Here is a 55,788-nt window from a genome sequence, read left to right as displayed (position 1 = left end):
TTCTGCCTGGCGGAGACGCGGGCGGCCGAACCGATGCTGCCGATGCGGCTCTTCCACAACCCCGTCTTCACCGTGTGCTCGGTGCTCAGCTTCGTCGTCGGCTTCGCGATGCTCGGCGCGATGACCTTCCTGCCGACGTACCTCCAGTACGTGGACGGCGACTCCGCCACGGTGTCGGGCGTACGGACGCTGCCGCTGGTCCTCGGCCTGCTGGTGTTCTCGATCTTCAGCGGCAACGTCACCAGCAGGACCGGCCGCTACCGCATCTTCCCCATCGTCGGCTGCCTGGCCATGGGCATCGGCCTGTACCTGCTGTCGCTGATGGGGCCCGGCACCTCCGCCTGGCTGGAATCGCTGTACATGTTCGTCCTGGGCGCCGGGATCGGCCTGAGCATGCAGGTGCTGACCATCGCCGTGCAGAACACCGTGGACTACGCCGACCTCGGCACTGCCACATCCGGTGTCACGTTCTTCCGCACGCTCGGCTGCTCCTTCGGCACCGCGGTCTTCGGGACGATCTACGCCAACGGCCTCGGCCCGAGGCTGGAGGCGGCCGTCGCCGGGGCGGCCCGCGCCACGGGCGGCGACCCGGAGCAGATCGCCGCGGCCGCGGGGAGCCCGAAGGGCGTCCACGGACTCCCGCCGCAGGCGGCCGTTCCGATCGTCGACGCCTACGCGGACACGCTGCACACCGTCTTCCTGTGGACCGTGCCGGTCGCGGCGGTCGGGCTGGTCGTCGCCCTCTTCCTCAAGGAGGTCCGGCTCCGCGACAGCGCCCGCGCCGCCTCCACCGACATGGGCGAGGGCTTCGCCTCGCCGACCACCGCCTCCGGGGACTCGGCCAAGCTGCTGGAGCTGGCCGTCGGCAAGCTCGTGCGCACCATGGGGCCGGACACCGCCCGGTCCATCGTGGCCGGCTCGGACACCCGGCTGGACATCGCGGGCGCCTGGGCCGTGATGCAGGTCGAGCTGATGACCCGTACGGTCGGCCACGCCAGCCTCGGACTGGTGGCCTCGCGCCGCTCCGTGCCGCCGGAGGTGCTGCTGCCCGTCTTCGACCGGATGGTGGACGAGGGCTACCTCGGCCGCGAGGGACACTTCCTCTCGCTGACCTCGGCGGGGGAGCGGGAGGCCGCGGTCATCTCGAAGGCGTGGGCCGGCTGGCTGGGTGACCAGCTGGAGAAGGACCGCGGCCGGCCGAGCGGCACGGAACTGCGGGCCGCGGCGGACGCCATCGCCAAGCGACTGCTGGCGGAGGACCTCCGCGAGGGCACGTTCGCGCAGCGGGCGCCGGCGGGGGTGTAGGCGGCGGGGGACGGACCGGCCGCCGGGTGCCGCCGGCGGGTCGGCCGGGGCACCGCCGCAGGCCCCTACGCCGCCGCCTTCTCCCGGTGGCTGCGGCTCGGACCACCGTGAAGGCCGGTTCCTGTGGGACTGCAGCTAGTGCTGTGGCCGGGCCCCGGGCCCTTCCGGCTCGTCTGACCCCGCGGAGGCCGTCGGGTAGTCGTGCGGCGACACCGGCGGCAGGGCCGGGGCGAGGTCGGGGCGCCAGCTGCGCAGCACGCCCGCGGAGGGCGCGTACAGGGCGTGCGGGATCTCTTCCGGGGCGAACCACTGCCAGCGGACGATCTTGTGCGGCTCGGTGACCTCGGGCGTCCCCTCGGCGGAGCCGGTGACGGCCGCCGCGGTCAACCGGGTGACCCCGGATTTCGCATCGATCCGGACTGACAGGATCCGGATGTCTGCCGGGTCCACCCGCAGGCTGGTTTCCTCCGCCAGCTCCCGGGCCGCCGCCTGCTCGAAGCCCTCCCCGGGGTCGACCTTGCCGCCCGGCAGCTCCCAGCGGCCGTCGTGCGCCTGGCCGAGCAGGACCCGCCCTGCGGGATCGGCCACGACGAGCCCGACGCCGACGACACCGTTGGCCCGGGGGACGGCCCGCTCGGGGCGCTCCGCGGTCGGCCCGGTCGGCCCGGTCGGCCCGGTCGGCCCGGACTGTCCGGGAGACGTGGGCGGTGTGGGTGGCGTGGGTGTCATCCGGTGGTTCCTCGTCCCTCTTCGCACGGCATGGCCGGCCGGCGGATCCGGCGCGCTCCTGCATCATCTTGCCGGTTCGGCAACGGAACGCGCCGCGCCGCGGCCCGCGGCCCCTGCACAACCGGAAGGACGACGCCATGAACACCACCGCGCAGACGGAACGCACCTTCGACGTGATCGTCGTGGGCGGCGGGGCGGCCGGCCTGGCCGCCGCGCTGACCCTCGCCCGCGCCCGCCGCTCCGTACTGGTGCTCGACTCCGGCAGTCCCCGCAACGCACCCGCGGCCCACCTGCACGGCTACCTCGGGCGGGACGGGGCGGCCCCGGCCGAGCTGCTGGCCGTGGGACGGGCGGAGGTGGCGGCGTACGGCGCTGAGATCCGGTCCGGGGCGGCCGGTACGGCCGTCGCCGCGGACCGGGTGCCCGAGGGCGGGTTCCTCGTGCGGTGCGGCGACGGCTCGGCGGTCCGGTCCGGCCGGCTGCTGCTCGCCACCGGGCTGGTGGACGAGCTGCCGCAGCTGCCGGGGCTGCGCGAGCGCTGGGGGCGGGACGTGCTGCACTGCCCGTACTGCCACGGCTGGGAGGTCCGCGACACGCCCGTCGCCGTGCTGGCCACCGGCCCGCTCGCCGTCCACCAGGCACAGACGTGGCGGAACTGGAGCGACCGGGTCACGCTGCTCGCCCACACCCGTCCGCCCACCGCCGACGAGCGGGAGCTCCTCGCAGCCCTGGGCGTCACGGTGGTCGAGGGCGAGGTGACCGGTCTGACCGTGGCCGGGGACGAGCTGGCCGGGGTGACCCTGGCCGGCGGCGGGTCCGTGGCCTGCCGGGCCCTGGTGGTCGCCCCGCGCTTCACCGCCCGCGCCGGTGTGGCGGCCGGCCTCGGGCTGCCCGTGGTCGCCGTCGAGCGGGACGGAGCGGTGGTCGGCAGCTGCCTGGAGGCGGACCCGGCCACCGGGGCCACCGCCCTGCGCGGCGTGTGGGCGGCCGGGAACCTCACCAACCCGCTGGACCACCTCACCGCCGCGGCCGCGGCAGGGGTGCGCGCGGCGGTGGCCCTGAACGCCGACCTCATCGAGGAGGAGACCCGGCTGGCCCTGGAGGCGTACCGCCACCGGAGCAGCCGCGGCCGGACATGACCTCTCGGACTGGTGTGCGGGTTTCGGCCGGGGTCCCTCCGCGCAGGCTCTGTTCGATCCGACGGGCGTACGGAACGCCGGGTCGCGGTGCGGGCACGAGTCCCGAGGACGAGTCTCGGAATACGCGTTACGGGGTACGGCGATCGGGGGGCGCGCAATGGCACACGTGGTGGTCATCGGCGGGGGCGTCGGCGGGCTGGCGACCGCGCTGCTCGCCGCACGGCACGGACACACCGTCGCACTCTTCGAACGGGACACCCGCGCCCCCGGCACGGCGATCGACCGGGACTTCTTCGGCTGGCACCGGCCCACGGTCCCGCAGGCCACCCAGCCGCACGTCCTCCTCGGTGCCGCCCGCGCGCTGCTGCGCGACGAACTGCCCGACGTGTACGCGGACATGCTGCGGCTCGGGGCCCGCGAGCGCCACGAGCTCGACTGGTTCGACGTACGGCCGCCCGCGCGGCCCGGGGACGAGGACCTGGTCATGCTCCAGGCCCGACGCATCGTGCTGGAAAGCGCGCTGGTCACGGCCCTGCGCGGGGAGGCGGGGGCCGTGCTGCGGCACGGGGAGCCGGTGACCGGGCTGATCACGCGTCCGGGTGCGGGCTCGGGGTCCGGAGCGGGCGCGGGGGAGGGGGCGGCCGGCCCCGCCCGGGTCACCGGAGTGGCCACGAAGAGCGGGGCGCACGCGGCGGACCTCGTCGTGGACGCGGCCGGCCGGCGCGGCGGTACCGAGCGCTGGCTGGCCGCGGCGGGCTGCCGGCCGCCCGTGGTGGAACGGCACCGCACCGGCCTCGCGTACTTCTGCCGCTGGTACCGGCTGCCCGACGGGATGCGGGAGGGCCCGCGCCGCCCGTGGGCGGTGACGGGAGGGCCCTTCGCCGGGTGCGCCGTGTTCCCGGCCGACAACCGCGTCTTCGCCGTCACCCTGATCGTCCACACCCGGGACGCCACCCGGTCGGCGCTGCGCGACCCCGCCCTCTTCGAGAGCGCGGCCCGCGCCTTCCCGCCCGGAGCGGCCTGGCTGGACCTGGGCGCCGAGCCGCTGTCCGACGTCCTGGCCACGGCGAGCCTGGACAACCGGTGGAGCGCGCTCGTCGACGAGCACGGGCCGGTGGTGGCCGGGCTGGTGCCGATCGGCGACGCGATCACCCACACCAACCCGACGCTGGCCCAGGGCACCTCGCTGGCCCTGTGGGCCGCGCTCCGGGTGGCCCGTACCGCCGGGCAGGAGCCCGGGTCGGCCCGGTACGCCGCCGAGCACCACGCATGGGCGGTGCGCACCCTGAAACCGTGGTTCGACTTCCAGGTCGTCGCCGACGCGGCGATCGGGGAGCGGTTCGCGACGCGGGCCGTCCGGGCGGGGGCGGCCCGGGAGACGGCCGCGCTGTTCGACTGCGCCCTGGAGGATCCGGAGGTGATGCGGGCCCGGGCGCGGGTACGGCACCTGGTCGAGCCGCCGGAGCGGGCCTACGCGGACCCGGAGGTCCGGGCCCGGGTGGCGCGCTGGCTGGCGGCGCGGCCCGGGTACGTGCCGAACGCGGTGGGCCCGGACCGGGCGGAGTGGGAGAAGCTCACGTCGGGCTGAGGCCCGGCGCTGCGGGATCAGCCGCCCGGGCCCGTCCCGAGGTCCGTCCCGAGCACCTCGGCGAGGTCGTAGCCGACGACCTCCTCCAGCTGGGCGTACGTACAGCCCTCCGGGGTCCGGTCGGGCCGCCAGCGGCGGAACTGGGCGGTGTGCCGGAAGCGGTCGCCCTCCATGTGGTCGTAGGCGACCTCGCAGACGCGCTCGGGGCTCAGCGGCACCCAGGAGAGGTCCTTCTTGCCGGTCCAGCGGCTCTGCGCGCCGGGCAGGCGGGCGCTCTCGTGGGCGGACTCCTCGGCCCAGGCGGCCCAGGGGTGTCCGGCGGCGTCCGTCATCCGCAGCGGCGCGAGCTCCTCCACCAGCTCGGCGCGGCGCTTCATGGGGAAGGCGGCGCACACGCCCACGTGCTGGAGCGCGCCGCGGTCGTCGTACAGGCCCAGCAACAGCGATCCGACAATCGGACCGCTCTTGTGGAAACGGAAGCCCGCGATGACGACGTCGGCCGTACGCTCGTGCTTGATCTTGAACATGAGACGGGCATCGGGCCGGTAGGGCAGATCGAGGGGTTTGGCGATCACCCCGTCGAGCCCGGCGCCCTCGAACCGCTCGAACCACTCCTGCGCGAGCGCGGGGTCGGTGGTCGCGGGCGCGAGATGGACGGGGGGCCGAGCAGTGGACAGGGCATCGGACAGGGCGGTGCGGCGGTCGGCGAGCGGGGTGTCGAGGAGGGAGCCGTCGCCGAGCGCGAGCAGGTCGAAGGCGACGAAACTGGCGGGGGTCGTCCGGGCGAGGAGGTCGACGCGGGACCGTGCGGGGTGGATCCGCTCGGTCAGCCGGTCGAAGTCGAGCCGCCCGTCATGGACGATCACGATCTCGCCGTCGACCACGCAGCGGTCCGGCAGGTTCTCCTTCAGAGCGGCCACCAGCTCGGGAAAGTACCGGGTCAGGGTCTTGCCGGTGCGGCTGCCGATCTCCAGCTCGTCACCGTCGCGGTGCACGATGGCGCGGAAGCCGTCCCACTTGGCCTCGTACTGCATACCGGGCGGGATCCGGGACACCGACTTGGCCAGCATCGGCTTCACGGGCGGCATCACGGGCAGATCCATGCCAATGATTCTGCGGCGATATGCACCGGTCCGCCCGGTATGCGCGTCGGGCCGGGCCCGCCTACCGTGGCGCACATGGGTGCATCCGGAAACGCGATCGAGCTGGAGGCGGGCGGGCGGACGGTACGGCTGTCCAACCCGGACAAGGTGTACTTCCCGGAGCGGGGCCTGACGAAGCTGGACGTGGCCCAGTACTACCTGGCCGTCGCCGACGGGATCACGCGCGCCCTGCACGACCGGCCCACGACCCTGGAGCGCTACCCGGACGGGGTGGAGGGCGAGTCCTTCTTCCAGAAACGCGCTCCGAAGACCATGCCCGACTGGATCCCGACCGCCCACATCTCCTTCCCCAGCGGGCGATCGGCCGACGAGATGTGCCCCACCGAACCCGCCGCCGTCCTGTGGGCCGCCAACCTCGGCTGTCTGACCTTCCACCCCTGGCCGGTGCGCCGGGCCGACACCGACCGGCCCGACGAGCTGCGCATCGACCTGGACCCGCAGCCCGGCACCGACTACCACCACGCGGTGATCGCCGCGCACGAGCTGCGGGACGTCCTGGAGGAGCTGGGGCTACGGGGCTGGCCGAAGACCTCGGGCGGGCGCGGCCTGCACGTCTTCGTGCCGATCGCACCGCGCTGGACCTTCACCGAGGTCCGGCGGTGCGCGATCGCCATCGGCCGGGAGCTGGAGACGCGGATGCCGGGCCGGGTCACCACCGCCTGGTGGAAGGAGGAGCGCGGCGAACGGATCTTCGTCGACTACAACCAGACTGCCCGCGACCGCACGATCGCCTCCGCCTACTCCGTACGCCCCCGACCACAGGCCCCGGTCTCGGCCCCACTGCGCTGGGACGAGCTCGACTCCGCCGAACCCCGCGACTTCGACATCACCACCATGCCCGCCCGCTTCGCCGAAGTCGGCGACCTGCGCGCGGACATGGACGACCACGCCTTCCCCCTGGACGCCGCGCTGGAACTTGCCGACCGGCACGAACAGGACCAGGGCCTGGGCGACATGCCGTACCCCCCGGACTACCCGAAGATGCCGGGCGAGCCCAAACGCGTCCAGCCGAGCCGCGCCAAACGCGAGAAGTGACCTACCGGCAGCCGAGGTGCGTCAGCCGGGCAGGGCGACTGCCGGCACCGGGGCCGGTGCAGGTGCCGGAGGCTGCTCCGGGAGGTCGTCCGGGGCGGCCGCCAGCGCGCGGAGCCGGCTGAGGACGCCCCGCCCGGCCCGCTCGTACGGCGCCGGGTCGTCGTCCAGCACGGAGGCGGAGTTGGCCAGCTCCATCAGCGCGATGATCTCGAACGCCAGCTGCGCCACGTCCGCGGGCTCGGCCTCCTCCCGGAACCCACCGGCCAGTTCGGCCTCGCGCAGCTGCTGCTCCACGTACCGGGTCCAGTCGGCGCGGGCGGCGGCGATCCGGTCGCGCACGGGACCGGGACGCGAGGCGAACTCCGCGGCGACCGAGTGGAAGAAGCACCCGCCGGAGAAGACCCGGCGAGCGGAGTAGGCGAGCCACCGTTCGCACAGCCGCCACACCTTGCCGACCCCGGCGGGCTCCTCGCGCCCGGGTCGGACCACCTGCGCGGCGAACACGGCCGAGGCGGCGCGGACCGTGGCGATCTGCAGCTCCTCCTTGGAGCCGAACAGGGCGAAGACGCCGCTCTTGCTCAGGCCGAGATCGCTCGCGATCCTGCCGAGGGACAGGCCCTCCAGCCCCTCCGTCGAGGCGAGGTCCACCGTCCGCGCGAGAACGGTCCGCCGCGTCTGGTTGCCGCGCTCCACGCGTCCGTCAGCCATGCGGTCAGCCTAGCCACACGCACGGTCGTCCGGTCCGTGGGGCCGTCGCGGGGTCGCGGCGGGCCGCTGTCAGTGCCGGATGCGATGCTCGACGCGAGGACGGGCGGGAGCACCTGTGAAGGCGTGTTGATCGGTCGTTGATCGGACGTCCATCGGAGGCCGTGAGGATCTCCGGCATGTCGATGAACACCGTCACCACCATCACGTCCGCCACCGCTGAGCCCGCCGCCACTGCCACCCTGCCGGCCTGGTACGAGGTCGCCCTGTGCGCCCAGACCGGCCCGGAGTTCTTCTTCCCGGAGCCGGGATCCTCACTGCGGGAGGCGAAGCGGCTGTGCGCCGCGTGCGAGGGGCGGGCGGCCTGCCTGGAGTACGCCCTCGCCAACGACGAGCGCTTCGGTGTCTGGGGCGGCCTCTCCGAGGCCGAGCGTCACGCCCTCCGCCCGCGCCGCTGACCCCGGCCCGGGGCCGGGATCGGGGGGTCGGGTGCGGCCGGGACCCGGGGGTCAGCCCTTGCGGGCGGCCAGACGGGCCGCGCGGGCGGCCAGGCGCTCGTCGAACTTGCGCGCCTCCGAGTCGAGGCCGTTCATGAACAGGCCCAGCTCGTCCTGCGCCTTCTGGCCTTCCGGGCCGAGGCCGTCGATGTCCATGACCTTCAGGAAGCGCATGACCGGGCTCAGCACGTCGTCGTGGTGGATCCGCAGGTTGTAGACCCCGCCGATCGCCATCTGGGCAGCCATCCGCTCGAAGCCGGGCATGCCGTGTCCGGGCATCCGGAAGTTCACCACGACATCGCGCACGGCCTGCATCGTCAGGTCCGGGGCGATCTCGAAGGCGGCGCCCAGCAGGTTCCGGTAGAAGATCATGTGCAGGTTCTCGTCCTGCGCGATCCGGGCCAGCATGCGGTCGCAGACCGGGTCGCCGGACTGGTGACCGGTGTTGCGGTGCGAGATCCGGGTCGCCAGCTCCTGGAAGGCGACGTACGCCACCGAGTGCAGCATCGAGTGCCGGTTGTCGGACTCGAAGCCCTCCGACATGTGCTGCATGCGGAAGGCCTCGAGCTTGTCCGGGTCCACCGCACGAGACGCCAGCAGGTAGTCGCGCATCACGATGCCGTGGCGGCCCTCCTCGGCGGTCCAGCGGTGCACCCAGGTGCCCCAGGCGCCGTTGCGGCCGAACAGCGTGGCGATCTCGTGGTGGTAGCTGGGGAGGTTGTCCTCGGTCAGCAGGTTCACCACCAGCGCGATCTTGCCGATGTCGGTGACCTTGGACTGCGCCGGGTCCCAGGCCTCGCCGTCCTCGAAGAAGGCGGGGAAGTTCCGGCCGTCGCTCCACGGGACGTACTCGTGGGGCATCCAGTCCTTGGTGACCTTCAGGTGGCGGTTGAGCTCCTTCTCCACCACCTCTTCCAGCGCGTACAGCAGCTTGGCGTCGGTCCACGCCTGAGAGCTGCCGAGGTGGGGAGAGGTGATCGTCACGGGTGCTCCTGGGGACAAAGCGAATTACCTACGGTTCCGTAGCCTACGACGCCGTAGGTTAAGCGGACCGTGAGGGTGAGCCAAGCCCCAGGCGTTCATATGCCCGGTTACGTCCGGTTATCTATGCAGTTGGTGAGCGTGTGCGCGGGCGTGCGCGGGGCGAATGTCACGCCGGCAGGTGGTTTCGCCACGCCGCCTTGACGATGACCGGCGACCCGACAGCGGAGCCGGGGCGAAACGGGGGCCGGGCCGAGCCGGCCCGGCCCCGGGTGGGGCCGGGTCCGGTCCGGGGGCCAGGGCGGCTCGCGCGGTGGTCGGGTCGGGTGCGTCGGTCCGCCGGGTCAGGCGGACCAGAGCGTCTCCCGGACCTCCTCGGCCGTGGTCGGCCGGAGCGTGCCGTCGAGCAGCAGCCAGCGCGTGATCCCGATCGACTCCAGGAACGGCACGTCGTGGCTGGCTACCAGCAGCGCGCCCTCGTACGCGTCCAGCGCACCCGCCAGCTGCCGTACGCTCGCCAGGTCCAGGTTGTTCGTCGGCTCGTCCAGCATCAGCAGCTGCGGGGCCGGCTCCGCCAGCAGCAGCGCCGCCAGCGCCGCCCGGAACCGCTCGCCGCCCGACAGCGTGCCCGCAGCCCGGTCCGCCCGGCCGCCGCGGAACAGGAAGTGCGCGAGCCGCGCCCGGATCAGGTTGTTCGAGGCGTGCGGGGCGAACCGGGCCACGTTCTCCGCCACCGACAGGCCGTCGTCGAGCACGTCCAGCCGCTGCGGCAGGAACCCCACCGGAACGTGCGCCGCCACCTCCCCGGACAGCGGGTCGAGCAGCCCGGCGACCGTGCGCAGCAGGGTCGTCTTGCCGGAGCCGTTGCGGCCCACCAGCGCGATCCGCTCCGGGCCGCGCACGTCCCACTCGCCCGGCACCCCCGCGCCGTGGGCCAGCCGCACCCCGCTCAGCGTGAGCACCCGGCGCCCCGGCGGGACCTGGGTCGCGGGCAGCACGATCCGGATGTCGGCCTCGTCCCGGACGGCCTCCACCGCTTGGTCCAGGCGCTCCTTCGCCTGCGCCAGCCGCTCGGTGTGCAGGGCACGGTGCTTGCCCGCGGACTCCTGGGCGGTGCTCTTGTTGCCGTTCGCGATGATCTTGGATGCGCGCTTGGTGTCGTACATCTTCTGCGCGTACTGCCGGCGCCGCGCCAGCTTCATGTGCGCGTCGACCAACTCCCGCTTCTGCCGGATGACATCGGCCTCGGCCGTTCGGACCAGCCGCTCGGCCGCCTCCTGCTCCGCGGCGAGCTGCGCCTCGTAGTCCGAGAAGTTCCCGCCGTACCAGTGCACTTCGCCGTCGTGCAGGTCGGCGATCTGGTCGACCCGCTCCAGCAGCTCGCGGTCGTGACTGGCCAGCAGCATGACCCCGGGCCAGGACTCGACCGCCGCGTACAGCCGGCGACGGGCCCGCAGGTCCAGGTTGTTCGTCGGCTCGTCCAGCAGCAGCACGTCGGGTCGGGCCAGCAGCAGGGCCGCCAGCCGCAGCAACACGCTCTCGCCGCCCGAGAGTTCGCCGACCGTGCGGTCGAGGCCGATCCGGGCGAGACCGAGCTGGTCCAGGGTGGCCAGGGCGCGCTCCTCGACGTCCCAGTCGTCGCCGACGGCGGCGAAGTTCTCCTCGGTCGCCTCGCCCGCCTCGATGGCGTGCAGGGCGGCGCGGGCGGCCCGGATGCCGAGCGCCTCGTCGATGCGGAGAGAGGTGTCGAGGGTGACGTTCTGCGGGAGGTGGCCCAGGGTGCCGGCGACGGTCGACTTGCCGTCGGTCGGGGCCAGTTCACCCGCGATGAGCTTCAGCAGGGTGGACTTCCCGCTGCCGTTGCGCCCGATCAGGCCGGTGCGGCCGGGGCCGACGGCCAGCTGGAGCCCGTCGAAGACGGTGGTGCCGTCGGGCCATTCGAAGGACAGGGTGGAGCAGGTGATGAAAGCAGCGGACATCGTACTCATGGAGGCCTCCGGGTTGCGTGAAAGGTGACTGCAACGGGGGGAGACGGCCGAGGACGGACCCGGTGGCGAGGTCCCGCGGGTGGCGCGTGCGGCACGTGCTGCACGGCTGCACGGGCTGCACGGGCTGCACGTGATGCGCGGGCACTGCTGTGCCTCGGTGCGACGTGCCGTGCCGGCGTGCGGCGGCGGGATCGGCTTGTATGACCGGTGTGCGGGTGTCGGTGTCGGTCGGCGTCTCGGCCTCAGAAGTCCAACGTACTGGCTCCGTTCGAAGAGGAGGGGCGACGACGAAGCTACGGGCGGCCGGAGCCGCCCGCAAACGATTTACGTGCCGGCCGGGGCGCCGGGCTCAGTGGGGGCCTCGCATGAGCTCGGCCAGGCCGTGGTCCACGTCGAGGTACAGGTGCTCCAGCCCCGGCGGAACGATCTCGGCCGCGCGGTCCAGGAAGCGGTGCAGCTCGGCCGTGGCCATCAGGACGATCGCGACGCCCTCGGGCGCGTGGAACTCGATCGTCGTCCGCTCGGCGTCGTACGGCCGTACCCGCACGTCGCCGTACCCGGTCGGGCGGTCCACGCCCGATTCGAGGAGCTCCCGCCCGAACGTCCACGAAACCTCGACGCCCTCCAGCGTGGCCGGAGCGGGGAAGGCCATCCGCACGGCGAACGGATCCGCGCGGTCGTAGCAGAGAGTGACGGGTACGGTCTCGACCTTTGGCGCAGTGGCCACCAGACGTGCCTGCACAGCCTGCTCGATAACAGTGATCAAGGCTCGCTCCCTTGCGGCGGAATTCCTGCCGGGCGTGGGTGGGGCCCGGCATCCGGATAGACGCCGCAATCGGCAAATCCGTGCACGGCAGATGACGTGAGCTGTGTCACCGCTTGGCTGGATCGCATCCGTTTGATCGCACAGAGTGACGGTGGTGGGGTTGTGCCCGAAGGGTCGTCACTTCTTGCCACATGATCCGGAGCGGTCACAAAAAGGCTGGTTCCCGCTCACTCCACAGGCGCAGAGCATCGCCCTGGTTTCGGTGTGAACGATTCCGTCCGAGGTCGTCACGCGCAGTTCGCCACGGAGCACCAACTGCCCCGCCGGCGTCCGCACGACCGTCGTCGGCCGGTCCGGCTCCTCGGGCGGCCCGTCGGCGAGCCGGTACCGGAGCGCGCCCGACGGGCAGCGCCGGATCACCTCGGCGACCCGATCCGGATCGGCGCCGTCCGGCTGCACCCAGGGGCGCTGCCCGCTGTCGAACACCTCCGGCAGGCCGCGCACGCACTCCGCGGCGTGCAGGCACCGGCCGGTCTCGTAGGTGACGGTGATCTGCCTGCCCGGATAGGCCTTGGGGCGGCTGGGCTCCTCGGGGCGGCTGGGTTCCTCGGGTCGGTTGGGCTGGTCGGACTCCATGCGCTGCGTGGGCTGCTCAGGCTGCTTGGAGGACATGCACTCACGGTAGGAACGCGGGGCCGGGGACGCACCCTGGACGGCGAATCCGGGGTGCATTAGCTTCCGGCGCCATGAGACTTCTGGGAGTTGGCATGCTCGCGGCGGCTTTGATGCTGGGGCCCGCGGTGGCACCGGCACGGGCCGACAGTGGAGAGGCGCGGGAGGGAGGCGGGGCACCGGATGCTTACGGGGCCGGGGAGTTACGGGAGCTGCGCGGTGTGGGCTGGGCGCTGAAGCAGACCGGCAAGGACGCCCGGTTCCGCGGACTGGCCGCCGTCAGCCGCACCACGGCCTGGGTGGCCGGCTCCAAGGGCACCGTGCTGCGCACCGTCGACGGCGGACGGAACTGGCAGGACGTCTCGCCGCCGGCCGCCGCGGCCGATGCCCTGGAGCTGCGCGACATCGAGGCCTTCGACGCGCGGCGCGCCGTCGCCCTGTCGATCGGGGAGGGGGAGGCCTCGCGGGTGCTGCGCACCGAGGACGGCGGCAGGACATGGACGGAGGCCTTCCGGAACACCGACCCGCGTGCCTTCTACGACTGCCTCACCTTCTTCGACTCCCGGCACGGCCTGGCGGTCAGCGACCCGGTGGACGGCAGGTTCCGCGTGCTGTCGACGGACGACGGCGGCCGGAGCTGGGCGGTGCTGCCGGACGCGGGCATGCCGGAGGCCCTGCCGGGCGAGGCCGGCTTCGCGGCGAGCGGGCAGTGCCTCGTGAGTTCCGGGTCCCGGGACGTGTGGCTGGCCACGGGCGGCGGCACCGTCGCCCGGGTCCTCCACTCGGCGGACCGCGGGCGCACCTGGCGGGCCGCCGTGTCCGGTATCCCGGCGGGCGACCCGGCCAGGGGGGTCTTCGCGTTGGCCTTCCGCGACCGTACGACGGGGCTCGCCGTCGGCGGGGACTACCGCACCGGCCAGCCGTCCCCGCAGGCCGCCGCCGTCTCGGCGGACGCGGGCCGCAACTGGAGCCCGTCCGGGACCCCGCCGCCCGCCTACCGGTCGGGCGCGGCCTGGCTCCCGCACACGCGCGGCGCGGCCCTCGCAGTGGGGCCGACCGGCACGGACGTGACGACGGACGGGGGTCGCACCTGGCGGGCGCTGGAGCCGGGCTCGTTCGACACCGTCGACTGCACGGCCGACGGCAGTTGCTGGGCGGCGGGGGAGAAGGGACGGGTGGGGCGGCTGGAACGCCGCTGATCAGGTGGTGGGGTGCGTGAACAGGTCCATGCTGCCGAAGTGGCTGGGCACGAACCCCGCCGCCTTGTAGACGGGCTCGCCGGCGGCGCTGGCGTGCAGCTGGATGTAGTGGATCCCGATGCCGTTCAGCCATGCGACGAGCCCGTCGACGATCCGGCGGGCATGGCCCTGCCCGCGGAAGGCGTCGTCGGTGACGATGCCGTCGAGGTAGCCGCGGCGGCCGTCGGTGTACTGGGGCCTGGGCAGGTGGTACGTCACCCAGGCCATCCCGGTGGCCACGAGGGGCTCGCCGGGTGCTCCGCCGACGACCAGGATGTGCACGTCGGACCGGTCGTCGATCCGCTCGAGGAACCACCCGCGGGCGACGTTCCGCCAGGCGGCATCGGAGGGCCCGGGCTCAACGCCGAGCGCGGCGAGCGCGACGGCCCGCAGCCGAATGAGCTCGGGTATGTCGGCGGGGGCGGCGGGACGGGGGTGGTACATGCGGGCTCCTGGGTGGGCGGTGGTTGACGCTGGGGCGGACCTGGCGGCCGGACCCGGCAGGGCGGGGCGCTCCCCGCAGCCGTGGCGGACCGGTTGACCGGGGGAGGGGGCATGGCGGGCGGTCCCGGCGACGCGACGCGACGCGACGCGACGGGGCGGGGCGGAGCGAGCTGGGCGGTGGCTTGGGCGGGGCGGCGGTCGCCTGGGCGGGGTCGGTGCGGGCGCGCCGGAACGGCGGCGAACCGGACACCCGCGGGCGGCATCGCGCCGCCGAAGGCGGCCGCGGTGAGCGGGATGCCCGACCCGGGGTCGGAAGCGAATCCGGGGGCTTCCCGGCAGCCCATTGTCCTTCCGGTGCGGGCCGGCCGGTCAAGGGCGCTCCTCCTTCGTCGTCGCGTCGCTACGCGATGGCCTTCGGCCACCCTTGACAGACCGACCCGCCCCGGAATGCCAAAGAGCTGCCGGGAAGCCCCCGAAGGATGGCCAGGGGGATCCTTGAAGTACGGCCCTCGCCAGAGCAGCCGCCCCCGCGCTCCGCCTCGCAGCACCCTCATGCGTCGGGACCGCCAGCTCCCGGCCCCCGCAGGGCGCGCGGGCACGAACCAGCCCCCAGGCCGCACCCAGAGGCCGTTCGAGAGCAACAGCCCCCAACCTGCCGAAAATGTCGACCAGAAGCCCATCGAGCCCCGCCAAACGCCCCAGATCGCTACGCGCTCCTCCCGACACGGCGTCCGCCCCCCGTCTGGTGTCGGACATAAGCCGCCCAAGACCTCTACGTGCTCCTCCCGATACGGCGTCTGGCTACCGTCTCGGGTTGGGCATAGGCCGCCCAAGACCTCTACGTGGTCCTGGCGGGTAGGCGTCTGGCTGCCGTTTGGGGTCGGGCGTAGGCCGCCGATGACCTGCACACGACGTTCAAGTGTGGGCTGAGGGGGAGGAGTTCTCGTGCGTGCTGTGTGCCAGAGCGCGTTGGTGAGTTGATGTGGTCGCGCGTGGTGGTAGGTGGACACCAGAATCGGCCCTTCTATGCGTTGAATGCCGCTTATTTGAGGCCAAGTGGCCTCCTTCCCGGCCCAGACGGTCGTCCGCCGCCGGACTTGGCGCACCACCTGTTGGTCTGACGCGCCCCGACTGCCGTCGGGCGCCGGCTTGCCGTGTGCGTAGCGAGCTGAAGCGTCTCTCGGCCCCCGACGGCGGTCGGCCGCCGAGGAGACAGGAGCGCGTAGCGATCTGTTGCGCCCACTAGCCCCAGACGGGGGCCAGACGCCTACCCGCCAGGACCACGTAGAGGTCTTGGGCGGCTTATGTCCGACCCCAGACGGGGGGCGGACGCCGTGTCGGGAGGAGCGCCTAGCGATCTGGGGCGTTTGGCGGGGCTCGACGGGCTTCTGGTCGACATTTCCGGCAGGTTGGGGGCTTGTTGCTCTCGAACGGCCTCTGGATGCGGCCTGGGGGCTGGTTCGTGCCCGCGCGCCCTGCGGGGGCCGGGAGCTGGCGGTCCCGGGTGCCTGGGATGCCGCGGGGCGGAGCCGGGGGCGGGCTGCTCTGGCGAGGGCCGTGTGTGGAATGGTCCCCCTGGCCATCCTTCGGGGGCTTCCCGGCAGCTCTTTGGCATTCCGGGGTGGGCCGGTCTGTCAAGGGTGGCCGAAGGCCATCGCGTAGCGACGCGACGACGAAGGAGGAGCGCCCTTGACGGGCCGGCCCGCCCCGGAAGGACAATGGGCTGACGGGACGCCCCCGGGCACTCTTCCGACCCCGGTCGGCCGTGATCCCGTTCCCGGGGCCGTGGTCACGCGGTGCTTGCCTTCCGTGCAGGGGCGTCACCCGTGTCGTCGCCGTCCCGCTGGCCGGCCGCCGCCCGTGTCGTCCCCGTCCCACTCGGCCGTCGCCGCCCGGGGCGCCCTCGTCCTGCTCCTGGCCCGGCCCGCCCTACGTCGCCAGGTGTTCGCGGACCGGGGTCAGATCCGCCGACGTCTTCGTGGCGATGAACTCCGTGATGCGGTACTCGCAGACGCCGGCCACCGTGAAGGGGTCCTCCTCCGCGATGCGCTCGGCCTCGGCGCGGGAGACTCCCGCCGCCAGGATGATGCCGCCGTCCCGCGGGACCTTGCGGCCCGAGGCGAGGAAGACGCCCGAAGCGTAGTAGCGGTCGAGCCAGGCGATGTGGGCGTCCAGCTCCTCTTCGACGGCTTCGATGGGCGCTGTGTACGTGAGCTCCATGACGAACATGATCGTCAGGTTACTCTCGCACCATCATGACGAGTGTGAAGACCCCCGCCGACGAGGCCGAGGCCCGGGCGATACAAGACGAACTGCGCAATCTGGTCGTGCTCGACGAGCCCGGTCCGCTCCCCGGACGAGGGCTCGTCGCCGGGGTCGACGTCGCGTACGACGACGAGCAGGACCTGGTCGCCGCCGCGGCCGTGGTCCTCGACGCCGCCACCCTGGAGGTCGTCGAGGAGCGGACGGCGGTGGGGCACGTGAGCTTCCCGTACGTCCCCGGGCTGCTCGCCTTCCGGGAGCTGCCCACCGTCCTGGCCGCCCTCGACGCCCTGACCGCCGCCCCGGACCTCGTCGTGTGCGACGGCTACGGCCTCGCCCACCCCCGCGGGTTCGGTCTGGCCTGCCACCTCGGGGTGGTCACCGGGCTGCCGAGCATGGGGGTGGCGAAGAACCCGTTCACCTTCACCTACGAGGAGCCCGGTGCCCGGCGCGGGGACGCCGCCGCGCTGCTCGCCGCCGACGGGGCCGTCGTGGGGCGCGCCCTGCGCACCCAGGACGGGATCAAGCCGGTGTACGTGTCCGTCGGCCACCGGATCTCACTCGACAACGCCTGCGCCCACGCCCTCGCGCTGAGCCCCCGGTTCCGGATCCCGGAAACCACCCGGCACGCCGACTCCCTGTGCCGCCGGGCCCTGCGCGCAGCCTCCTGACCCCGGAGCCTTCCTCCTGCCCCCGGGGCCTTCCTCCTGATCCCGGAGCCTCCCTCCTGACCCCGGAGCAGCCCCGAGCCCCGCCACCGGGGTCAGTCCACCGATGCCACCCGGAACCGGATCCCCGTCTTCTGTAGCCGTTCCAGCAGGGCGTCGCCCATCGCCACCGCCGTGGTGAGCTGGCCCGCGCGCTGCGGCAGGGCGTCGTACGCGAGGCACAGCGCTGATTCGGCCAGCATCTTGGCGGTCTCGCCGTAGCCCGGGTCGCCGCCCGACACCTCGGTGAACACGCGGCGGCCGCCGCCCTCGCCGACGAAGCGGAGGGTGAACCAGCTGCGGGCCCGCCGCTCGGCGTCGGGGCCCTGGCCCGGCTCCCAGCGGCCCATCAGCCAGCGGCGGGCCGGCGGCAGCTGGGCCAGGGCCGCGGTCGCGCCGACCGCCACGGTGGCGCCGACGGCGACGGGGAGGTGCTTGACCGAGGCGTAGTGCCGGTAGCGGAAGTCGGGCCCGTACCGCTCCAGCGCGGCCGCCGACCGGCTCACGACCTGCGGGTCCAGGGAGGGCAGGGGCATCGCCCAGGTGCCGGTCTCCCGGCTGAACCGCGGTGCGCCCAGCGGCCCCCGGACGCGCCGCCCGGGCAGCCGGGGCTCGTGCAGCCGGCGGGCGCGGGCCGCGGCCAGGGCCTGAGGGCCGCGGCCCATCGCGGTGAGGGCGGAGGCCAGGGTGCCGCCGGAGAAGAAGGCGTTGGACCGCACGAACCCGTCGACCCGCAGCGCGGCGTCCTCCGGAAGCTGCTGCACCGTGAAGTAGGTGCCGAGGTCGGCCGGGATGCAGTCGAAGCCGCAGGCGTGCACCAGGCGCGCCCCGGTCTCCCGGGCGCGGGCGTCGTGCTCGACGTACATGCGGTCCACGAACTCCGGCTCGCCGGTGAGGTCGACGTAGTCGGTGCCCTCCTCGGCGCACGCGCCGACCAGCTCCTTGCCGTACAGGACGTACGGTCCGACGGTCGTGGCGAGGACACGGGTGGAGGCCGCCAGCTCGCGCACGGCCGCCGGGTCGGAGGCGTCCGCCTGCAGCAGCGGCACGTCGGCGCAGCCGGGGTGCTGGGCGGCGAGCCGTTCGCGCAGCCGTTCCAGCTTGCCGGGGTCGCGGCCCGCGAGGGCCCACCGGCAGCCGGCGGGGGCGTGCCGGGCGAGGTACTCGGCGGTGAGCGACCCGACGAACCCGGTCGCTCCGAAGAGCACGATGTCGTGGGCCCGGTCCCCGCGCCCCTGTCCGCTCCGCCCAACCTCTTCGTCCATCACGGCTCCTCCCAGCTCGTATTGGTGGCCGAGGCTAGCGTGCGGCGCGTGTACGGCGATCAGCGCCCCGCCAGTGGCCCGGAGGCCGCTGACGGGGCGCTGCGCTGCACGCGTGCGGAGACGGATCGACCGCACAGACGCACCGACCGCAGAGACGGGATCGACCGCAGAGACGGATCGGCCACGCATGGCGGATCGACCACACCTGGCGGATCGACCGCAGGGTCAACCGACCACGGGGTCAGTTGTCCTGGTACAGGCCGAACACGTCGACGATGAGGTCGATGTTGCCGTCGCTCTGGTTCCAGAAGTCGACGATGCCGTTGGCGCCGGTGCTGGCCTGGACGAGGTTCGGGACCGTCTTGCCCACCGTCCAGTTGAGGGTGGAGGAGGTGGGGGCGGCCGGCCAGGTGGCCGTGTCGTCGATGTACGCGTCGATGGTGTTGGGGTCCGGGGAGACGGCGAGGTAGCCGTTGTCCTTGGTGTTGGTCACCGTGGAGTTCAGTACGAAACCGGTGATGCCGGGCTCGCCCGCCGCGAGCGGCAGGTAGACGTAGCCGCGGCCGCCGAGCGGGCCCTCGCCCCAGGTGGCGTTGTCGCGGGTGTCGAGCAGGCGCTCCGGCTGGAACGGCAGGTAGGCGCCGGCGCTGGCGGGGCTGTAGTAGCCGACGACGTCGACGATGACGTCGGCCGGGTTCCAGCCGCCGTTGCGGACGACGATCTTGCCGTCGGGGCCGACGGGGACGATGACCGAGTTGGCGATGGTCTGGCCGGCGGTGAAGTTCACGTTCGAGGCGGTCGGGGCGGACTGGCCGCTCGGGTAGACCGTCAGGTGGCCGTCGCTCTTGGGGTTGGTGACGGTGACGTTGAGGGCGACGGCCTTCACGCCGGAGGCCGGGACCTTGCCCTTGCCGGCGATCTGGACGTTGAAGGAGCCGTATCCGGCGACCTGGCCCTTGGCGGTGCCGGTGCCGTTGCGGGTGTCGACGAAACGTTCCGGCGCGAGGGGGGTGTAGCCGCTGGACGCGGACTGGGTGAAGTAGCCGGTGACGTCGGCGATGAGGTCGACCGACTCCCAGCCGCCGTTGTACAGGTTGACGTAGCCGTTCGCGCCGACCGGGACGATGACCAGGTTGGGGACGGTCTGGCCGGGGGCGAAGTTCACGTTGGACGTGGTGGGGCGGTCGTCGCCGTCGGCGAAGGCGGTGACGTGGCCGCCGCTGGTGGTGTTGGTGACGGTGACGTTGAGGACCACCGCGGTCACGCCCGCCGGGATGCCGCCGTTGCCGGCGATCTTCACCTTGGCGGAGGTGTACGGGGCGACCTTGGTCTTCGCCGCGCCCGTGCCGTTGCGGGTGTCGAGCAGGCGGGTCGGGCCGTACGGGGTGTAGTCGGAGCCCTCGGTGGTGACCTGGACCTCGTTGGTGACCGCGGTGGCCGTGGCGGAGTCCGTCACGGTGACCTTGACGGTGTACGTGCCGAGCTCCGCGTAGGTGTGCTCGCTGGCCACGGGCTGGCCGCTGCCGTCGTAGGCGGCGTTGGTGGTGGCGCCGTCGCCCCAGGCGATGGAGACGGAGGCGCTGGTGGCGAGGTTCTGGACCCAGGTGTCGAGGGCGAGGCCGTGGGCGCTCGTGGTGTACGCGTCGACGCCCACCTGGAAGTCGACCGCGCCGGTCTCGGCCGTCATGGCGCCGGCGCCCGGGGCGGTCGGCTGCGGGGCGGAGAGCCGGTTCTTGGCCGCCGGCGGGGTCTGCCGGGTGGACTCGGCGGCGGGGCTGCTGAACTTGGTCTTCTTCACGGCGTCGGCCGGGACCAGGTCGGGCGTGGTGAGGCCCTTGGCGCCGCCGTCGGTGGCCGGGCCGGTGGCCTGGGCGGCGGTGCCGGGAAGGAACGAGATGCCCGCTGCGAGGACGGCGGCGGACGCTGCGAGTCGGCGGTAGGACACCGAGCCCCCCAATGATCAGGTAGCCCTCGGTCAGGGCTGGAAACGCGCTCAGACTACAGAGGCGATTTTCAGCCATTCACCGACCCCCACCTTTGCTCCCGGACCCCATGGAAAACGCCCCGGAAAGCGGCCTGACCAGCCGTTTCCGGGGCGTTGTGGCGGGGTTTCGCCGTTCGGATCAGTTGTCCTGATACACGCCGAAAATGTCGACGACGAGGTCGATGTTGCCGTCGCTCTGGTTCCAGAAGTCGATGATCCCGGACGGGCCGCTCGCGGCCTGGACGAGGTTCGGGACGGTCTTGTTCCAGGTCCAGTTCAGGGTGGACGAGGTGGGGGTGGGCGGCCAGACGTCGCTGCCGTGGTCGTAGTCGCTCAGCGAGTTCGGGTCCGGGGTGACGGCGAGGTAGCCGCTGTCCTTGGTGTTGGTCACCGTGGAGTTCAGGACGAAGCCCTTGGTGTGGGGGAGGCCGTCGGCGAGCGGCATGTAGATGTAGCCGCGGCCCTCCAGCGGGCCCCACTTCCACTGCGAGCCGTCGCGGGTGTCGAGCAGGCGCGAGGGCTTGACCGGGACGTACGCGTTCGCGCTGTCCGGGCTGTAGTAGCCGACGACGTCGACGATGACGTCGGTCGGGTTCCAGGCGCCGTTGCGGACGGTGATCCTGCCGTCGGGGCCGACGGGGACGATGACCGAGTTGGCGACGGTCTGGCCCGTGGTGAAGTTCAGGTTCGACGCGGTCGGCGCCTGCTGCCCGCTAGGGTAGACGGTGAGGTGGCCGTCGCTCTTCGGGTTGGTGACGGTGACGTTCAGCGCCACGGCCGTGGCGCCGGGGGCGACCCAGCCCGTGCCGGCGACCTGCGTGGTGAAGGTGCCGTACCCCTTGACCTGGCCCCGGGCGGTGCCGGTGCCGTTGCGGGTGTCGACGAGGCGCTGCGGCGTCAGCGGGGTGTAGCCGCTGGAGGCGGACTTGGTGAAGTAGCCGGTGACGTCGGCGATGAGGTCGACCGACTCCCAGCCGCCGTTGTAGAGGTCCACGTAGCCGTTCTTGCCGACGGGGACGATGACCAGGTTGGGGACGGTCTGGCCGGGGGCGAAGTTCACGTTGGACGTGGTGGGCCGCTCGGAGCCGTCGGCGTAGGCGGTGACGTGGCCGCCGCTGGTGGCGTTGGTGACGGTGACGTTGAGGGCGACCGAGGTCACGCCCTCGGGGATGCCGCCGTTGCCGGCGATCTTCAGTCGCGTCACGCCGTACGCGGGGGTCTTGCCCTGTGCGGTGCCGGTGCCGTTGCGGGTGTCGAGGAGGCGGGTCGGGCCGTACGGGGTGTAGTGCGATCCGCGGGTCCAGACGGCGACCTGGTTGACGGCGGTGGCCTGGGTGACCTGGTCCGTCACGGTGACCTTGACCGTGTACCCGCCGGGCTTGCCGTACTGGTGGGCCGAGGTGGTGGTCTGGCCGCCGGTGCCGGACTCGTTGCTGGCGCCGCCGTCGCCCCAGTCGACGCTGATCGACACAGGGTTGGTGGTGCCGGTGGTGACGGTGTCCAGTTCCATGCCGTGCGCGCTGGTGGTGAAGGCCTGCAGGCCCACCTCGATGTCCGTCGCGGCGGTCTCGGCCGTGGCGGGGGCGGCGCCCTTGCCGGCGGCGGGGGCCTGCTTGACGGAACGATTCGCCGGGCTGTTGAACGTGGTGGTCTCGGGCTTCACGTTCTTCGCCGTGTCCGGCACGGTGACACCGTGCGGCTTCGGCTTGCCCGCGGCCGGGCCGGCGGCCTGCGCCGCGCCCGGGGCGAGAGTGGCGAGAGAGACGCCGGCCGCGAGGACGGCGGCGGATGCTGCGATTCGGCGGTAGGACACCGAGCCCCCCAAAAAAGTTGTTGAGCCCTTGATCAAGGCTGAAGCCCGCTCAGAGTACATAGCTCCGCCGACATCCGGGACACGAGTTTGTGCAGGCCGGAGGGGCAATTGCCGGAGCAGTGCGGTCCGGTTGCCCGCCCGGTGGCGGTGGGCGGGGCTAGCGTGAGCGTGGGTCCGCCCGCGCGGGTGCGGGCGGGCGCTGGTGAAGGGAGATGCGGGTGAAGGCTGCGCTGCGCAAGTGGGAGGCGGTGCGGGAGTTTGCGCTTGGGCTTCCCGAGGTGGCGGAGGAGTTCCCGTGGGGCCCCGAGGACTGCGTCATGAAGGTCAACAAGAAGATCTTCGTCTTCCTGGGCAGCACCGACGGCCCGCAGCCGCTCGGCCTCTCCGTCAAGCTGAAGGACGAGGCGCTGCACGGCCACGCCCTGTCCGCCCCCGGGGCGCAGCCGACCGGCTACGGCCTGGGCCGGTCCGGCTGGGTGTCGGTGCCGCTGGAGGAGGAGGGGGCGCCCTCCCTGCAGGTGTTGTGCGAATGGGTGGAGGAGAGCTACCGGACCGTGGCCCTGAAGCGGCACATCAAGGAGCTGGACGAGCGGATCGCGGCAAACGGCTAAGCGCTTGCTCTTGTGCTGAGTGGGGCACGTTCCTAGCATCGCTGGTGTTACATCAGTTGTGTCACACTCGCACACCAGGACGCTGGGGGCTCGATGGCAGTGACAGGTGCCGGGCACGAGCACGGGCACGAGTACGGGCGCGGGCAGGGCCCCGGGCACGGGCACGACGCTCACCGGGACGGCCAGGGCCGGCGGCTCCACGGGCGCGGCCCCCGCGGCCCGCTCTCCGGTGTGCGCGTCGTCGAGCTGGCTGGCATCGGCCCCGGCCCGTTCGCCGCCATGCTCCTCGCCGACCTCGGGGCCGACGTCGTACGGGTGGACCGCCCCGGTGGCCCCGGCCTGGCGATCGACCCCGCGTACGACGTCACCAACCGCAACAAGCGCTCCGTCCTCGTCGACCTGAAGTCCCCGCAGGGCCCCGCCCGGGTCCTGGACCTGGTCGAGCGGGCCGACGTCCTCATCGAGGGCATGCGCCCGGGGGTCGCCGAGCGGCTCGGCGTCGGCCCGGACGACTGCCTCGCCCGCAACCCGGGGCTCGTGTACGGCCGGATGACCGGCTGGGGGCAGGACGGCCCGCTCGCGCACGCCGCCGGGCACGACATCGCCTACATCGCCGTCACCGGCGCCCTCGGCATGATCGGCGCCCCGGACCAGCCCCCGGCCGTGCCCGCGAACCTCCTCGGGGACTATGCGGGCGGCTCCCTCTACCTCGTCATCGGCGTCCTCGCCGCCCTCCAGCACGCCCGCACCCCGGACGGCACCGGCCAGGTCGTGGACGCGGCGATCGTCGACGGCACCGCCCACCTCACGGCCATGATCCACGGGATGATGGCGGCCGGCGGCTGGCAGGACCGGCGCGGCGCCAACCTCCTCGACGGCGGCTGCCCCTTCTACGGCACCTACGAGACCGCCGACGGCGGCCACATGGCGGTCGGCGCCCTGGAGCAGCAGTTCTACGACCGGTTCAGCGAGCTGCTCGGCCTCGACGGCCTCGCCTCCGCCCGCAAGGACCCGGCCCGCTGGGGCGAGCTCCGCGAGGCCGTCGCCGCGCGCTTCACATCCCGTACGCGCGAGGAGTGGACGGCGGTCTTCGAGGGGACGGACGCCTGCGTGGCCCCCGTCCTGTCGCTGCGGGAGGCCCCGCACCACCCGCACCTCGCCGCCCGCGGCACCTTCACCGACGTCGGCGGGATCATCCAGCCCGCCCCCGCGCCGCGGTTCTCCGCGACGCCCGCCGCGCCGGCCGGCGGCCCCGCGCAGCCGGGCGCCGACACCGCGTCCGTGGCCCGCGACTGGGACGTGCCGGGACTGACCGAAAGGGGCGGGGACGCCTGATGGAACTCTCGATGCTGCTCGACTACGCCGGTGATCCGCGCCGGGCCGCCGACGAGGCCGCCGCGCTGGAGTCGGCCGGCCTCGACGCGGTCTGGGTCGCCGAGGCCTGGGGCTTCGACTCCCCGACGATCATGGGCTACCTCGCGGCCCGCACCGAGCGCATGAAGATCGGCTCGGCGATCGTCAACGTCTACTCCCGCACCCCCGCCCTCATCGCCCAGACGGCCGCCGGCCTGGACGCCCTCTCCGGCGGCCGCGCCCTGCTGGGCCTGGGCGCCTCCGGCCCGCAGGTCGTCGAGGGCTGGCACGGGAAGCCGTACGACCGGCCGCTCGGCCGGACCCGGGAGACCGTCGAGCTGTGCCGCCGGATCTGGCGCCGCGAGACCATCGACCACCACGGCATCACCGACATGCCGCTGCCGCAGGAGAAGGGCGGCCGGCACGGCAAACCGCTGAGGATCCTCACCCGGCCCGTGCGCCCCTCCGTCCCCGTCTACATCGCCTCGCTGGGCCCGGCCAACGTCCGGATGACCGCCGAGATCGCCGACGGCTGGCTGCCCACCCTGTTCATCCCGGAGAAGGCCCGCGCCGTGTGGGGCGGCCCGCTCGCCGAGGGCGCCGCCCGGCGCGACCCCGCGCTCGGCCCGCTGCAGACCGTCGCGGGCGGCCTGCTCGCCATCGGCGAGGACGCCGCAGCCGTACGGGACCTCGCGCGCCCGCAGATCGCGCTGTACGTCGGCGGGATGGGCGCGGTCGGCAAGAACTTCTACAACGACCTCGCCGTCGCCTACGGCTACGAGGAGGAGGCCCGGAAGATCCAGGAGCTCTACCTCGCCGGCCGCAAGCGCGACGCCGCGGCCGCCGTGCCGGACGAGTTCTGCGAGCTCATGACGCTGTGCGGGCCCGCGGGCTACGTACGCGAGCGGGTGGAGGCCTTCCGCGAGGCCGGGGTCACCATGCTCAACGTCACGCCCGTGGGCCCCGAGCCCGCCCGGCTGATCGAAACCGTCAAGAGCTGGCTCCAGTAGGGGGATCCGATGCAACGCCGCATCTTCGACGCCGACCACGAGGCGTTCCGCGAGACCGTCCGCACCTTCCTGGCCAAGGAGGTGCTGCCGCACTACGAGCAGTGGGAGAAGGACGGCATCGTCAGCCGCGAGGTCTGGCGGGCCGCGGGCCGGCAGGGGCTGCTGGGCCTCGCCGTCCCAGAGGAGTACGGCGGCGGCGGGAACACCGACTTCCGCTACGCCGCCGTGATCGCCGAGGAGTTCACCCGGGCCGGCACCCCGGGCCTGGCCATCGGCCTGCACAACGACATCATCGGCCCCTACCTGACCAACCTGGCCACCGAGGAGCAGAAGCGCCGCTGGCTGCCCGGGTTCTGCTCGGGCGAGACGGTCACCGCGATCGCGATGACCGAGCCGGGCGCCGGCTCCGACCTCCAGGGCATCCGCACCAGCGCCGAGGACCGCGGCGACCACTGGCTGCTCAACGGCTCCAAGACCTTCATCTCCAACGGCATCCTCGCCGACCTCGTGATCGTGGTCGCCAGGACCACCCCGGAGGGCGGGGCGCACGGGCTGTCGCTGCTCGTCGTCGAACGCGGCGCGGAGGGCTTCGAACGCGGCCGCAACCTCGACAAGATCGGCCAGAAGGCGCAGGACACCGCCGAGCTGTTCTTCAACGACGTACGCGTCCCCAAGGAGAACCTGCTCGGCGAGCTGGGCGGCGGCTTCGTCCACCTGATGAACCACCTCGCGCAGGAGCGGCTGGCCATCGCGATGGCCGCCATCGCCGGCGCCGAGCACCTGCTGGAGACCACCACCGGGTACGTCAAGGAACGCGAGGCCTTCGGGCGGCCGCTGGCCAAGCTCCAGCACGTCCGCTTCGAGATAGCGGAGATGGCCACCGAGTGCGCGGTCACCCGCACCTTCGTGGACCGCTGCATCGGCGACCACTCCGCGGGCGAACTCGACCAGGTCCACGCCTCCATGGCGAAGTGGTGGGCGACCGAACTCCAGAAGCGGGTCGCCGACCGCTGTCTGCAACTCCACGGCGGCTACGGCTACATGACCGAATACCGGGTCGCGCGGGCGTTCACCGACGGCCGCATCCAGACCATCTACGGCGGCACGACCGAGATCATGAAGGAGATCATCGGTCGTTCCCTGCTCGGCTAACCTCCCTCGAAAGGCTTGACCAGTGAGCACCGAAGCGTACGTGTACGACGCGATCCGCACGCCGCGCGGCCGCGGCAAGGCCAGCGGCTCCCTGCACGGCACCAAGCCGATCGACCTGGTCGTCGGCCTCATCCACGCCCTGCGCGAGCGCAACCCCGGGCTGGACCCCGCCGCCATCGACGACATCGTCCTCGGCGTCGTCGGCCCGGTCGGCGACCAGGGCTCCGACATCGCCCGCGTCGCGGCCGTCGCCGCGGGACTGCCGGACACCGTGGCCGGTGTACAGGAGAACCGCTTCTGCGCCTCCGGCCTGGAAGCCGTCAACATGGCCGCGGCCAAGGTCCGCTCCGGCTGGGAGGACCTGGTCCTCGCGGGCGGCGTGGAGTCGATGTCCCGGGTCCCGATGGCCTCGGACGGCGGTGCCTGGTTCAACGACCCGATGACGAACTGGGACGTCAACTTCGTCCCCCAGGGCATCGGCGCCGACCTGATCGCCACCATCGAGGGCTTCTCCCGCCGCGACGTCGACGAGTACGCGGCCCTGTCCCAGGAGCGCGCCGCCCACGCCGTGAAGGAGGGCCGCTTCGCCCGGTCCCTCGTCCCGGTCACCGACCGCAACGGCCTCGTCGTCCTCGACCACGACGAGTTCATCCGCCCGGGCACCACCGCGGACACCCTTGCCAAGCTCAAGCCGTCCTTCGCGGACATCGGCGAGCTCGGCGGCTTCGACGCCGTCGCCCTGCAGAAGTACCACTGGGTCGAGAAGATCGACCACGTCCACCACGCGGGCAACTCCTCCGGCATCGTCGACGGCGCCTCGCTCGTCGCGATCGGCTCCCGCGAGGCAGGCGAGCGCGCCGGCCTCACCCCGCGCGCCCGGATCGTCTCCGCGGCCGTCTCCGGCTCCGAGCCCACCATCATGCTGACCGGCCCCGCCCCGGCGACCCGCAAGGCCCTCGCCAAGGCCGGCCTGACCATCGACGACATCGACCTCATCGAGATCAACGAGGCCTTCGCCGGCGTCGTCCTGCGCTTCGTCAAGGACATGGGCGTCTCCCTCGACAAGGTCAACGTCAACGGCGGCGCCATCGCCCTCGGCCACCCGCTCGGCGCCACCGGCGCGATGATCCTCGGCACCGTCATCGACGAACTGGAGCGCCAGGACAAGCGCTACGGCCTCGTCACCCTCTGCGTCGGCGGCGGCATGGGCATCGCGACCGTCGTCGAGCGCCTCTGACACCGTCCTGCACCCCCTGATCCCCTCCGACACGGCTGACACGGAAGTAGCGAACATGAGCGAGTCCACCACGATCCGCTGGGAGCAGGACGAGAACGGCATCGTCACCCTCGTCCTCGACGACCCCGACCAGTCCGCCAACACGATGAACCAGGCCTTCAAGGACTCCATCGCGGCCATCGCGGACCGCGCCGAGGCCGAGAAGGACTCCATCCGCGGCATCATCTACACCTCCGCCAAGAAGACCTTCTTCGCCGGCGGCGACCTCAAGGACATGATCCGGCTGCGCCCCGAGGACGCCCAGCTGGCCTTCGACACCGGCACCGAGATCAAGCGCTCGCTGCGCCGCATCGAGACCCTCGGCAAGCCCGTCGTCGCCGCCATCAACGGGGCGGCCCTCGGCGGCGGTTACGAGATCTGCCTCGCCTCCCACCACCGGATCGCCCTCGACGCGCCCGGCTCGAAGATCGGCCTGCCCGAGGTCACCCTCGGCCTGCTCCCCGCCGGCGGCGGCGTCACCCGTACCGTCCGCCTCATGGGCATCACCGACGCCCTGCTGAAGGTCCTGCTCCAGGGCACCCAGTACACCCCGCAGCGCGCCCTCGACAACGGCCTCGTCCACGAACTGGCCGCCACGCCCGAGGAGATGCTCGCCAAGGCGCATGCCTTCATCGACGCCCACCCCGAGTCGCAGCAGCCCTGGGACGTCCCCGGCTACAAGATCCCCGGCGGTACGCCGTCGAACCCGCGGTTCGCCGCCAACCTCCCGGCGTTCCCCGCGAACCTCAAGAAGCAGCTGAACGGGGCCCCGTACCCGGCCCCGCGCAACATCATGGCCTGCGCCGTCGAGGGCGCCCAGGTGGACTTCGAGACGGCACTGACCATCGAGGCCCGCTACTTCACCGAGCTGGTGACCGGCCAGACCGCCAAGAACATGATCCAGGCGTTCTTCTTCGACCTCCAGGCCGTCAACGCGGGCCGCAGCCGCCCGAAGGGCTTCGAGCCGCGCCCGGTCCGCAAGGTCGCCGTCCTCGGCGCCGGGATGATGGGCGCGGGCATCGCGTACTCCTGCGCCCGCGCCGGCATCGAGGTGGTCCTCAAGGACGTCACCGCGGAGGCGGCGGCGAAGGGCAAGGCGTACTCGGAGAAGCTGCTCGACAAGGCGCTCGCCAAGGGCCGCACCACCGAGGCCAAGCGGGCCGAGCTGCTGGCCCGGATCACCCCGACCGCCGTCGCCGCCGACCTGGCGGGCTGTGACGCCGTGATCGAGGCGGTCTTCGAGGACACCGGCCTCAAGCACCGGGTGTTCCAGGAGATCCAGGACGTCGTCGCCCCCGACGCGCTGCTGTGCTCCAACACCTCCACCCTGCCCATCACCGGGCTGGCCGAGGGCGTGGACCGGCCGGGCGACTTCATCGGGCTGCACTTCTTCTCGCCCGTCGACAAGATGCCCCTCGTGGAGATCATCAAGGGGGAGCGCACCGGCGAGGAGGCCATCGCCCGCGCCTTCGACCTGGTCCGGCAGATCAACAAGACCCCGATCGTGGTGAACGACTCCCGCGGCTTCTTCACCTCGCGGGTCATCGGCCAGTTCATCAACGAGGGCGTCGCGATGGTCGGCGAGGGCATCGAGCCCGCCTCCGTCGAGCAGGCCGCGGCCCAGGCCGGCTACCCGGCCAAGGTGCTCTCCCTGATGGACGAGCTCACCCTCACCCTCCCGCGCAAGATCCGCAACGAGAGCCGCAAGGCCGCCGAGGCGGAGGGCCGCTCGTGGACCCCGCACCCGGCGGACGTGGTCATCGACCGGATGGTCGACGACTTCGGTCGCCCCGGGCGCAGTGGCGGCGCCGGCTTCTACGAGTACGACGAGGCGGGCAAGCGGGTCCGGATCTGGCCGGGGCTGCGGGAGCACTTCGCCAAGCCGGACGCGGAGATCCCCTTCGAGGACATGAAGGAGCGGATGCTCTTCTCGGAGGCCCTGGACACCGTGCGCTGCCTCGACGAGGGCGTGCTGACCTCGATCGCCGACGCCAACATCGGCTCCATCATGGGCATCGGCTTCCCCGCCTGGACCGGCGGCGTCATCCAGTACGTCAACGGGTACGAGGGCGGCCTGCCCGGGTTCGTCGCCCGCGCCCGGGAGCTGGCCGCCCAGTACGGCGAGCGGTTCACGCCGCCCGCCTCGCTGGTCGCCAAGGCCGAGCGCGGCGAGACGTACGCCGACTGAGCAGGCCGTGCGGGGCCGGTCCGCCGAGACGGACCGGCCTCGTACGGACCGGCCCCGGACCCGCCGGCCCCGGTGCGTCGGGACCGGCCGGCCCGCCCCCCCGGAGCGTCGGGTCAGGCCGTGGTGCCGGGCAGGGCGGCGAACACCCCGCGCTGCGCGGTCCCGTCGGGCAGGGTCCAGCCGGTGACCACGGCGGCCGCGCCGTCCGGCGCCGTGCCCGGCCGCAGGACACGCGTCACGGACAGGGCGGCGGGCAGCCCGGCCACCCGGACCTCGGTGCCCTGCGGCCCGTGCGCGGGCCGCAGGGCCGCCCGCGGGCCCGGGTCCGGCAGTGCTGCGGCCGCGTTCTCCACGACGACCGTGGGGTCGGGGGTGTCGGAGACGCTCTGCGCCTGCGGTTCGGCCCCGCCCCGCAGCAGGGCGAGCAGCCGCTCCACCGCCACCGGGTCGTGGGTGGCGTCGTACAGCCAGCGCGTGCCGAGCACGCCGTGCTCCGACGTGCCCAGCAGGCCCGCCTCGGCGCCGGCGAGCGGGGCGCCCCGGTAGCTCATCGGCACGTGGTAGGCGACCGGCGGCTCGGCGGAGGCGTCGGCCACGACCATGAATTCGATGCCCACCTCGCCCTGCGGGTCGTCGAGGCGGAACCCGCCGATCTTCACCGGCTCCGGGGCGCCCCCCGTGGCCGTGTACCAGGGCTGCTCGGGGAGCCACGAGGCGAGGAGCTCCAGCTTGGTGGGGGCCATCGTCGTTCTGTGGATCAAGGACATGCGGCCGAACCTACCTCCCCCGCAGTGAAGTTGGTCGATCCGTGCAGTGATCCGTGCGGGGCTGGGTCAGTCGCCCGTGGCGAAGGCCGCCCGCAACTCCTCCTTCAGCGACCGCTGGAACGCGGTGACGAGGGCCTGCACCACCATCGGCTGCATGTGCGCCGACAGCGCCTTCATGGACTCCACCCGCTCCGGGTCGTCCTCGCCCTCGGTGAACGGCCCCCACACGTCGTCCCGGAAGAGGCGGGTCAGCTCCTGCGCCGTCGCCCGGGCGTGCTCCAGCATCACCCGGCGCGCCGCGAGGATCGTCGCGTGGGAGATCGGCACGTCGAGCAGCGCCACCCCGAGCCGCAGCAGCGCCGGGTCCACCCGGAACCCCCCGCTGCTCGCCGCGATCACGTCCATCGCCGCGAGGCGGTGCAGGTCCTCTTCCGGCAGCGGCCGCCCGGCCCGCTTCTCCAACTCCTCCCGGGACACCTCCTCGGCCGAGTCCGGCGCCCAGGTCGCCACCAGCGCCCGGTGGATGGCCAGGTCGTGCGCGTTCAGGTCGTCGGGCAGGGCGTCGAGGTAGCGCTCGATGGCGGACAGGGTCATGCCCTGGTGCTGGAGCTCCTCGATCAGCGCCAGCCGCGAGAGGTGCTCCGGCCCGTAGTGCCCCACGCGACGGGGTCCGATCACGGGAGGGGGCAAAAGGCCGCGCGTGCTGTAGAACCGTACGGTGCGGACGGTGACCCCCGCCCGGGAGGCGAGCTCGTCGACGGTGAGCGTGGGCTCGGGTGCCCGGGTGGTCATGGTCTCTCGCCCCGCTCTCTGCTCAGCACGTCCCGTTCCAGTACCGCGGTTCAACAGTATTGCTGTCGCACCAACGATGTGAAACGGCCAGGAGCTGCCCATGACCACGAAACTGCGACTGCCCGGACGCCCCGAAGAGCTCACCCTCCCCGCCCTGCTGGCCCGCAACGCCGCCGAGTACGGCGACCTCCCCGCCCTCTCGTGGCGCACCGCCCCCGGCTCCTCCGACTGGACCACCCTCGGCTGGGCCGAGGTCCGGCGCAGGGTCGCCGTCCTCGCCGCCGGGTACGCCGGCCTCGGCGTGGAGCGCGGCGACCACGTCCTGATCATGATGGGCAACCGGCCCGAGCACTGGCTCAGCGACCTCGCCCTCGTCCACCTCGGCGCCGTCCCGGTCACCGTGTACGGGACCTCCGCGCCCGGGCAGATCGCCCACATCGCCCGCCACAGCCGGGCCCGCCTCGCCCTGGTCGAGGGCGCCCGCGAGCTCGCCCGCTGGGAGCCGCTGCTCGCCGACCCCTCGGTCCCGCTGGAGCGGCTGGTCGTCGCCGAGGCCGCGGACGCCGCCGGGCACGGCACGTACGCCTCCCTGTACGCGAGCGGGGCCCGGCTGCACCGCGCCGAAGCGTTCGAGAAGGCCTGGCGGGAGGCCCGGCCCGGGGACCCGCTGACCGTCGTCTACACCTCGGGCACCACCGGGGACCCCAAGGGCGTCCGGCTGACGCACCGCAACATCCTGCTCCAAGCCGTGCGCCTGGACCGGCGCGTCGCACTGCCCGAGCACGCCGAGCACATCTGCTACCTGCCGTTCGCGCACATCGCGGAGCGCATCCTCGGGATCTACCTGCCGCTGCTGCGGGCGGCGCACGTGCGGATGGTCGCCGACCCGGCGGCCGTGGCGCCGGCCGTCCGCGAACTGCACCCGGTGCAGTTCTTCGGGGTGCCCCGGGTGTGGGAGAAGCTCGCCGCGTCCGTGCGGGCGGTGCTCGCGCAGCTGCCGGTCCGGCAGCGCGAGGCCATCGAGGCCGCCAACGGCCTCGCCCGCTCCCGGGCCGGGCACCGCGAGCGCGGCGAGGCGGTCCCGGCCGCGCTCGAAGCCTCGTACGCCCGGGCCAAGGAGCAGGTCCTGGACCCGCTGCTCGGGCTGGCCGGGCTGGACCGGCTGGTGTGGACGGCCAGCGCCACCGCGCCGATGCCGATCGACGTGGTCCGCTTCTGGGCCGGCTGGGGCATCACCATCATGGACGCGTGGGGGCTGACCGAGACCTCGGGCGTGTGCACGGTCAACAGCCCCGACGGCTTCCGGCTCGGCTCCGTCGGCCGCCCGATCGACGGCCTGGAGCTGCGGCTGGCCGAGGACGGGGAGATCCTCGCCCGCGGGGAGACCGTCTTCGGCGGCTACCTGCGGCCCGACGGCTCGCTGGAGGCCGCGCACGACGCCGACGGCTGGTTCCCCACCGGGGACGTGGGCCGGCTCGACGAGGACGGCTACCTGTGGCTGACGGACCGCAAGAAGGAACTCATCGTCACCTCGACCGGCAAGAACGTCTCGCCCGCCCTGGTGGAGAACACCGTCAAGGAGCACCCGCTGATCGGCCAGGCCATGGTGCACGGCGACGGCCGCTCCTACCTCGTCGCCCTGCTCGTGCTGGACGCGGAGCTGGCTCCGGCCTGGGCCGCGGCCCGCGGCATCGGGGCCACCTCCGGCTCCGGCGCCCTGGCCGAACTCGCCCGCCACCCGGCGGTCCGCGAGGAGGTCGCCCGCGCGGTCGAGGCGGCCAACGCCCGGCTCAACCGCACCGAGCAGATCAAGCGCTACCGGCTGCTGACCGCGGAATGGGGCCCGGAGTCGGGGGAGTTGACGCCCTCGCTGAAGCTGCGCCGCAGGGTGGTCCGGGAGAAGTACGCGGACCTGATCGAGGGCCTGTACGCAGAACCGCACGAGGCCCCGTAACCCGACCCGGACCGGCCCCCGGCCCCGTCCCGCGACGGCCGGGGGCCACGTGCGCGCCGGATCATGACGCGCTCGCCCCGGCCGCGTGCACCAGTGCGCGCATCAGCTGCCGGATGATCCTGGCGAGGCCGCGGGCGTGGTTCCAGCTCGCGTGGGGGCCGGACCCCAGCGGGCCGACCGCCACGAAGTACTCCCATTCGGCGAGGGTCTCGAACGCCCCGGCGGGGCGCTGCGTCGAGGGTGTCCCGCACAGGGCGACGTGGAGCTCCTGCCCGCAGGTGATCAGGTCGTCGATGAGCGCCGCGACGCCCTCCGGTCCGGGCCGTTCCCCGTACGGGACGAGCACCCGGGCGACCAGGGCGGCCGCCTCCACATGATCCTGCGGCATGCTCATTCCAGTACTTTCTGCCGTCGTCCGCTGGTGGCGGAACCTGATTTCCTCGCCCGGCACGGTGGGTGTTCCTCTCCGAGAGGCAGCGGGCCGCATCGGCGGCAGTCAGGCCCGCTGTGTGAGGGGGAATCGGCCGGAGCCGTCGTTTGCTCGGCCGGACGTGGACAGTCAACGCCCGGCGGCCGTGATGAACCAGGAACGGTTGCCGACGTTGGCGTCGCTGGCGGCCGGAAGACTTTGCGTGCGCTTTAAGACTCTTCTGGCTCGGAAAGTGAGGATGCGATTACGTTCGGTGTCATGACGGGGAACGCTGTCTTACGGGCGCGGATGGCTGATCTGGGGCTCACGCAAGACGAGTTGGCAGGTCAGATGAACGCCGCGCTGCTGGAGATCACCGGCCGCCCAGGCGACGTCTCCGCACGCACCGGTGCGGAACCTGCTCAGTGGCGCCACTCGACGACCGATCGGGCGTACGCGGGCCGCACTTGAGCGGGTGTTCGGATGCCCGAGCACGGATCTAGGGTTCGTACCGAGTGCTTCCGCCACACCACCGGAGGACCCCATGCTCCGCCGCTCCCTCTTCACCGCCACTGTCGGCGCACTGGTCGCCTCCGTCCCGGGAGTCGCGAGCGGCAGGGCGGCGGGGATGTCGGACGTACTCCGGCTGCGGGAAGGGATGGCGGCGCTGACCGCTCTCGACCAATCCCGCGGAGGACATGTCGCACTGGAGAAAACTGCGCTTGTGGGAGCGGCCGAAGCGGTCCGGTTGCAGCAGAACGCCGTATCGCAGACCGTACGTCAGCGTCTGCTGTCGGTGGCCGCGCACTACACGTCGACGGCGGCGTGGTCGTGCATCGACGCCCGGCAGCTGGACCGAGCCCGGGTACACCTCAACGAGGCCCTGCGCATGGCAGGCATGGCCCAGGACCCTGTGGCGCAGCTGCGGGTGTGGAATGCGACGGCGATGCTTGCACACCAGCGGCACGAGTACGGCGAGGCCATCGCCGCCTCGCAGGCCGCCCAGAGCACCACCGCAGCGCGCGATCCCTTGTTTTCCTCCCTCGCCCATGCCCGGACCGCTATCGGTCACGCCTCGCGCGGGGACCGCCACCCCGCGCTGCGCTCCCTGGGCCACGCGGAAACCGCACTCGCAAGAGGGGATTTGACGGCACCGCGGCCCTCGTGGATCTGCTTCTACGGGCCTGCGGAACTTGCAGCGCTCACTGCGATCGTCCACCAGCTCCTCGGCAAGCACGCGAATGCCGAGGCCGCTTCCCACCGAGCCCTGGCCTCCCTGCCCAAGGAGCTGCGACGGAACCGGTCGACGACCATGGTCCGCCTTGCGTCCGCCCAGCTGCACCAAGGCGAAGTCGATCAGGCGTGCGCAACGACCGGCGAAGCATTCGAGCTGATGGCAGGCGCCCCCCTTCCCGGCCGTCTGCGGACCATGGTCGGAGATTTTCACCGGGCCTTGTTCACCGTCGCCCCCTCTGCCCGGGTGGCCAGGGAGTGGGCTGACCGATACCGCACCGAATGGAGCACCGCGTGACCATCGACATGAAGCGCTACCGCCACGACGACCTCGGTGATATCCGCCAGACCCTCTTGGACGTGCACGAGGACGCGTACGCGGACCGCCGGCACGAGGAGTTCGTCCAGCGCTTCCCCTGGTTCGTGGACCACTGGGGCGGAAACCCCGGCTTCTCCTGCGTCATCGCCTGGGAGGAGGACAGACCGGTCGGATTCTCCTACGGCGCCCCGGCCACCCCGGGGAGGGAGTGGTGGCGAGGGCACCTCGACGCCCCGCCGGAGCCGACGGCCACGTTCTCCGTCTCCGAGCTGATGGTGCGACCGAAGTGGCGGAAGACCGGGCTGGGGCCGCGCCTGCACGATGCGCTGATCAGCGGGCGGCCGGAAGCCTGGGCGGTCCTCACCGTGGACACGAAGCGGCCCCGGCTCCGGGCGATGTACGAGGACTGGGGCTACCGGAAGATCGGGGAGAACCAGCCGTTCGCGGATTCACCGGTGTACGCGGTGATGATGAAGAGTCTCATCAGCCAGTGACGTCCCAGTTTCCCCACGGCGCAATGACCCCTCCTTGGGAGTTGGAGGCGATTGCAGAGGCTCGGGAGTCATGACGATGAGGACCTTGTACCTGCTCTGCTCGGCCGCCCCGCCCGTTTTCGAGATCGCCGGGGTGGTGGAAGACGCGCAGCGTCGCGGCTGGGACGTCTGCCTGGGTCTGACCCCGACGGCCGCGGACTGGCTGGAGGACAGTCTCCCGGGGTTGGCCGCTCTGACCGGGCATCCGGTGCGCACGCGGTACAAGCGGCCCGGAGAGCCGGACGTGTGGCCACCCGCGGACGCCGTGCTGTTCGCCCCCGCGACCATGAACACCGTCAACCGGTGGGCGCTGGGGACCACCGATACGTGGGTCGTCGGGGTCGTGGCGGAGGGCATCGGCAAGGGCATCCCGATGGCCGTCATGCCGTGCGTGAATGCCGCGTATGCGCAGCTCCCCCAGTTCCCGCTGTCGCTGGAAACGCTCCGGTCGGCCGGCGTCGGGGTGCTGTACGGCGAGGGCGGGTTCGTGCCGAACCAGTCGGGTGAGAAGAAGCCGTACCCGTGGGGGCCGGCCCTGGACACCGTGGACGTCGTGGTGTCGGTGCGCGAGGCCTGAACGCACGGAAGCGCCCCCTCCCGTGGCCTGCAGGCCGGAGAGGGGGCGGTGCCGCAACCGGCGGTATCGGGTGCGCGGGCCGTTAGCGGCCGATCACCGGGTAGTGGTCGGAGAGGTTGGTGTACGTGTAGGACGTGCCCCAGCTGGAGACCGTCCAGGGGGCCGTCTCCTCCTTGACCACGTTGTTCTCCCAGCCGGCCGGGCGGGCGTTGCCCTTGCGGTACAGGACGTAGTCCAGGTCCTCGCGCGGGTCCGTGGGGTAGCGGTAGTTCGCGATCGAGTTCAGGGCCGTGTCGAAGGAGTGCGGGTGTCCCGTGCGCGCGTCGGAGCCCGCCAGGTCGGCGTTGGCGAGCATGGACGCGTACTCGGGGGTGCGCGAGTCGACGTTCATGTCGCCGGCGACGACGACCTGCTCGTTCGCCGGGATGTTCTTGCCGTCCAGGAAGGCGTCGATCGCCTGGAACTGACGGGCGCGCATCTGCGCCGCCTCGCCCGCGCCGCACCCCGGGTCGGTGGACTGCGCGTGCGTGCCGACCACGTGCACCTTCGTGCCGTTGACGTTCAGCACCACGTAGGCGAAGCCCTTGTTGGACCACCAGTCGGCGCCGCAGGCGTCCTTGTAGACGACCTGCTCCTTGCGGACGATCGGCCACCTGCTCAGGATCGTGACGCCGCCGTCCTCCGGGGTGGTGGTGGAGTAGGCGCCGCCCGTCGCGTCCCAGCCGGTCTTGCTGCGGCCGACGACCGGGGTCTGGTACGGGTACTGCGCCGCCGAGTTGGCCTTCAGCGCGTCCGAGGCGCCGTTGTCGAAGGCCTCCTGGAGCACGACCACGTCGTGGCCCTGGAAGAAGGGGGCCCGCGGTATCTGCGCGGCCCGGTGGTCCTGGCCCCAGTTCGGGTACAGGTTCTTGCTCATCAGGAACACGTTGTACGTGAGGACGCTCAGCCGGGGGTCGGCCGCGGCGTTCTCGGCGGCGCCGGCGGCCGGAGCGGTGGCGGCGGTCAGCGCGCCGGCGGCGACCGCGGCGGCGACGGCGAGGGCGGCGCGGCGGCGACGGCCGTGCTGGACGGGAGGCATGAACTCTCCAGGCATCCGTGGGGGAGAGGGACTCCGTCATCCAAGCAGCCGCGGTTACCTCCGGGTAACAGCCGTGACACGACTTTCTGACGTCGTCCTTACAGTGCGGGCTCGGCGAGCAGTTCCAGGAGCCAACGGGCGGTGTCGGAGTGGCCGTTCGCGCTGTTTGTGCTGTTCGCCGCGCTCGTTCCGGCCGCCTCGGGGAAGACGCGGCCCCACGACGCGGCGCGGCCGATCGCACCCAGCCGCCAGGCCAGGGACACTGCGCGCCGCAGCTCCCCGGCCGTGGCCCCGTCGCCCGTCCACGGCTCCAGGTAGGCGTCCCGGAGCCGGGGCAGCACCCCGGCCCCGTACCGGGCGCGAGCCGCCCGGGCCGGGACCAGCAGGCTGCAGAACGGGTGCGACACGGCCGCGTCGCCCCAGTCGAAGAAGGTGAACCGGCCCGGCTCCGGGGCGAACAGCTGGCCCTCGTGCAGATCGGAGTGGTCGAGCGTGTCGGCGATGCCGAGGCCCGCGAGCTCGGCGCACCAGTCGGCGAGCCGCGGCCGCAGCGCGTGCAGCGAGGCCCGCTGCGCGGGCTCCAGCGCGGTGTTCTCCCCGACGAGCCGGTCGAACACCTCCGGCAGGGCGGTCGTGCGCGCGGACGGCACGCCCAGCGCCTCGATCTGCGACGCGTACGGCGTCACGGTCCGCTGCAGGGCCGCGTACCGGCGCAGCGGTTCCTCCCAGGCCCCCGGTCCGGCGGGGCCGCGGTCCAGCACGTCCCGGAACAGGGGACCGCCGTCGGGCAGCAGGACCCAGCCGCGGTCCGCGGCGACCGCGAGCGGCGCGAGCACGTGCTCGGGCACCCAGCGGGCCAGGGCGCCGGCCAGCCCGGCCTCTAACGCACCGGCCGGCGGGCCGGCCTTGAACCACACGGGGGCGGCGGCGGATCCGCTGGTTCCGGGGGATTCGGGCATCCGGGGGTTCCGGTGGTCCTGCTCGGGGCCCGATGCTCCCGTCGCGCCCTCGACGGACAGGCGCACCAGGACCGACCACGGCCGCAGCCGCACCTCGCGCCGGCCCGTCGCGCGCAGCCCGCGGGCGGCGAGCTCCCGCTCCACCCAGGCGGACACCGCCGCCCGCCAGGGCTGCCCGTCCCAGGGCGTCACCGCCTGCGGATAGCCGCCCCGGTCCACCACTGCCGCCATGTCGTCCCGCATGCGCCCCATGACACCACCGCGGACGGCTCCCCTCACACCGGGTTTTCGCCGACGGGCCGCCTACCTGGGGAAACGGACGGCCCCTTGGCCATACTGGACGTACGGAGCACCGAACCAGGGGGACGCGCATGACCGCCGCACAGCAGCCCGCCGCACCGAGCCCGCGCCCGGCCGGCACCCGCCGGCCCGACCCGCGGCCGCCGGCCCCCGGAGGGGTGCTGTGGACCATCTCCGGGGACGTCCGGGCCCTGCTGATGCTGCCCGCGGCCTTCACCATGCAGGTCGCCCACCCCGCCATCGGCGCCGGCGTCGACGAGCACTCGGTCTTCCGCACCGACCCCTGGGGGCGCGGCGAACGCTCGCTGCGCTCCGTCCAGCTGTGGGTGTACGGCGGGGAGCAGGCCGCCGAGGAGGGCCGCCGGGTGCGCCGCCTGCACAAGGAGATCCAGGGCGTCGACACCCGGGGCCGGCGCTACCACTCCCTCGACCCCGCCTGCTACGCGTGGGTCCACGCCACCGGCTTCCCGATCTACCTGTACGCCGGGCGCTACCTGCTGCGCCGCTTCACCCCGGCGCAGGAGCGGCAGCTGTACCGCGAATGGCTCCAGGTCGGGCGGATCCTGGGTCTGCACGACCGGGACATGCCCCCGACCATCGAGGAGTACTGGCCCTACTACCGCCGGATGCTGGCGGAGGAGATCGAACCGACCAAGGTGGCCCGGGAACTCGTCGCCACCGACGTGCCCCTGCCGCGGCCCACCGGCGGCCCGCTGCCCGTGCGGCTGCTCCTGCCGCTCTTCTGGCCGGTGCTGCGGGCGGCCTTCCTGCGGTTCCGGGCCTTCGTCACCGTCGGGTACATGCCGCCCGACGCCCGCGCCGCGATCGGGCTGGAGTGGTCCGCCGCCCAGGAGCGCAGGCTGCGGCGGTTCAGCACGGCCGTACGGCTGCTGGTACCGCTGCTGCCGGAGCGGCTGCGGTACCTGCCCCTCGCCCGCCGGGCCCGGGCGGAGTGGCGAGCCGGCGCCCGCTGAGGGACGCCGGCGCGCACAGGACCGCACGGACCCGGTTCGGGAGCGGTGCGTCAGTGGCCGTGGCCGCTGCCGTGCTCGCTGCCGTGGTCGCGGTCGTGGACCGAGTCCGTCGCGGCGATCTTCTTCCAGGACTTCGGCTCCACCCGCTCCGCGGCCGGCGCCCGCAGGGCGCGGGCGTCCTTCGACGCGCCGGCCGGCGGGGCGAACTGCGGCTTGCCCGCCGTGTACAGCCAGGTCTCGAACAGCTGGGCCAGCGGCTTCTTCGACACCTTCTCGGCATACCGGACGAAGTCGCCGACCTTGGCGTTGCCGTAGGCCCGCTCGGTCGGCCAGCCCTTCAGGATCGCGAAGAACGCCTCGTCGCCGACCTCGTTGCGCAGCGCCTGGATGGCGATCGCGCCGCGGTCGTACACGGCCCCGTGGAACTGGTTGTCCGGGCCCGGGTCGCCCGGCTTGACCTGCCAGAACGGGTCGTCCGCGGCGCGCAGCCCGTACGCCCAGTCGGCCAGCTCCTGCGCGGTGCCCTCGCCCTCCTTCTCCGACCACAGCCACTGGGCGTAGCGGGCGAAGCCCTCGTTGATCCAGATGTCCTTCCAGCCGTCCACGGACACGCTGTCGCCGTACCACTGGTGGGCCAGCTCGTGCACCACCACCGACACGTTGGAGCCGTTCGCGAACTGGCGCGGGCTGTAGAACGGGCGGGTCTGGGTCTCCAGCGCGAAGCCGCTCGGCACGTTGGGCACGTAGCCGCCCAGGGCGTTGAAGGGGTAGGTACCGAAGACCCCCTCCAGCCACTCGGCGACCTCCGCGGTCCGCTCCACGCTGGCGCGCGCCGCGCCCGCGTTGTCGCCGAGGTCCTTGCTGTAGGCGTTGAGGACGGGCAGGCCGCTCGCCGTCTTGTCGGTGGTGACGTCGAACTTGCCGACGGCGAGGGTGGCCAGATAGGTGGCCTGCGGCTTGTTGGAGCGCCAGTTGTAGCGGGTCCAGCCGAGCCGTGAACTCTGCGACTGCAGGACGCCGTTGCTGATGGCCTGCGTGCCGTCCGGGACGTTCACCGAGATGTCGAAGGTGGCCTTGTCCAGGGGGTGGTCGTTGCTCGGGAACCACCAGGCGGCCGCGTCCGGCTCCTGCGCCGCGACCCCGCCGTCCGGGGTGCGCTGCCAGGCCGACCAGCCGTCGACCTTGAACTCCGAGGGCTTGCCCGCGTACTTGACGACGACGGTGGCCGGGCGGCCCTTCGGCAGCGCCTGGGCGGGGGTGACCTCCAGCTCGTGCGCGCCGGAGGTGGCGAACTTCGCCTTCGCGCCGTTGACGCGGACCTCGCTGACCTTCAGCCCGAAGTCGAGGTTGAAGCGGGACAGGTCCTGGGTGGCGGTGGCCAGCAGCGTGGCGGTGCCCTCCAGCAGGTCCGTCTTCGGCTGGTACTGCAGGCGCAGGTCGTAGTGGGACACGTCGTACCCGCCGTTGCCGCTGGCCGGGTAGTAGGGGTCGCCGATACCCGGCGCTCCCGCGGCGGAACCCGCGGCCGACGCCGGGATCACCAGCAGCAGGGACGCGGCGAGCACGCTCGGGGCGATGACTTTGCGGTGCACGAGGGCTCCAAGTGGTGAGGGGGGTGGCTTTGTCCGACCGTATTCACGCCCGGTCCGCCGCGTCATGTCCATGGCCCCTGCTGTCACACGATCGCCATCCGGTCGCAAGGAAACGGCCCTTCGGACGGCGTACCCCCGCACCCGGCCCGGCCTGCGCATCCGCAGTGTCCCCGGGCCGTTCAGGCCCGTGGCGGTGTGGGCGGGTGTGCCGGGTGCGTCGTACGGGGCGGGCGGCTTGTCCCGAATCCTCCTCGGTGCATCTCCGGGCGGCTTTGGCGAAAACCCTGCGGTTCCTGTCTGACCATCAGACGCTGAACTGCCGCTTCCGGGTGCGGCCCGGGAGGAGCGGCGGGCGCACCGCGCCCATCACGACGAGACGCCGCGAGGAAGCCCCGTGACCTTTCCCCCGCAGTACCCCCATGCCCGCGTCCGGACCAGACGGTGGTGGTAGCACCCCGCTCCGATCGTCGCCCTGCTGGTGCTCCTGCCGCCGATCGGGATCGCCCTCGTCCGGACGGGCCGCTGGAGGACGGCGGGCAAGGCCGTCGCCACCGTCCTCGCCGGTCTCCGGTTCCTGGTGCCGCTGCTCGGCGACCCGCCGGACGGGACCGCGGGCGGTGCCGGGCCCGCGGCCGCGCCCGCCACCACCGCCCCGGGCGGACGGCCGCAGCCCTGCCCCCCGATCAGTGGGCCGGAGCCTGCGCCAGGCCAAGGCGGCCGCAGCAGCGCTCGGATTCCGCGCCGTCTCCCACGACGCCGGTCCCGAGGACGCCGCCCTGGCGGACGAGGACGCGTGGCGCGTCTGCTTCCGGACCACGGCGGAGCAGCCGCCGGCCGGGCCCGCCACGCTCGACTTCGCCGTGGTCCGCACCGAGTGGCCCTGCCCGGCCGGGGACGGTGACCCGATCCCGTACCCGGCGATGCCCGAGCTGGTCGGCCGGACCTTCGCCGAGGCCGGCCGGACCCCGGCGCCGTTGGCCTTCCGGACCGTCGAGCCGAAGGGCGCGTACGCGGACGTCGCCCCCGCCGCCGCGGCCGACGACTGGACCGTCTGCTTCCAGGAGCCGGAAGCCGGGCAGGAGGTCCGCTCCGCCCGGACCGCGACCGCCGTCCTCCACCTCGCCGCACCCGGCACCGGCTGCCCCGCCGTCCCGGGCGCCGCGGTCCACCCCGGCCCCGCACCGCCCCCGGCGGCCGCCGGCGACGACGACGGCGCCGACGGGCGCCCGGGCACCTCGGGCGGGTCCGCCCCGGCCGGCTCGTCCGGCGGCGGATCCCGCCGTTCGTCCGGCGGCTCGTCCGGCGGCTCGACCGGCGAAGGCTCGGGCGTCGGCACCGTGACGCCCGAGCCTTCTGTGCGCCGGCCGGGGCCACGGGCATGAGCAGGTCCGGCGCCGTCTACACCGGCAAGGGGCCCGACCGGAACCGCTGGCGCCGCTGAACCCGAGGCCCCCGCGCCCGGCACGCTGCGCCGCACCCGTCTCCTTTCGGCCGGTTCGACGTCGTAGCGAGGCGGAATCGGTCCTGCCGGGGGCCCCGCGGACCGGCATACCGAGCAGTCGGTAACCTGCTCGCATGACGCTTCCCGAGCACGCCGCACGCAGCGCCTGGCACGGCGCGATCAACCCGCTCCACGCGACCATCTACTTCTCGCCCGACCTGACCGCCGAGTTCACCGCCCTCGGCGTCGACGACCACACCCGGGCGGCCCTGTCCTCCCGGGCCGCCGCGATGGGCGCCGTCGGCACCGGCACCGTCGCCGCCACCTTCTACAACTACCGCTACGACCACCTCGCCCGGCACCTCCCGGCCGTCTGGGACACCATCACCCCCGAGCAGGCCCTCGCCGCCCGCCTGCGCGCCGCCGACCGCACCCTGCGCCGCCTCCTCGGCGACGACACCGTCGCCTCCTCGGAGCTGGCCGAAGCCGCGGACCTGGCCATGCGCGCCACCGAGGCCTGCACCCGGCACGCCCGGCCCCTCTACGCGGCCCACGCCGACCTCCCCGTCCCCGAGGAGCCGCACCTGCGGCTGTGGCACGCCACCACCCTGCTGCGCGAGCACCGCGGCGACGGCCACGTCGCCGCGCTGCTCCTCGCCGGCCTGGACCCGCTCGAGGCCCTGGTCACCCACAGCGCGACCGGCCGTGGCATGAACGCCAAGTGGATCAAGGCGGTCCGCGGCTGGGAGCAGGAGGACATCGACGCCGCCGCGGCCCGGCTGCGCGCCCGCGGGCTCCTCGACGACGAGGGCGACCTCACCGCCGAGGGCACGGCCGTCCGCGAGCACCTGGAGGACGAGACCGACCGCCTCGACGCCGCCCCGTACCGGCACCTGGGCGCCGAAGGCCTGGCCCGCCTCGCCGAACTCGGCGGCGGCTTCGCCGCACGGGCCGTCAGCGCGGGCGCCTTCCCCTCCAACGCCTTCGGCAAGGCGGCCTGACCCCCGCGGCGGCCCGGACGCGCCCCTGGCGCGCCGCCGGGCCGCCGGGGTGCCGGGGCGCGGGTCTTCCGGCCGTCGTCACCGCCACCTGCCACAATGGGCAGCCGTCCAACGCACAACAAAGGCAGACGGGACCGATCGTGACGACGTCCATCGAAGGCAGGATCGCCGAGGAACTCGGCGTACGGGAACGGCAGGTCAAGGCCGCCGTCGAGCTGCTCGACGGCGGCTCCACCGTGCCGTTCATCGCGCGCTACCGCAAGGAAGCGACCGAGATGCTCGACGACGCCCAGCTGCGCACCGTCGAGGAGCGGCTGCGCTATCTGCGCGAGCTGGAGGACCGGCGCGCGGCGATCCTGGACTCCGTCCGGGAGCAGGGCAAGCTCGACGCCGAGCTGGAGGCCCGGATCAACGCGGCCGACACCAAGGCCCGGCTGGAGGACATCTACCTCCCGTTCAAGCCGAAGCGGCGGACCAAGGCCCAGATCGCCCGCGAGGCCGGCCTGGAGCCGCTCGCCGACGGCCTGCTCGCCGATCCGTCGGTGGAACCGGCCGCCGCCGCGGCCGCGTTCGTCGACGCGGACAAGGGCGTCGCCGAGCCCGCGGCGGCCCTCGAAGGCGCCCGCGCCATCCTCACCGAGCGGTTCGCCGAGGACGCCGACCTCATCGGCGAGCTGCGCGAGCGCATGTGGGGCCGCGGCCGGCTGGCCGCCAAGGTCCGCGAGGGCAAGGAGGAGGCGGGGGCGAAGTTCGCCGACTACTTCGACTTCGCCGAGCCGTTCACCGCGCTGCCCTCGCACCGCGTCCTCGCCATGCTGCGCGGCGAGAAGGAGGACGTCCTCGACCTCACCCTGGAGCCGGAGGACCCCGACACGGCGGCCACCCCCGGCCCGTCCGCGTACGAGGGCATGATCGCCCGCCGCTTCGGCGTGGCCGACCGCGGCCGGCCCGGCGACAAGTGGCTCGGCGACACGGTCCGCTGGGCCTGGCGCACGAAGATCCAGGTGCACCTCGGCATCGACCTGCGGATGCGGTTGCGCTCCGCCGCCGAGGAGGAGGCCGTCCGGGTCTTCGCCGCCAACCTGCGCGACCTGCTCCTCGCGGCCCCCGCCGGCACCCGGGCCACGCTCGGCCTCGACCCGGGCTTCCGCACCGGTGTGAAGGTCGCCGTCGTGGACGCCACCGGCAAGGTCGTGGCCACCGACGTCATCCACCCGCACGTCCCCGCGAACCGCTGGGACGAGGCCCTGGCCAAGCTCGCCCGCCTCGCCGAGCAGCACCGGGTCGAACTCGTCGCCATCGGCAACGGCACCGCCTCCCGCGAGACGGACCGCCTCGCCGGCGAGCTGATCTCCCGCCACCCCGGCCTGAAGCTGACCAAGGTCATGGTCTCCGAGGCGGGCGCCTCCGTGTACTCGGCCTCCGCCTTCGCCTCGCAGGAGCTCCCGGACATGGACGTGTCGCTGCGCGGGGCGGTGTCCATCGCCCGCCGCCTGCAGGACCCGCTCGCCGAGCTCGTCAAGATCGACCCCAAGTCCATCGGTGTCGGCCAGTACCAGCACGACCTGTCCGAGGTGAAGCTGTCCCGCTCCCTCGACGCCGTCGTCGAGGACTGCGTGAACGGCGTCGGCGTGGACGTCAACACCGCCTCCGCGCCGCTGCTCGCCCGCGTGTCGGGCATCAGCGGCGGACTCGCCGAGAACATCGTGGCCCACCGCGACGCCAACGGCCCGTTCCGCAGCCGCAAGGCCCTCAAGGACGTGCCCCGGCTCGGCCCCAAGGCGTACGAGCAGTGCGCGGGCTTCCTGCGGATCCGCGGCGGCGACGACCCGCTGGACTTCTCCAGCGTGCACCCCGAGGCCTACCCGGTCGTCCGGGCCATGGCGAAGACCGCCGGCAGCGAGGTGGCCGCCCTGATCGGCAACGGGTCGGTGCTGCGCTCGCTGAAGCCCGAGCAGTTCGTCACCGAGGCCTTCGGCCTGCCGACCGTCACCGACATCCTCGGCGAGCTGGAGAAGCCGGGCCGCGACCCGCGGCCGGCCTTCCGGACGGCCGCGTTCAAGGAGGGCGTCGAGAAGATCGGCGACCTGGCTCCCGGCATGGTCCTGGAGGGCGTCGTCACCAACGTGGCCGCCTTCGGCGCGTTCATCGACATCGGCGTCCACCAGGACGGACTGGCCCACGTCTCGGCCCTGTCGAAGAACTTCGTCAAGGACCCCCGCGACGTGGTCAAGCCGGGCGACATCGTCCGCGTGAAGGTCCTCGACGTGGACATCCCGCGCAAGAGGATCTCGCTGACCCTCCGACTGGAGGACGAGGCCGGCTCCGCCGCGGGCGCGCCCCGCCAGCGCGAGGACCGCCAGGAGCGGCGCGGCGGCGGCCGTCCCCCGCAGCAGCGCGGCGGCCAGGACGGCCGGCGCGGCGGCGAGGGCCGGTCGGGCGGCGGTGGCCGGTCGGGTGGCGAGGGCCGGCGCCAGGGCGGCCAGGGCGGCGGCGCCCCGGCCCCCGCCAACAGCGCCATGGCCGACGCGCTGCGCCGGGCCGGGCTCGCCGGCCCGGGCTCGGAGGACCGCCGCAGGCGGTAGCGTCCGGAACGCGTCGCCCGGGGGTACGGGAGGTGGCGCGCAGGTGGCCGAAACGGAACCCCGCGCAGGGACGCGCCTTGCGAACTCCCGTACGTGATCTGTAGGCATGGTGGAACGCCCGTTCGTCGTCAGGCGGACGGGCGTTCCGTTTCCCTCAGGTCCCCACCCCCCGAGGCCCCCTTGACGGCACAGGACGCCATGCCCATGCCTGCCCATGCCTACCGACGCTGCCCGCGAAAGGGTCCGAAGAGGGATCACATGCCCCACTCTCAACTCGGCCTCCGCAAAAGGTGCGAGAAGATTCTCGGCCATCTGGATCTGCCGCACCCGTTCTCCCTGGAGGGGTTGTGCGGGCGGATAGCCGAGCAGCGGGGCCGCCCCATCCGCCTCCACCCCCTCCCCAAGGAGGCCGCGGAGACCGGCGTCTGCGGCCTGTGGGTGGGCACCGCCCGCGTCGACTACGTGTTCTACGAGGAGAACACGACCCCGCTGCACCGCGAGCACATCGTCCTCCACGAGCTCGGCCACATCCTCTTCGGCCACCACTCCCCGGAGGGCGAGGAACGCGACGGCCGGGCCCCCGTCGTCCTCGGCCGCGCCGACTACACCACCCGCCAGGAGCAGGAGGCGGAGATGCTCGCCAGCATGATCCGCATCCGCACCGCCACCGCCTGCCCGCAACCGGCCGCCGAACTCCGCGGCACCCTCGCCCGGCTGGAGTCCGCCATGGGATACGAGCGGCGCCGCCGTGGCCACTGAGCTCACCGCGCTCGGCGACTGGCTCGCCGTCCCCAGCGTGGCCTGCCTGTGGGCCGCGGTCCTGCTGCGGGCCCCCGCCGCGCTCCGCTCCCCGCAGCAGCGCGGCCTGTGGCTCGCCGTCGCGACGGCCGCCGCCGCGATGACCCTGAACCTCCCCGACGTCGTCGCCCACGCGACGCGCGACCCCGGCTACGCCCATGCCGTCGCACTCGTCCGCAACCTCACCGGCGTGCTGTCCGCCGGCGCCGTCCTCTACTTCGTGGCGTCCGCCACCCGCGGGCGCACCCTGCAACGAGCCGCGTGGGCGGGCACGGTGGCCTGGCTGACCCTCCTCGTCGCCCTCGACCTGGCCGCGCCCGCACACGGCGCGCACACCATCCCGCCGCAGGGCGACCCCGTGCCCTCCCTCCCGTACTGGCTGCTCCTCATCGCCGCGCACCTGCTCGCCAACACCGCCTGCGTCGCGCTGTGCTGGCGCTACAGCTGCCGCACCGAGAGCCGGGCACTGGCGCTCGGGCTGCGCCTGTTCGGCCTGGGCACCGCCCTCGCCGGCGTGTTCTGGTTCTGCTACCTCCTCAAGGCGCTGTTCGGCAGCTCCTGGGCCATGCCCGCCCTGCCGCTGATGATGAACCTGCACGGACTGCTGCGCGCCGCCGCCATCCTGGTGCCGACCGTGTTCCTGCTGCGCCGCGCCGCCGCCGACACCGCCACCGCCTGGCTGCTGTGGCCGCTGTGGCGCGACCTGGTGCACGCCGTGCCGCACGTCGTGCTCACCAAGCCCCGCACCGGCCGGCTCCTGGAGCTGCTGTGGCCGCCGGTCCCGCGCAACATGCTCGTGTACCGCAAGGTCATCGAGACCCGCGACGCGATCCTCATCCTCGGCGAGTACGTCGCCCCCGGCATCCCCGAGCTCGCCCACAGCCACGTCACGCTCCGCGGGGTCCCCGAACCGCGGCGCACGGCGGCCGCGCTGGCCTGCGTCCTGAAGGAGGCGCGCGCGGCGTTGCTCGCCGGACAGCCCGGCAAGCCCTGGCAGGCGGCGTACTGGGTGCTCCCGGCCGTCATGCAGAACTCCGCCGGGAGCGAGGCCGGCCTGGAGGACGAGGCCCGCTTCCTCGTCGACGTGGCCCAGGCCTACGGCTCGCCCGCCACCGCCGACTTCGCCCCCTGAACCACCCGTACGACCGCAGGAAGTGACGCCGTCTTGACCACCGTACTGATCACCGGGGCCAGTGCCGGCCTCGGGGCCGCCTTCGCCCGCGGCTTCGCCGCCAAGGGCTGCGGGCTCGTCCTCGTCGCCCGCGACGCGGACCGCCTGCACGCCGTCGCCCGCGAACTGCGCCGCGACTTCGGCACCACGTGCGAGGTGCTGCCCGCCGACCTGCTGGACGACGCCGGCTGCGCGGCCGTCGCCGAGCGGCTCGCCGACCCCGCCCGGCCCGTCGACGTCCTCGTCAACAACGCCGGCTTCGGGCTGGCCGCCCCCTTCCCGTACAACCCCGTCGAGGACGAGGAGCGCATGCTCGACCTGCTGGTGAAGGTCCCGCTGCGGCTCACCCACGCCGTGCTGCCCGGGCTGCGGGAGCGTCGCCGCGGGGCCGTGCTGAACGTGTCCTCGGTGGCCGGACTGCTGCCGACCGGCACGTACGGGGCCGCCAAGGCCTGGGTGACCGCGTTCAGCGAGTCCCTGCGGGTCGACATGGAGCCGTACGGGGTGCGGGTGCTGGCCGTGGTCCCCGGGTTCACCCGCACCGAGTTCCAGGCGCGCGCCGGCATGGACGTGAGCTCCCTGAGCGAGGCGGTCTGGCTGGAACCGGAGGCCGTCGTGGCCAAGGCCCTGAGGGACCTCGCCCTGCGCCGGCCGGTCAGCGTCACCGGCCGCCGCTACCGGGCGTACGCGCTGGCCGCCCGGCACCTCCCGCGCGGCTTCGTGGCCAGGAAGATGGCCCGCACCCGCCGCGCTCCCGCCGACCGGTAGCCGGCGGGCGCGGACGGGCGGCCACCCGCGGGCCGGCAGCCGGTACTACAGCTCGACGACCTTGCCGTCCGCGACCTGGAGGCGGCGGGTCACGCGCACCGCGTCCAGCATCCGCCGGTCGTGCGTCACGAGCAGCAGCGTGCCCTCGTACGCCTCCAGGGCCGCCTCCAGCTGCTCGATCGCCGGCAGGTCCAGGTGGTTCGTCGGCTCGTCCAGCACCAGCAGGTTCACGCCGCGGCCCTGGAGCAGCGCCAGGGCCGCCCGGGTCCGCTCACCGGGGGACAGCGTCGCCGCCGGCCGCAGCACGTGGGCCGCCTTCAGCCCGAACTTCGCCAGCAGGGTCCGCACGTCGGCCGGCTCGGTGTCCGGGACCGCCGCGCAGAACGCCTCCAGCAGCGACTCCTCGCCGAGGAACAGGCCGCGCGCCTGGTCGACCTCGCCGATCTGCACGCCCGCACCGAGCGTGGCCGCACCGGAGTCCGGGGCCAGCCGGCCCAGCAGCACCGCCAGCAGCGTCGACTTGCCGGCGCCGTTCGCGCCGGTGATCGCCACCCGGTCCGCCCAGTCGAGCTGGAGGCTGGCCGGGCCGAAGGAGAAGTCCCCGCGCTGCACGGCCGCCTCGCGCAGGGTCGCCACCACCGACCCGGAGCGCGGGGCCGCCGCGATCTCCATGCGCAGCTCCCACTCCTTGCGGGGTTCCTCGACCACGTCCAGCCGCTCGATGGCGCGCTGCGTCTGGCGGGCCTTGGCGGCCTGCTTCTCGCTCGCCTCGCTGCGCATCTTCCGGCTGATCTTGTCGTTGTCCGAGGACTTGCGGCGGGCGTTGCGGACGCCCTTGTCCATCCAGTTGCGCTGCATCAGCGCCCGGCCCTCCAGCGCGGCCCGCTTGTCGGCGTACTCCTCGTACTCCTCGCGGGCGTGCGTGCGGGCCAGGGCCCGCTCCTCCAGGTAGGCGTCGTAGCCGCCGCCGTAGAGGTTGATCTGCTGCTGGGCCAGGTCGAGCTCCAGGACCTTGGTGACGGTCCGGGTCAGGAACTCGCGGTCGTGGCTGATGACGACCGTGCCGGCGCGCAGTCCCGTGACGAACCGCTCCAGCCGCTCCAGGCCCTCCAGGTCGAGGTCGTTGGTCGGCTCGTCGAGCAGGAACACGTCGTAGCGGGACAGCAGCAGCGAGGCCAGGCCCGCACGGGCCGCCTGCCCGCCGGACAGCGCCGTCATCGGCAGGTCCAGGCCCACCGCGAGGCCGAGCTCGTCCGCGGTCTCCCGGGCCCGCTCGTCCAGGTCCGCGCCGCCGAGGTTCAGCCACCGGTCCAGCGCCACCGCGTACGCGTCGTCCGCGCCGGGCGTCCCGTCCACCAGGCCCTGCGTCGCCGCGTCCAGCTCCGCCTGGGCGGCGGCGACACCGGTGCGCCGGTTCAGGAACTCGTACACGGTCTCCCCGGGCCGACGCTCGGGCTCCTGCGGGAGGTGGCCCACGGCGGCGGTGGGCGGCGACAGCCGCAGCTCACCGGACTCGGGGGTGTCCAGGCCGGCGAGCAGCCGCAACAGGGTCGACTTCCCGGCGCCGTTGACACCGACGAGGCCGATGACGTCGCCGGGCGCGACGACGAGGTCGAGCCCGGCGAAGAGCGTGCGTTCGCCGTGCGCGGCGCTGAGGTTCTTGGCGACGAGGGTTGCAGTCATGGTCCACCGATCCTATCCGCGCCGGGCCGGCGGCCGGGGCACGTCCGGCGGCGGCCGGGCCCGGCCCGGGAGATGGCCGGAAAGGTGGGTCGAGTGGGAAAGCCGGTGGCCGGATAGGTGGGATGCCCGTCATTGCAGCCATCGCCGCCGGTCTCCCACCATGGGGCCATGTCGTCGCACACCGTGCTCGTCGTCCTCTACGACGGGCTGCAGAGCCTGGACGTGAGCGGTCCCGTCGAGGTCTTCGCCGGGGTGGCCCACTTCCCCGGGCAGCCCGGCTACCGGATCCGGACCGCCTCCCCGGGCGGAGCCCCGGTGCGGACCAGCAGCGGGCTCACGCTGGTGCCGGACGGGGACCTGGAGCACGAGCGGCCGGGCCCCGGCACCACCCTGCTGGTGCCCGGCGGCCGCTACTCCGGCGACTTCGACACCCGGCTCACCGACTGGCTGCGGGCCCACGGGGGTGGAGCGCAGCGACTGGTGTCCGTGTGCACGGGCGGGCTGCTGCTCGCGGAGGCCGGGCTGCTGGACGGCAGGCGCGCCACCACGCACTGGTCCGTGTGCGAGCAGATGGCCCGGGACTACCCGCGGGTGGCGGTCGAACCGGACCCGATCTACGTCCGCGACGGGCGGGTCGCCACCTCGGCGGGGGTCACGGCCGGGATCGACCTGGCGCTGGCCCTGGTGGAGGAGGACCACGGCCGGGACATCGCCTCGCAGATCGCCCGGCACCTGGTGGTCTTCCTGCGCCGGCCCGGCAACCAGGCACAGTTCAGCGCCCAGCTCGCGGCCCAGTCGGCCCGCCGGGAGCCGCTGCGCGAGGTCCAGCACTGGATCACCGAGCACCCCGCCGCGGACCTGAGCGTGCCGGCGCTGGCGGAGCGGGCCCGGCTCTCACCCCGGCACTTCGCCCGGGCCTTCCACGCGGAGACCGGGGTGACGCCGGGGCGGTACGTGGAGCGGGTCCGCGTCGAGCACGCCCGCCGGCTGCTGGAGGACAGCGGCGAGGGCGTCGCCCAGATCGCCCGGGCCTGCGGCTACGGCACCCCGGAGGCCCTCCGCCGCGCCTTCGTCAAAACCCTCGGCCAACCCCCGGCCGAATACCGCCGCCGCTTCGCCCACCCCTGACCGCCCGAGGGCGGGGGGAACTGCGCGCTCCACCACAACCAACCCGCACCCGACGACGCCGGCACGCCCCCCAGGGGCGCGGGGAACTGCGCGATCGACCCCAAGCAACCCGCACCCGCGGCACACGCCCGCCCACCGACCCACCCATCACCCACCGACCCCGAAACTCCGCAGGAGAAGACATGCAGACAGCCGTCCTGCTCTACCCCGGCTTCACCGCCCTCGACGCCATCGGCCCCTACGAGACCCTCGTCCAACTCCCCGACTCCGAGACCGTGTTCGTCGCGGAGCGCCCCGGCCCCGTGCGCTGCGACAGCGGCCGCCTCTCCCTCGTCGCCGAGAAGGGCCTCGACGAGGTGACCCGCCCCGACATCGTCGTCGTCCCCGGCGGCCCCCACCCGGAGACGGAGATGGACAACCCCGCGGTCCTCGACTGGCTCCGCGCGGTCGACGCGACCACCACCTGGACCACCTCCGTCTGCAGCGGCTCGCTCGTCCTCGCGGCGGCCGGCCTGCTCGACGGCCGCCGCTCGGCCTGTCACTGGCTCTACCTCGACCGGCTGCCCGCCTTCGGCGCCGAGCCCACCGGCGAGCGCGTGGTGTTCGACGGCAAGTACGTCACCGCGGCCGGGGTGTCCTCCGGCATCGACATGGGGCTGACCCTGCTCGGCCGGATCGCGGGCGACGAGTTCGCCCGGACCGTTCAGCTGATGATCGAGTACGACCCGCAGCCGCCGTACGACGCCGGTTCCCCGGACAAGGCCCCGGCCGAGCTGGTCGCCCGGCTGCGCGCGTCCAACCCGCTCACGCGGGCCAGCTGAACTTCGGCGTGCGACGCTCCAGGAACGCGGCGACACCTTCCGCGGGGTCGCCGCTGTTCTCCTGCTGCCGGGCCCAGTGCCCGTCCCGGTCCGTGCGCCCGTCGACGAACTCCTTGGCCGCGGCCTGCGTCAGCGCGGACCGGCCCGTCAGGATGCGGGCGAACTCCGCGACCCGCTCGTCGAGCCGGCCGGCGGGCAGCAGCTCGTTGACGAATCCCGCGCGCAGGGCGTGTTCGGCGTCGATCAGTTCGGCGGAGTAGAGCAGGTACTTGGCGGTGGCCGGCCCGACCAGTCCGGCGAGCCGCCGGGTGGAGGAGGACGGGTAGACGAGGCCCAGCCGCGCCGGGGTCACCCCGAACGAGGCCCCCTCCTCCGCGAAGCGCAGGTCGCAGGCGGCGGCGAGCTGGCTGCCCCCGCCGACGCAGAACCCGCGGATCGCGGCGAGCGTCGGCCTGGGGAAGGCGGCCAGGGCCTCCTCGGCGGCGACGGACAGCGTCTGCGGGTCCTCGTCGCCGGTGAGGGAGGAGATGTCGGCGCCGGCGCAGAAGGTCGGCCCGGCCCCGGTCAGGACGAGCACCCGTACGGTCGGGTCGGCGGCGAGGCCCGCCAGCAGCCCGGGCAGCGCCCGCCACATCGCGGCGGTCATGGCGTTGCGCTTGGCGGGGTGCGAGATCACGACCGTGGCGACCCCGTCGGCGACGGTGTGCAGCAGCGCTGCTTCCTCGGCGGTCTCCTGGGCTGCTTCCTGGGCTGCGTCCATGCGCCGGATGCTATCCCGGGCCGCCGATCCTATGATCAAGGAGTCCGTACGGGGGGCTGCGGAAAGGTGCGACCCCCATGGGCGCAGATCGGGCAGGCCGAGACCGAGACCGGGCAGACCGGGACCGAGCAGAGCGCGCCGGGGCCGAGGACGCCCGGCGGCTGGGCCGCCGCTTCGGCTGGCTCGCCGTGCTCGGGGTGGTCCTGGTGCTGGCCGGCCTGCTGGGCCTCGTGTACGCCAACGTGGCGGCCCTCACCTCGATGTTCCTGTTCGGTTGGCTGCTGCTGGTCGGCGGGGCGGTGGGGCTGCTCCACGCCGTCCAGTCCCGCAGGAGCAACTCCTTCTGGCTCGCGGTCATCGTCGCCGCGATCAACATCGCCGCCGGCTTCGTGGTCCTGCGCCGTCCCGAGGCGAGCGCCGAGGCGCTGACGATGTTCGCCGCGCTGCTGTTCCTCACCGCAGGGGTGTTCCGGCTGGTCGGGGCGCTGGTGGTGCGCGGTACGCAGTTCGGGCTGATGCTCGCGCAGGGCGCCTTCGGGATCCTGCTGGGTCTGCTGGTCCTGGCGAACTGGCCCGGCAACAGCCTCTACGTGATCGGAACCTTCTTTTCCGTCGCCCTGTTGTTCGACGGGCTGAGCCTGCTGGCGCTGGGTCTGGGCGGCCGTCGCATCCTGGGCGTGGTCAGGGAAGACGGGGGGTCCGGGGCCGGGGGCCCCGGGGGCGGTGCGGCCGGTGCGGCCGGAATGCGTCCCCCGAAAGGGCAGGAACGGTCGAACGGATGACGTCGGCATACGTTCGCGGTCAAAAGGTGTCCGATAAGCGCTGACTTGTTGTCAGCGGTCCGGTCCGGACCAGCCGGGTCCCCACCCTGGACGCGTGGAGACGATCGAGTGCGAAGGACGGGGCCGGAAGATGGATCTCAGCGGGAGTGTCCCGCCGGCCGAGGTGGGTGAGCCGGAGCCCCCGGCCGGCCCACGTGCGTACGAAGGTGTGTGGCGGTTCACCGTCCCCGCTGTTGAAGAATCCGTTCCGCAGGCCCGACGGGCCGTCCGCGACCTGCTGGGTCGCCAGGGCGTGCCCGCCGACCGGGACCTGGTGTACACGCTGCTGCTGATCGTCTCCGAGCTGGTGACGAACTCGGTCCGGCACGCGGCCCTGCTCTCGCCGGAGGTCGCGGTCGAGGTCGCGATCGGCCGGGCCTGGGTGCGGGTGGCCGTCGAGGACAACCACCCCTACCGGCCCAAGGCGCTGGAGGCGGATTTCGGCCAGACCGGCGGCCGGGGCCTGCTCCTGGTGCGCGAGACCACCCGGGAGGCCGGCGGGGTCTGCGACGTCGAGCACACCTCGACCGGCGGCAAGGTCATCTGGGCGGCCCTGCCGATCACCGCCCCGGCCGCCGGCCCCGACCGGGGCTTCCCGCACCCGGCGCGCTGACCGGCGTACCGGACTGCCGACGTACCGGCGGGCGTGCGGCCTACCAGCCCGCCGCGTCGCCCGTCAGTTCGCGGATCGCGGGCCGGGCCGCGTCCAGCACGGTCATGAACCAGGCCGAGAACGGCACGTCCGCGTGCCGCTTGGCCAGCTCCTCGGCCGTGACGAAGGCGGTGTCGGCCACCTCCTGCGGATCCGGCCGCACCGCGGCCTGCGCAAGTCCCACGAACAGGTGGTTGAACTCCTGCTCCACCAGGCCCGACGCGGGGTCCGGGTGGTTGTAGCGCACCGTCCCGGCCTCCGCGAGCAGCGAGGGCGACAGGCCCAGCTCCTCGTGCGTCCGCCGGGCCGCCGCCGCGAAGGGCGACTCCCCGGGGTACGGGTGGCCGCAGCACGTGTTCGACCAGACGCCGGGGGAGTGGTACTTCCCGAGGGCCCGCTGCTGGAGCAGCAGCCGGCCCTGGGCGTCGAAGAGGAACACGGAGAAGGCCCGGTGCAGCAGCCCGGGTGCCTGGTGGGCGGAGAGCTTCTCCGCCGTGCCGATGGTGTTGCCGGACTCGTCGACCAGTTCGAGCATGATCGGTTCTTGAGTGCCGGTGCCGTGGGGTGCGCTGCTCGCGGCGGTGGCTGGTGTGGTCGGCATACCCATCCTTCGCTTCGGACTCTGGCCCTCAGTCTGCCGTACAAGGGAGTCTTGTCCCCACTTCGGCGATCCGCGCATGTCTGCCCCCCGACGCGTGATAAGCGCCGGACGGTGGTGGGGGGGGGGGGGGGGGGGGGGGGGGGGAGGGGGGGGGGGGGGAGGGGGGGAGGGGGAGGGGGGGGGGGGGGGTGGTTGTGGGG

Annotated in this window: 49 protein-coding genes (1 of these 49 only partly in view); 28 read left to right on the top strand and 21 right to left on the bottom strand. The window is 73.3% G+C overall.

The features are described 5' to 3' along the window. Window positions 1-1,305, top strand: the 3' portion of a protein-coding gene (locus ACZ4VL_RS09665; RefSeq protein WP_468197807.1) for an MDR family MFS transporter. It extends 804 nt beyond the left edge of the window; 1,305 of the gene's 2,109 nt are visible here — the last part of the coding sequence; the start codon falls outside the window, past its left edge; it ends in the stop codon at window positions 1,303-1,305. 135 nt (window positions 1,306-1,440) lie between these two features. Here ACZ4VL_RS09665 and ACZ4VL_RS09660 read toward each other — a convergent pair whose 3' ends face one another. Beyond that, window positions 1,441-2,034 (bottom strand): nucleotide triphosphate diphosphatase NUDT15, encoded by a 594-nt coding sequence (locus ACZ4VL_RS09660; RefSeq protein ID WP_468197805.1) that lies wholly within the window; start codon window positions 2,032-2,034, stop codon window positions 1,441-1,443. Between the two features lie 137 nt (window positions 2,035-2,171). Between ACZ4VL_RS09660 and ACZ4VL_RS09655 the strand changes: the two genes are divergently transcribed. Both ACZ4VL_RS09655 and ACZ4VL_RS09650 read left to right on the top strand, forming a co-directional pair. Continuing rightward, entirely contained in the window at window positions 2,172-3,173 is a 1,002-nt protein-coding gene (locus tag ACZ4VL_RS09655) for an NAD(P)/FAD-dependent oxidoreductase (RefSeq protein WP_468197803.1), read from the top strand. Window positions 3,174-3,330: 157 nt separating this feature from the next. Then, window positions 3,331-4,761 (top strand): NAD(P)/FAD-dependent oxidoreductase, encoded by a 1,431-nt coding sequence (locus tag ACZ4VL_RS09650; RefSeq protein ID WP_468197801.1) that lies wholly within the window; start codon window positions 3,331-3,333, stop codon window positions 4,759-4,761. Between the two features lie 17 nt (window positions 4,762-4,778). Here ACZ4VL_RS09650 and ACZ4VL_RS09645 read toward each other — a convergent pair whose 3' ends face one another. Then, window positions 4,779-5,864, bottom strand: coding sequence for an ATP-dependent DNA ligase (locus tag ACZ4VL_RS09645; protein WP_468197798.1), 1,086 nt, complete (start codon window positions 5,862-5,864; stop codon window positions 4,779-4,781). A 75-nt stretch (window positions 5,865-5,939) separates the two neighbouring features. Between ACZ4VL_RS09645 and ligD the strand changes: the two genes are divergently transcribed. After that, window positions 5,940-6,959 (top strand): non-homologous end-joining DNA ligase, encoded by a 1,020-nt coding sequence (ligD, locus tag ACZ4VL_RS09640; protein WP_468197796.1) that lies wholly within the window; start codon window positions 5,940-5,942, stop codon window positions 6,957-6,959. Window positions 6,960-6,980: 21 nt separating this feature from the next. On the opposite strand, the gene ACZ4VL_RS09635 is transcribed toward ligD, so the two are convergent. Then, a complete protein-coding gene (locus ACZ4VL_RS09635; RefSeq protein WP_468197794.1) occupies window positions 6,981-7,667 on the bottom strand; it encodes a TetR/AcrR family transcriptional regulator in 687 nt (228 codons plus the stop codon). 182 nt (window positions 7,668-7,849) lie between these two features. Between ACZ4VL_RS09635 and ACZ4VL_RS09630 the strand changes: the two genes are divergently transcribed. Next, entirely contained in the window at window positions 7,850-8,122 is a 273-nt protein-coding gene (locus tag ACZ4VL_RS09630; RefSeq protein ID WP_468197946.1) for a WhiB family transcriptional regulator, read from the top strand. A 51-nt stretch (window positions 8,123-8,173) separates the two neighbouring features. Here ACZ4VL_RS09630 and ACZ4VL_RS09625 read toward each other — a convergent pair whose 3' ends face one another. The 4 genes from ACZ4VL_RS09625 to ACZ4VL_RS09610 all read right to left on the bottom strand — a co-directional run bounded on the left by ACZ4VL_RS09625 (window position 8,174) and on the right by ACZ4VL_RS09610 (window position 12,568). Then, on the bottom strand, window positions 8,174-9,145 hold the full coding sequence (locus ACZ4VL_RS09625) for an acyl-ACP desaturase (protein ID WP_468197791.1): 972 nt from the start codon (window positions 9,143-9,145) through the stop codon (window positions 8,174-8,176). Between the two features lie 341 nt (window positions 9,146-9,486). Continuing rightward, window positions 9,487-11,130, bottom strand: a complete 1,644-nt coding sequence (locus ACZ4VL_RS09620; RefSeq protein ID WP_468197789.1) for an ABC-F family ATP-binding cassette domain-containing protein — start codon at window positions 11,128-11,130, stop codon at window positions 9,487-9,489. Window positions 11,131-11,479: 349 nt separating this feature from the next. Continuing rightward, window positions 11,480-11,896: a spore wall synthesis regulator SsgD gene (ssgD, locus tag ACZ4VL_RS09615; RefSeq protein WP_361092198.1), complete on the bottom strand. Its 417-nt coding sequence runs from the start codon at window positions 11,894-11,896 to the stop codon at window positions 11,480-11,482. 177 nt (window positions 11,897-12,073) lie between these two features. Beyond that, window positions 12,074-12,568, bottom strand: coding sequence for a (4Fe-4S)-binding protein (locus ACZ4VL_RS09610; RefSeq protein ID WP_468197786.1), 495 nt, complete (start codon window positions 12,566-12,568; stop codon window positions 12,074-12,076). Window positions 12,569-12,663: 95 nt separating this feature from the next. On the opposite strand from ACZ4VL_RS09610, the gene ACZ4VL_RS09605 reads away from it, so the two are divergent. Continuing rightward, complete coding sequence (locus ACZ4VL_RS09605; RefSeq protein ID WP_468197784.1) at window positions 12,664-13,767, top strand: WD40/YVTN/BNR-like repeat-containing protein; 1,104 nt, start codon at window positions 12,664-12,666, stop codon at window positions 13,765-13,767. On the opposite strand, the gene ACZ4VL_RS09600 is transcribed toward ACZ4VL_RS09605, so the two are convergent. Together ACZ4VL_RS09600 and ACZ4VL_RS09595 are read right to left on the bottom strand one after the other, a co-directional pair. Next, window positions 13,768-14,250 carry a GNAT family N-acetyltransferase gene (locus tag ACZ4VL_RS09600; RefSeq protein WP_468197781.1) on the bottom strand — a complete coding sequence of 161 codons (483 nt, stop codon included), beginning with the start codon at window positions 14,248-14,250 and terminating at the stop codon, window positions 13,768-13,770. A gap of 1,929 nt (window positions 14,251-16,179) precedes the next feature. Beyond that, a complete protein-coding gene (locus ACZ4VL_RS09595) occupies window positions 16,180-16,479 on the bottom strand; it encodes a YciI family protein (RefSeq protein WP_468197779.1) in 300 nt (99 codons plus the stop codon). A 26-nt stretch (window positions 16,480-16,505) separates the two neighbouring features. Between ACZ4VL_RS09595 and ACZ4VL_RS09590 the strand changes: the two genes are divergently transcribed. Next, window positions 16,506-17,183 carry an endonuclease V gene (locus tag ACZ4VL_RS09590; protein WP_468197776.1) on the top strand — a complete coding sequence of 226 codons (678 nt, stop codon included), beginning with the start codon at window positions 16,506-16,508 and terminating at the stop codon, window positions 17,181-17,183. Window positions 17,184-17,275: 92 nt separating this feature from the next. Here ACZ4VL_RS09590 and ACZ4VL_RS09585 read toward each other — a convergent pair whose 3' ends face one another. The 3 genes from ACZ4VL_RS09585 to ACZ4VL_RS09575 form a co-directional block, all read right to left on the bottom strand. Beyond that, window positions 17,276-18,484: a saccharopine dehydrogenase family protein gene (locus ACZ4VL_RS09585; RefSeq protein ID WP_468197773.1), complete on the bottom strand. Its 1,209-nt coding sequence runs from the start codon at window positions 18,482-18,484 to the stop codon at window positions 17,276-17,278. 241 nt (window positions 18,485-18,725) lie between these two features. Next, on the bottom strand, window positions 18,726-20,429 hold the full coding sequence (locus ACZ4VL_RS09580; RefSeq protein WP_468197771.1) for a PKD domain-containing protein: 1,704 nt from the start codon (window positions 20,427-20,429) through the stop codon (window positions 18,726-18,728). Window positions 20,430-20,607: 178 nt separating this feature from the next. Next, window positions 20,608-22,281 carry a hypothetical protein gene (locus tag ACZ4VL_RS09575; protein ID WP_468197769.1) on the bottom strand — a complete coding sequence of 558 codons (1,674 nt, stop codon included), beginning with the start codon at window positions 22,279-22,281 and terminating at the stop codon, window positions 20,608-20,610. Between the two features lie 212 nt (window positions 22,282-22,493). Here ACZ4VL_RS09575 and ACZ4VL_RS09570 point away from each other — a divergent pair, with 212 nt between their 5' ends. From ACZ4VL_RS09570 to ACZ4VL_RS09545, 6 genes are all read left to right on the top strand, one after another. Continuing rightward, window positions 22,494-22,892, top strand: a complete 399-nt coding sequence (locus tag ACZ4VL_RS09570; RefSeq protein WP_468197767.1) for an MmcQ/YjbR family DNA-binding protein — start codon at window positions 22,494-22,496, stop codon at window positions 22,890-22,892. A gap of 93 nt (window positions 22,893-22,985) precedes the next feature. Beyond that, complete coding sequence (locus tag ACZ4VL_RS09565; protein WP_468197765.1) at window positions 22,986-24,227, top strand: CaiB/BaiF CoA transferase family protein; 1,242 nt, start codon at window positions 22,986-22,988, stop codon at window positions 24,225-24,227. Further along, window positions 24,227-25,255 carry an LLM class F420-dependent oxidoreductase gene (locus ACZ4VL_RS09560; protein WP_468197763.1) on the top strand — a complete coding sequence of 343 codons (1,029 nt, stop codon included), beginning with the start codon at window positions 24,227-24,229 and terminating at the stop codon, window positions 25,253-25,255. The genes ACZ4VL_RS09565 and ACZ4VL_RS09560 overlap by 1 nt, the downstream gene beginning before the upstream one ends. A gap of 9 nt (window positions 25,256-25,264) precedes the next feature. Continuing rightward, complete coding sequence (locus ACZ4VL_RS09555) at window positions 25,265-26,407, top strand: acyl-CoA dehydrogenase family protein (RefSeq protein WP_468197761.1); 1,143 nt, start codon at window positions 25,265-25,267, stop codon at window positions 26,405-26,407. 22 nt (window positions 26,408-26,429) lie between these two features. Then, window positions 26,430-27,644: an acetyl-CoA C-acetyltransferase gene (locus tag ACZ4VL_RS09550; protein ID WP_468197759.1), complete on the top strand. Its 1,215-nt coding sequence runs from the start codon at window positions 26,430-26,432 to the stop codon at window positions 27,642-27,644. A 55-nt stretch (window positions 27,645-27,699) separates the two neighbouring features. After that, a complete protein-coding gene (locus tag ACZ4VL_RS09545; protein WP_468197757.1) occupies window positions 27,700-29,871 on the top strand; it encodes a 3-hydroxyacyl-CoA dehydrogenase NAD-binding domain-containing protein in 2,172 nt (723 codons plus the stop codon). A gap of 113 nt (window positions 29,872-29,984) precedes the next feature. Here the strand turns inward: ACZ4VL_RS09545 and ACZ4VL_RS09540 are convergent, their stop codons facing one another. After that, on the bottom strand, window positions 29,985-30,638 hold the full coding sequence (locus ACZ4VL_RS09540) for a maltokinase N-terminal cap-like domain-containing protein (protein WP_468197754.1): 654 nt from the start codon (window positions 30,636-30,638) through the stop codon (window positions 29,985-29,987). Between the two features lie 66 nt (window positions 30,639-30,704). Next, entirely contained in the window at window positions 30,705-31,430 is a 726-nt protein-coding gene (locus tag ACZ4VL_RS09535) for a MerR family transcriptional regulator (RefSeq protein WP_468197752.1), read from the bottom strand. Window positions 31,431-31,530: 100 nt separating this feature from the next. Here ACZ4VL_RS09535 and ACZ4VL_RS09530 point away from each other — a divergent pair, with 100 nt between their 5' ends. Continuing rightward, window positions 31,531-33,384 carry an AMP-dependent synthetase/ligase gene (locus tag ACZ4VL_RS09530; protein WP_468197750.1) on the top strand — a complete coding sequence of 618 codons (1,854 nt, stop codon included), beginning with the start codon at window positions 31,531-31,533 and terminating at the stop codon, window positions 33,382-33,384. A 61-nt stretch (window positions 33,385-33,445) separates the two neighbouring features. Here the strand turns inward: ACZ4VL_RS09530 and ACZ4VL_RS09525 are convergent, their stop codons facing one another. After that, window positions 33,446-33,778, bottom strand: a complete 333-nt coding sequence (locus ACZ4VL_RS09525; protein WP_468197748.1) for a DUF6415 family natural product biosynthesis protein — start codon at window positions 33,776-33,778, stop codon at window positions 33,446-33,448. Window positions 33,779-34,421: 643 nt separating this feature from the next. Between ACZ4VL_RS09525 and ACZ4VL_RS09520 the strand changes: the two genes are divergently transcribed. The 3 genes from ACZ4VL_RS09520 (at window position 34,422) to ACZ4VL_RS09510 (ending at window position 36,455) form a co-directional block, all read left to right on the top strand. Beyond that, window positions 34,422-35,324 (top strand): hypothetical protein, encoded by a 903-nt coding sequence (locus ACZ4VL_RS09520; RefSeq protein WP_468197746.1) that lies wholly within the window; start codon window positions 34,422-34,424, stop codon window positions 35,322-35,324. Further along, the gene (locus ACZ4VL_RS09515) at window positions 35,309-35,839 is read left to right on the top strand and encodes a GNAT family N-acetyltransferase (RefSeq protein WP_468197745.1); all 531 of its coding nucleotides are present in this window, start codon (window positions 35,309-35,311) and stop codon (window positions 35,837-35,839) included. Before ACZ4VL_RS09520 ends, ACZ4VL_RS09515 begins: the two co-directional genes overlap by 16 nt. A 76-nt stretch (window positions 35,840-35,915) precedes the next feature. After that, the gene (locus ACZ4VL_RS09510; RefSeq protein WP_468197943.1) at window positions 35,916-36,455 is read left to right on the top strand and encodes a flavoprotein; all 540 of its coding nucleotides are present in this window, start codon (window positions 35,916-35,918) and stop codon (window positions 36,453-36,455) included. 82 nt (window positions 36,456-36,537) lie between these two features. Here the strand turns inward: ACZ4VL_RS09510 and sph are convergent, their stop codons facing one another. Next, a complete protein-coding gene (gene sph / locus ACZ4VL_RS09505) occupies window positions 36,538-37,533 on the bottom strand; it encodes a sphingomyelin phosphodiesterase (protein ID WP_468197743.1) in 996 nt (331 codons plus the stop codon). Window positions 37,534-37,631: 98 nt separating this feature from the next. Next, entirely contained in the window at window positions 37,632-38,735 is a 1,104-nt protein-coding gene (locus ACZ4VL_RS09500; protein ID WP_468197741.1) for an aminoglycoside phosphotransferase family protein, read from the bottom strand. 128 nt (window positions 38,736-38,863) lie between these two features. Between ACZ4VL_RS09500 and ACZ4VL_RS09495 the strand changes: the two genes are divergently transcribed. Beyond that, a complete protein-coding gene (locus tag ACZ4VL_RS09495) occupies window positions 38,864-39,766 on the top strand; it encodes an oxygenase MpaB family protein (RefSeq protein WP_468197739.1) in 903 nt (300 codons plus the stop codon). Window positions 39,767-39,816: 50 nt separating this feature from the next. Here ACZ4VL_RS09495 and ACZ4VL_RS09490 read toward each other — a convergent pair whose 3' ends face one another. Further along, window positions 39,817-41,358: a M1 family metallopeptidase gene (locus tag ACZ4VL_RS09490; protein ID WP_468197737.1), complete on the bottom strand. Its 1,542-nt coding sequence runs from the start codon at window positions 41,356-41,358 to the stop codon at window positions 39,817-39,819. A 686-nt stretch (window positions 41,359-42,044) separates the two neighbouring features. Here ACZ4VL_RS09490 and ACZ4VL_RS09485 point away from each other — a divergent pair. The 6 genes from ACZ4VL_RS09485 to ACZ4VL_RS09460 all read left to right on the top strand — a co-directional run bounded on the left by ACZ4VL_RS09485 (window position 42,045) and on the right by ACZ4VL_RS09460 (window position 49,122). Then, window positions 42,045-42,740 carry a hypothetical protein gene (locus ACZ4VL_RS09485; RefSeq protein WP_468197735.1) on the top strand — a complete coding sequence of 232 codons (696 nt, stop codon included), beginning with the start codon at window positions 42,045-42,047 and terminating at the stop codon, window positions 42,738-42,740. Window positions 42,741-42,933: 193 nt separating this feature from the next. Then, window positions 42,934-43,800, top strand: coding sequence for an SCO6745 family protein (locus tag ACZ4VL_RS09480; RefSeq protein ID WP_468197733.1), 867 nt, complete (start codon window positions 42,934-42,936; stop codon window positions 43,798-43,800). A gap of 140 nt (window positions 43,801-43,940) precedes the next feature. Then, on the top strand, window positions 43,941-46,385 hold the full coding sequence (locus ACZ4VL_RS09475) for a Tex family protein (RefSeq protein WP_468197731.1): 2,445 nt from the start codon (window positions 43,941-43,943) through the stop codon (window positions 46,383-46,385). A gap of 258 nt (window positions 46,386-46,643) precedes the next feature. Continuing rightward, window positions 46,644-47,144, top strand: coding sequence for a hypothetical protein (locus tag ACZ4VL_RS09470; RefSeq protein ID WP_468197729.1), 501 nt, complete (start codon window positions 46,644-46,646; stop codon window positions 47,142-47,144). Continuing rightward, entirely contained in the window at window positions 47,134-48,315 is a 1,182-nt protein-coding gene (locus ACZ4VL_RS09465) for an MAB_1171c family putative transporter (RefSeq protein ID WP_468197727.1), read from the top strand. Before ACZ4VL_RS09470 ends, ACZ4VL_RS09465 begins: the two co-directional genes overlap by 11 nt. 33 nt (window positions 48,316-48,348) lie before the next feature. Next, a complete protein-coding gene (locus ACZ4VL_RS09460) occupies window positions 48,349-49,122 on the top strand; it encodes an SDR family NAD(P)-dependent oxidoreductase (protein WP_468197725.1) in 774 nt (257 codons plus the stop codon). 45 nt (window positions 49,123-49,167) lie between these two features. Here ACZ4VL_RS09460 and ACZ4VL_RS09455 read toward each other — a convergent pair whose 3' ends face one another. Then, complete coding sequence (locus ACZ4VL_RS09455) at window positions 49,168-50,805, bottom strand: ABC-F family ATP-binding cassette domain-containing protein (RefSeq protein ID WP_468197723.1); 1,638 nt, start codon at window positions 50,803-50,805, stop codon at window positions 49,168-49,170. Window positions 50,806-50,973: 168 nt separating this feature from the next. On the opposite strand from ACZ4VL_RS09455, the gene ACZ4VL_RS09450 reads away from it, so the two are divergent. Beyond that, window positions 50,974-51,933, top strand: a complete 960-nt coding sequence (locus ACZ4VL_RS09450; RefSeq protein WP_468197721.1) for a GlxA family transcriptional regulator — start codon at window positions 50,974-50,976, stop codon at window positions 51,931-51,933. Window positions 51,934-52,115: 182 nt separating this feature from the next. After that, window positions 52,116-52,754, top strand: a complete 639-nt coding sequence (locus ACZ4VL_RS09445) for a DJ-1/PfpI family protein (protein ID WP_468197719.1) — start codon at window positions 52,116-52,118, stop codon at window positions 52,752-52,754. Here the strand turns inward: ACZ4VL_RS09445 and ACZ4VL_RS09440 are convergent. Continuing rightward, window positions 52,738-53,514 carry an enoyl-CoA hydratase/isomerase family protein gene (locus ACZ4VL_RS09440; RefSeq protein ID WP_468197717.1) on the bottom strand — a complete coding sequence of 259 codons (777 nt, stop codon included), beginning with the start codon at window positions 53,512-53,514 and terminating at the stop codon, window positions 52,738-52,740. The genes ACZ4VL_RS09445 and ACZ4VL_RS09440 overlap by 17 nt on opposite strands. A gap of 77 nt (window positions 53,515-53,591) precedes the next feature. Between ACZ4VL_RS09440 and ACZ4VL_RS09435 the strand changes: the two genes are divergently transcribed. Beyond that, window positions 53,592-54,296: an HdeD family acid-resistance protein gene (locus ACZ4VL_RS09435; protein ID WP_468197714.1), complete on the top strand. Its 705-nt coding sequence runs from the start codon at window positions 53,592-53,594 to the stop codon at window positions 54,294-54,296. Window positions 54,297-54,426: 130 nt separating this feature from the next. Then, on the top strand, window positions 54,427-54,948 hold the full coding sequence (locus tag ACZ4VL_RS09430) for an ATP-binding protein (protein ID WP_468197941.1): 522 nt from the start codon (window positions 54,427-54,429) through the stop codon (window positions 54,946-54,948). Between the two features lie 40 nt (window positions 54,949-54,988). On the opposite strand, the gene idi is transcribed toward ACZ4VL_RS09430, so the two are convergent. Beyond that, window positions 54,989-55,588 (bottom strand): isopentenyl-diphosphate Delta-isomerase, encoded by a 600-nt coding sequence (gene idi / locus ACZ4VL_RS09425; protein WP_385804841.1) that lies wholly within the window; start codon window positions 55,586-55,588, stop codon window positions 54,989-54,991. Between the last annotated feature and the right edge of the window lie 200 nt (window positions 55,589-55,788).

This window comes from Streptomyces sp. NPDC029014 (assembly GCF_055564695.1).
This window is presented reverse-complemented; position numbering and strand designations above follow the sequence as displayed.

Excerpts from the sequence above, each read along its gene's own strand:
- ACZ4VL_RS09660 (WP_468197805.1), bottom strand. The coding sequence starts at position 2,034 with ATGACACCCACGCCACCCACACCGCCCACGTCTCCCGGACAGTCCGGG.
- ACZ4VL_RS09655 (WP_468197803.1), top strand. The coding sequence starts at position 2,172 with ATGAACACCACCGCGCAGACGGAACGCACCTTCGACGTGATCGTCGTG.
- ACZ4VL_RS09650 (WP_468197801.1), top strand. The coding sequence starts at position 3,331 with ATGGCACACGTGGTGGTCATCGGCGGGGGCGTCGGCGGGCTGGCGACC.
- ACZ4VL_RS09645 (WP_468197798.1), bottom strand. The coding sequence starts at position 5,864 with ATGGATCTGCCCGTGATGCCGCCCGTGAAGCCGATGCTGGCCAAGTCG.
- ligD (WP_468197796.1), top strand. The coding sequence starts at position 5,940 with ATGGGTGCATCCGGAAACGCGATCGAGCTGGAGGCGGGCGGGCGGACG.
- ACZ4VL_RS09635 (WP_468197794.1), bottom strand. The coding sequence starts at position 7,667 with ATGGCTGACGGACGCGTGGAGCGCGGCAACCAGACGCGGCGGACCGTT.
- ACZ4VL_RS09630 (WP_468197946.1), top strand. The coding sequence starts at position 7,850 with ATGAACACCGTCACCACCATCACGTCCGCCACCGCTGAGCCCGCCGCC.
- ACZ4VL_RS09620 (WP_468197789.1), bottom strand. The coding sequence starts at position 11,130 with ATGAGTACGATGTCCGCTGCTTTCATCACCTGCTCCACCCTGTCCTTC.
- ACZ4VL_RS09610 (WP_468197786.1), bottom strand. The coding sequence starts at position 12,568 with ATGTCCTCCAAGCAGCCTGAGCAGCCCACGCAGCGCATGGAGTCCGAC.
- ACZ4VL_RS09605 (WP_468197784.1), top strand. The coding sequence starts at position 12,664 with ATGCTCGCGGCGGCTTTGATGCTGGGGCCCGCGGTGGCACCGGCACGG.
- ACZ4VL_RS09600 (WP_468197781.1), bottom strand. The coding sequence starts at position 14,250 with ATGTACCACCCCCGTCCCGCCGCCCCCGCCGACATACCCGAGCTCATT.
- ACZ4VL_RS09595 (WP_468197779.1), bottom strand. The coding sequence starts at position 16,479 with ATGTTCGTCATGGAGCTCACGTACACAGCGCCCATCGAAGCCGTCGAA.
- ACZ4VL_RS09590 (WP_468197776.1), top strand. The coding sequence starts at position 16,506 with ATGACGAGTGTGAAGACCCCCGCCGACGAGGCCGAGGCCCGGGCGATA.
- ACZ4VL_RS09585 (WP_468197773.1), bottom strand. The coding sequence starts at position 18,484 with ATGGACGAAGAGGTTGGGCGGAGCGGACAGGGGCGCGGGGACCGGGCC.
- ACZ4VL_RS09570 (WP_468197767.1), top strand. The coding sequence starts at position 22,494 with ATGCGGGTGAAGGCTGCGCTGCGCAAGTGGGAGGCGGTGCGGGAGTTT.
- ACZ4VL_RS09565 (WP_468197765.1), top strand. The coding sequence starts at position 22,986 with ATGGCAGTGACAGGTGCCGGGCACGAGCACGGGCACGAGTACGGGCGC.
- ACZ4VL_RS09560 (WP_468197763.1), top strand. The coding sequence starts at position 24,227 with ATGGAACTCTCGATGCTGCTCGACTACGCCGGTGATCCGCGCCGGGCC.
- ACZ4VL_RS09555 (WP_468197761.1), top strand. The coding sequence starts at position 25,265 with ATGCAACGCCGCATCTTCGACGCCGACCACGAGGCGTTCCGCGAGACC.
- ACZ4VL_RS09545 (WP_468197757.1), top strand. The coding sequence starts at position 27,700 with ATGAGCGAGTCCACCACGATCCGCTGGGAGCAGGACGAGAACGGCATC.
- ACZ4VL_RS09540 (WP_468197754.1), bottom strand. The coding sequence starts at position 30,638 with ATGTCCTTGATCCACAGAACGACGATGGCCCCCACCAAGCTGGAGCTC.
- ACZ4VL_RS09535 (WP_468197752.1), bottom strand. The coding sequence starts at position 31,430 with ATGACCACCCGGGCACCCGAGCCCACGCTCACCGTCGACGAGCTCGCC.
- ACZ4VL_RS09530 (WP_468197750.1), top strand. The coding sequence starts at position 31,531 with ATGACCACGAAACTGCGACTGCCCGGACGCCCCGAAGAGCTCACCCTC.
- ACZ4VL_RS09525 (WP_468197748.1), bottom strand. The coding sequence starts at position 33,778 with ATGAGCATGCCGCAGGATCATGTGGAGGCGGCCGCCCTGGTCGCCCGG.
- ACZ4VL_RS09520 (WP_468197746.1), top strand. The coding sequence starts at position 34,422 with ATGTCGGACGTACTCCGGCTGCGGGAAGGGATGGCGGCGCTGACCGCT.
- ACZ4VL_RS09515 (WP_468197745.1), top strand. The coding sequence starts at position 35,309 with ATGGAGCACCGCGTGACCATCGACATGAAGCGCTACCGCCACGACGAC.
- ACZ4VL_RS09510 (WP_468197943.1), top strand. The coding sequence starts at position 35,916 with ATGAGGACCTTGTACCTGCTCTGCTCGGCCGCCCCGCCCGTTTTCGAG.
- sph (WP_468197743.1), bottom strand. The coding sequence starts at position 37,533 with ATGCCTCCCGTCCAGCACGGCCGTCGCCGCCGCGCCGCCCTCGCCGTC.
- ACZ4VL_RS09500 (WP_468197741.1), bottom strand. The coding sequence starts at position 38,735 with ATGCGGGACGACATGGCGGCAGTGGTGGACCGGGGCGGCTATCCGCAG.
- ACZ4VL_RS09495 (WP_468197739.1), top strand. The coding sequence starts at position 38,864 with ATGACCGCCGCACAGCAGCCCGCCGCACCGAGCCCGCGCCCGGCCGGC.
- ACZ4VL_RS09480 (WP_468197733.1), top strand. The coding sequence starts at position 42,934 with ATGACGCTTCCCGAGCACGCCGCACGCAGCGCCTGGCACGGCGCGATC.
- ACZ4VL_RS09470 (WP_468197729.1), top strand. The coding sequence starts at position 46,644 with ATGCCCCACTCTCAACTCGGCCTCCGCAAAAGGTGCGAGAAGATTCTC.
- ACZ4VL_RS09455 (WP_468197723.1), bottom strand. The coding sequence starts at position 50,805 with ATGACTGCAACCCTCGTCGCCAAGAACCTCAGCGCCGCGCACGGCGAA.
- ACZ4VL_RS09450 (WP_468197721.1), top strand. The coding sequence starts at position 50,974 with ATGTCGTCGCACACCGTGCTCGTCGTCCTCTACGACGGGCTGCAGAGC.
- ACZ4VL_RS09445 (WP_468197719.1), top strand. The coding sequence starts at position 52,116 with ATGCAGACAGCCGTCCTGCTCTACCCCGGCTTCACCGCCCTCGACGCC.
- ACZ4VL_RS09440 (WP_468197717.1), bottom strand. The coding sequence starts at position 53,514 with ATGGACGCAGCCCAGGAAGCAGCCCAGGAGACCGCCGAGGAAGCAGCG.
- ACZ4VL_RS09435 (WP_468197714.1), top strand. The coding sequence starts at position 53,592 with ATGGGCGCAGATCGGGCAGGCCGAGACCGAGACCGGGCAGACCGGGAC.
- ACZ4VL_RS09430 (WP_468197941.1), top strand. The coding sequence starts at position 54,427 with ATGGATCTCAGCGGGAGTGTCCCGCCGGCCGAGGTGGGTGAGCCGGAG.
- idi (WP_385804841.1), bottom strand. The coding sequence starts at position 55,588 with ATGCCGACCACACCAGCCACCGCCGCGAGCAGCGCACCCCACGGCACC.